54 protein-coding genes and 1 pseudogene (1 of these 55 running past the window's edge) are annotated in these 55,770 nt (G+C 72.8%); 27 read left to right on the forward strand and 28 right to left on the reverse strand.

Annotated features, from left to right (window positions below; translation table 11 throughout):
- Nucleotides 1-423 precede the first annotated feature (423 nt).
- From ACWCXC_RS27260 to ACWCXC_RS27270, 3 genes are all read left to right on the forward strand, one after another.
- Entirely contained in the window at nucleotides 424-564 is a 141-nt protein-coding gene (locus ACWCXC_RS27260; protein ID WP_450890803.1) for a putative leader peptide, read from the forward strand.
- Nucleotides 565-803: 239 nt separating this feature from the next.
- Nucleotides 804-1,922 carry an LLM class flavin-dependent oxidoreductase gene (locus tag ACWCXC_RS27265; RefSeq protein WP_450685417.1) on the forward strand — a complete coding sequence of 373 codons (1,119 nt, stop codon included), beginning with the start codon at nucleotides 804-806 and terminating at the stop codon, nucleotides 1,920-1,922.
- Between the two features lie 10 nt (nucleotides 1,923-1,932).
- Nucleotides 1,933-3,303 (forward strand): NtaA/DmoA family FMN-dependent monooxygenase, encoded by a 1,371-nt coding sequence (locus tag ACWCXC_RS27270; protein ID WP_450890804.1) that lies wholly within the window; start codon nucleotides 1,933-1,935, stop codon nucleotides 3,301-3,303.
- A 23-nt stretch (nucleotides 3,304-3,326) separates the two neighbouring features.
- Here ACWCXC_RS27270 and thpR read toward each other — a convergent pair whose 3' ends face one another.
- Entirely contained in the window at nucleotides 3,327-3,929 is a 603-nt protein-coding gene (gene thpR, locus ACWCXC_RS27275) for an RNA 2',3'-cyclic phosphodiesterase (RefSeq protein ID WP_450890805.1), read from the reverse strand.
- Complete coding sequence (locus ACWCXC_RS27280; protein ID WP_450890806.1) at nucleotides 3,926-4,546, reverse strand: TetR/AcrR family transcriptional regulator; 621 nt, start codon at nucleotides 4,544-4,546, stop codon at nucleotides 3,926-3,928. Before ACWCXC_RS27280 ends, thpR begins: the two co-directional genes overlap by 4 nt.
- A gap of 223 nt (nucleotides 4,547-4,769) precedes the next feature.
- Between ACWCXC_RS27280 and ACWCXC_RS27285 the strand changes: the two genes are divergently transcribed.
- Entirely contained in the window at nucleotides 4,770-6,371 is a 1,602-nt protein-coding gene (locus tag ACWCXC_RS27285) for an MFS transporter (RefSeq protein ID WP_450890807.1), read from the forward strand.
- Between the two features lie 88 nt (nucleotides 6,372-6,459).
- On the opposite strand, the gene ACWCXC_RS27290 is transcribed toward ACWCXC_RS27285, so the two are convergent.
- Nucleotides 6,460-7,137: a hypothetical protein gene (locus ACWCXC_RS27290; protein ID WP_450890808.1), complete on the reverse strand. Its 678-nt coding sequence runs from the start codon at nucleotides 7,135-7,137 to the stop codon at nucleotides 6,460-6,462.
- Nucleotides 7,138-7,319: 182 nt separating this feature from the next.
- A complete protein-coding gene (locus tag ACWCXC_RS27295; protein ID WP_450890809.1) occupies nucleotides 7,320-8,063 on the reverse strand; it encodes an AraC family transcriptional regulator in 744 nt (247 codons plus the stop codon).
- 54 nt (nucleotides 8,064-8,117) lie between these two features.
- Between ACWCXC_RS27295 and ACWCXC_RS27300 the strand changes: the two genes are divergently transcribed.
- The 3 genes from ACWCXC_RS27300 (at nucleotide 8,118) to ACWCXC_RS27310 (ending at nucleotide 10,734) form a co-directional block, all read left to right on the forward strand.
- Nucleotides 8,118-9,347 carry an MFS transporter gene (locus ACWCXC_RS27300; protein WP_450890810.1) on the forward strand — a complete coding sequence of 410 codons (1,230 nt, stop codon included), beginning with the start codon at nucleotides 8,118-8,120 and terminating at the stop codon, nucleotides 9,345-9,347.
- A 68-nt stretch (nucleotides 9,348-9,415) separates the two neighbouring features.
- Entirely contained in the window at nucleotides 9,416-9,796 is a 381-nt protein-coding gene (locus tag ACWCXC_RS27305; RefSeq protein WP_450685404.1) for a BlaI/MecI/CopY family transcriptional regulator, read from the forward strand.
- Entirely contained in the window at nucleotides 9,793-10,734 is a 942-nt protein-coding gene (locus tag ACWCXC_RS27310; RefSeq protein WP_450685405.1) for a M48 family metalloprotease, read from the forward strand. Before ACWCXC_RS27305 ends, ACWCXC_RS27310 begins: the two co-directional genes overlap by 4 nt.
- Nucleotides 10,735-10,839: 105 nt before the next feature.
- Here ACWCXC_RS27310 and ACWCXC_RS27315 read toward each other — a convergent pair whose 3' ends face one another.
- Nucleotides 10,840-12,063, reverse strand: a complete 1,224-nt coding sequence (locus ACWCXC_RS27315) for an MFS transporter (RefSeq protein ID WP_450685406.1) — start codon at nucleotides 12,061-12,063, stop codon at nucleotides 10,840-10,842.
- Between the two features lie 347 nt (nucleotides 12,064-12,410).
- Between ACWCXC_RS27315 and ACWCXC_RS27320 the strand changes: the two genes are divergently transcribed.
- A complete protein-coding gene (locus ACWCXC_RS27320) occupies nucleotides 12,411-13,223 on the forward strand; it encodes an alpha/beta fold hydrolase (RefSeq protein WP_450890811.1) in 813 nt (270 codons plus the stop codon).
- 182 nt (nucleotides 13,224-13,405) lie between these two features.
- Nucleotides 13,406-13,699, forward strand: a pseudogene (locus tag ACWCXC_RS27325) (2-phosphosulfolactate phosphatase); the annotation flags it as partial.
- Between the two features lie 32 nt (nucleotides 13,700-13,731).
- Here ACWCXC_RS27325 and ACWCXC_RS27330 read toward each other — a convergent pair.
- Nucleotides 13,732-14,994, reverse strand: a complete 1,263-nt coding sequence (locus tag ACWCXC_RS27330; protein ID WP_450890812.1) for an MFS transporter — start codon at nucleotides 14,992-14,994, stop codon at nucleotides 13,732-13,734.
- Between the two features lie 134 nt (nucleotides 14,995-15,128).
- On the opposite strand from ACWCXC_RS27330, the gene ACWCXC_RS27335 reads away from it, so the two are divergent.
- Nucleotides 15,129-16,064: a LysR family transcriptional regulator gene (locus ACWCXC_RS27335; RefSeq protein WP_450890813.1), complete on the forward strand. Its 936-nt coding sequence runs from the start codon at nucleotides 15,129-15,131 to the stop codon at nucleotides 16,062-16,064.
- A gap of 200 nt (nucleotides 16,065-16,264) precedes the next feature.
- On the forward strand, nucleotides 16,265-17,464 hold the full coding sequence (locus ACWCXC_RS27340; protein ID WP_450890814.1) for an oxygenase MpaB family protein: 1,200 nt from the start codon (nucleotides 16,265-16,267) through the stop codon (nucleotides 17,462-17,464).
- Between the two features lie 57 nt (nucleotides 17,465-17,521).
- Here ACWCXC_RS27340 and ACWCXC_RS27345 read toward each other — a convergent pair whose 3' ends face one another.
- From ACWCXC_RS27345 to ACWCXC_RS27360, 4 genes are all read right to left on the reverse strand, one after another.
- Nucleotides 17,522-18,718: a TetR/AcrR family transcriptional regulator gene (locus ACWCXC_RS27345; RefSeq protein WP_450685411.1), complete on the reverse strand. Its 1,197-nt coding sequence runs from the start codon at nucleotides 18,716-18,718 to the stop codon at nucleotides 17,522-17,524.
- Nucleotides 18,719-18,816: 98 nt separating this feature from the next.
- The gene (locus ACWCXC_RS27350) at nucleotides 18,817-19,908 is read right to left on the reverse strand and encodes an NAD(P)-dependent alcohol dehydrogenase (RefSeq protein ID WP_450685412.1); all 1,092 of its coding nucleotides are present in this window, start codon (nucleotides 19,906-19,908) and stop codon (nucleotides 18,817-18,819) included.
- On the reverse strand, nucleotides 19,905-20,384 hold the full coding sequence (locus ACWCXC_RS27355; protein WP_450890815.1) for a DUF4334 domain-containing protein: 480 nt from the start codon (nucleotides 20,382-20,384) through the stop codon (nucleotides 19,905-19,907). Before ACWCXC_RS27355 ends, ACWCXC_RS27350 begins: the two co-directional genes overlap by 4 nt.
- A gap of 64 nt (nucleotides 20,385-20,448) precedes the next feature.
- On the reverse strand, nucleotides 20,449-21,135 hold the full coding sequence (locus tag ACWCXC_RS27360; protein ID WP_450685414.1) for a TetR/AcrR family transcriptional regulator: 687 nt from the start codon (nucleotides 21,133-21,135) through the stop codon (nucleotides 20,449-20,451).
- A 289-nt stretch (nucleotides 21,136-21,424) separates the two neighbouring features.
- Here ACWCXC_RS27360 and ACWCXC_RS27365 point away from each other — a divergent pair, with 289 nt between their 5' ends.
- Nucleotides 21,425-23,254, forward strand: a complete 1,830-nt coding sequence (locus tag ACWCXC_RS27365; RefSeq protein WP_450890816.1) for an AMP-dependent synthetase/ligase — start codon at nucleotides 21,425-21,427, stop codon at nucleotides 23,252-23,254.
- A 79-nt stretch (nucleotides 23,255-23,333) separates the two neighbouring features.
- On the opposite strand, the gene ACWCXC_RS27370 is transcribed toward ACWCXC_RS27365, so the two are convergent.
- Nucleotides 23,334-24,473 carry an acyl-CoA dehydrogenase family protein gene (locus tag ACWCXC_RS27370; protein WP_450890817.1) on the reverse strand — a complete coding sequence of 380 codons (1,140 nt, stop codon included), beginning with the start codon at nucleotides 24,471-24,473 and terminating at the stop codon, nucleotides 23,334-23,336.
- Nucleotides 24,474-24,562: 89 nt separating this feature from the next.
- Here ACWCXC_RS27370 and ACWCXC_RS27375 point away from each other — a divergent pair, with 89 nt between their 5' ends.
- A complete protein-coding gene (locus ACWCXC_RS27375) occupies nucleotides 24,563-25,189 on the forward strand; it encodes a TetR/AcrR family transcriptional regulator (RefSeq protein ID WP_383633801.1) in 627 nt (208 codons plus the stop codon).
- 117 nt (nucleotides 25,190-25,306) lie between these two features.
- On the opposite strand, the gene ACWCXC_RS27380 is transcribed toward ACWCXC_RS27375, so the two are convergent.
- From ACWCXC_RS27380 to ACWCXC_RS27390, 3 genes are all read right to left on the reverse strand, one after another.
- Nucleotides 25,307-26,812 (reverse strand): aldehyde dehydrogenase family protein, encoded by a 1,506-nt coding sequence (locus ACWCXC_RS27380; RefSeq protein WP_450890818.1) that lies wholly within the window; start codon nucleotides 26,810-26,812, stop codon nucleotides 25,307-25,309.
- A 191-nt stretch (nucleotides 26,813-27,003) separates the two neighbouring features.
- Nucleotides 27,004-27,963: an MBL fold metallo-hydrolase gene (locus ACWCXC_RS27385; RefSeq protein WP_450684570.1), complete on the reverse strand. Its 960-nt coding sequence runs from the start codon at nucleotides 27,961-27,963 to the stop codon at nucleotides 27,004-27,006.
- Nucleotides 27,964-28,311: 348 nt separating this feature from the next.
- On the reverse strand, nucleotides 28,312-28,761 hold the full coding sequence (locus tag ACWCXC_RS27390; RefSeq protein WP_450684571.1) for a MarR family winged helix-turn-helix transcriptional regulator: 450 nt from the start codon (nucleotides 28,759-28,761) through the stop codon (nucleotides 28,312-28,314).
- 70 nt (nucleotides 28,762-28,831) lie between these two features.
- Here ACWCXC_RS27390 and ACWCXC_RS27395 point away from each other — a divergent pair, with 70 nt between their 5' ends.
- Nucleotides 28,832-29,239, forward strand: coding sequence for a VOC family protein (locus ACWCXC_RS27395; RefSeq protein WP_450684572.1), 408 nt, complete (start codon nucleotides 28,832-28,834; stop codon nucleotides 29,237-29,239).
- An 87-nt stretch (nucleotides 29,240-29,326) separates the two neighbouring features.
- Here the strand turns inward: ACWCXC_RS27395 and ACWCXC_RS27400 are convergent, their stop codons facing one another.
- Nucleotides 29,327-31,882, reverse strand: a complete 2,556-nt coding sequence (locus tag ACWCXC_RS27400; protein WP_450684573.1) for a phosphatidylinositol-specific phospholipase C domain-containing protein — start codon at nucleotides 31,880-31,882, stop codon at nucleotides 29,327-29,329.
- Between the two features lie 486 nt (nucleotides 31,883-32,368).
- A complete protein-coding gene (locus ACWCXC_RS27405; protein ID WP_450684574.1) occupies nucleotides 32,369-33,274 on the reverse strand; it encodes an MmyB family transcriptional regulator in 906 nt (301 codons plus the stop codon).
- 158 nt (nucleotides 33,275-33,432) lie between these two features.
- Here ACWCXC_RS27405 and ACWCXC_RS27410 point away from each other — a divergent pair, with 158 nt between their 5' ends.
- Both ACWCXC_RS27410 and ACWCXC_RS27415 read left to right on the forward strand, forming a co-directional pair.
- Nucleotides 33,433-34,215, forward strand: coding sequence for an SDR family oxidoreductase (locus ACWCXC_RS27410; RefSeq protein WP_450890819.1), 783 nt, complete (start codon nucleotides 33,433-33,435; stop codon nucleotides 34,213-34,215).
- A gap of 47 nt (nucleotides 34,216-34,262) precedes the next feature.
- Entirely contained in the window at nucleotides 34,263-34,511 is a 249-nt protein-coding gene (locus tag ACWCXC_RS27415) for a tautomerase family protein (RefSeq protein WP_450684576.1), read from the forward strand.
- 100 nt (nucleotides 34,512-34,611) lie between these two features.
- On the opposite strand, the gene ACWCXC_RS27420 is transcribed toward ACWCXC_RS27415, so the two are convergent.
- Nucleotides 34,612-34,977: a hypothetical protein gene (locus ACWCXC_RS27420; protein WP_450890820.1), complete on the reverse strand. Its 366-nt coding sequence runs from the start codon at nucleotides 34,975-34,977 to the stop codon at nucleotides 34,612-34,614.
- 437 nt (nucleotides 34,978-35,414) lie between these two features.
- Here ACWCXC_RS27420 and ACWCXC_RS27425 point away from each other — a divergent pair, with 437 nt between their 5' ends.
- Complete coding sequence (locus tag ACWCXC_RS27425; protein ID WP_450684578.1) at nucleotides 35,415-35,855, forward strand: VOC family protein; 441 nt, start codon at nucleotides 35,415-35,417, stop codon at nucleotides 35,853-35,855.
- Between the two features lie 87 nt (nucleotides 35,856-35,942).
- Here the strand turns inward: ACWCXC_RS27425 and ACWCXC_RS27430 are convergent, their stop codons facing one another.
- On the reverse strand, nucleotides 35,943-36,527 hold the full coding sequence (locus ACWCXC_RS27430; protein ID WP_450684579.1) for a DinB family protein: 585 nt from the start codon (nucleotides 36,525-36,527) through the stop codon (nucleotides 35,943-35,945).
- Between the two features lie 216 nt (nucleotides 36,528-36,743).
- Between ACWCXC_RS27430 and ACWCXC_RS27435 the strand changes: the two genes are divergently transcribed.
- Complete coding sequence (locus ACWCXC_RS27435) at nucleotides 36,744-37,418, forward strand: hypothetical protein (RefSeq protein WP_450684580.1); 675 nt, start codon at nucleotides 36,744-36,746, stop codon at nucleotides 37,416-37,418.
- A 165-nt stretch (nucleotides 37,419-37,583) separates the two neighbouring features.
- Here ACWCXC_RS27435 and ACWCXC_RS27440 read toward each other — a convergent pair whose 3' ends face one another.
- Nucleotides 37,584-38,489, reverse strand: coding sequence for a LysR family transcriptional regulator (locus tag ACWCXC_RS27440; protein ID WP_450890821.1), 906 nt, complete (start codon nucleotides 38,487-38,489; stop codon nucleotides 37,584-37,586).
- A gap of 239 nt (nucleotides 38,490-38,728) precedes the next feature.
- On the opposite strand from ACWCXC_RS27440, the gene ACWCXC_RS27445 reads away from it, so the two are divergent.
- Nucleotides 38,729-40,201, forward strand: coding sequence for an MFS transporter (locus ACWCXC_RS27445; protein ID WP_450890822.1), 1,473 nt, complete (start codon nucleotides 38,729-38,731; stop codon nucleotides 40,199-40,201).
- A 477-nt stretch (nucleotides 40,202-40,678) separates the two neighbouring features.
- Here ACWCXC_RS27445 and ACWCXC_RS27450 read toward each other — a convergent pair whose 3' ends face one another.
- Entirely contained in the window at nucleotides 40,679-41,581 is a 903-nt protein-coding gene (locus tag ACWCXC_RS27450) for an alpha/beta fold hydrolase (RefSeq protein WP_450890823.1), read from the reverse strand.
- A gap of 324 nt (nucleotides 41,582-41,905) precedes the next feature.
- On the opposite strand from ACWCXC_RS27450, the gene ACWCXC_RS27455 reads away from it, so the two are divergent.
- On the forward strand, nucleotides 41,906-42,373 hold the full coding sequence (locus tag ACWCXC_RS27455) for a hypothetical protein (RefSeq protein ID WP_450684584.1): 468 nt from the start codon (nucleotides 41,906-41,908) through the stop codon (nucleotides 42,371-42,373).
- 73 nt (nucleotides 42,374-42,446) lie between these two features.
- Here ACWCXC_RS27455 and ACWCXC_RS27460 read toward each other — a convergent pair whose 3' ends face one another.
- The 3 genes from ACWCXC_RS27460 to ACWCXC_RS27470 form a co-directional block, all read right to left on the reverse strand.
- Entirely contained in the window at nucleotides 42,447-43,319 is an 873-nt protein-coding gene (locus tag ACWCXC_RS27460) for a hypothetical protein (RefSeq protein WP_450890824.1), read from the reverse strand.
- A 414-nt stretch (nucleotides 43,320-43,733) separates the two neighbouring features.
- Entirely contained in the window at nucleotides 43,734-44,186 is a 453-nt protein-coding gene (locus ACWCXC_RS27465) for a YunG family protein (RefSeq protein ID WP_450890825.1), read from the reverse strand.
- 118 nt (nucleotides 44,187-44,304) lie between these two features.
- Complete coding sequence (locus ACWCXC_RS27470) at nucleotides 44,305-45,168, reverse strand: DMT family transporter (protein WP_450684587.1); 864 nt, start codon at nucleotides 45,166-45,168, stop codon at nucleotides 44,305-44,307.
- Nucleotides 45,169-45,880: 712 nt separating this feature from the next.
- Between ACWCXC_RS27470 and rsgA the strand changes: the two genes are divergently transcribed.
- The 6 genes from rsgA to ACWCXC_RS27500 all read left to right on the forward strand — a co-directional run bounded on the left by rsgA (nucleotide 45,881) and on the right by ACWCXC_RS27500 (nucleotide 51,519).
- On the forward strand, nucleotides 45,881-46,855 hold the full coding sequence (rsgA, locus tag ACWCXC_RS27475) for a ribosome small subunit-dependent GTPase A (protein WP_450684588.1): 975 nt from the start codon (nucleotides 45,881-45,883) through the stop codon (nucleotides 46,853-46,855).
- A gap of 17 nt (nucleotides 46,856-46,872) precedes the next feature.
- Nucleotides 46,873-47,619 (forward strand): SAM-dependent methyltransferase, encoded by a 747-nt coding sequence (locus tag ACWCXC_RS27480; RefSeq protein WP_450684589.1) that lies wholly within the window; start codon nucleotides 46,873-46,875, stop codon nucleotides 47,617-47,619.
- Nucleotides 47,620-47,849: 230 nt separating this feature from the next.
- Nucleotides 47,850-48,815, forward strand: a complete 966-nt coding sequence (locus ACWCXC_RS27485; protein ID WP_450890826.1) for an ATP-binding cassette domain-containing protein — start codon at nucleotides 47,850-47,852, stop codon at nucleotides 48,813-48,815.
- On the forward strand, nucleotides 48,812-49,630 hold the full coding sequence (locus ACWCXC_RS27490; RefSeq protein WP_450890827.1) for an ABC transporter permease: 819 nt from the start codon (nucleotides 48,812-48,814) through the stop codon (nucleotides 49,628-49,630). Before ACWCXC_RS27485 ends, ACWCXC_RS27490 begins: the two co-directional genes overlap by 4 nt.
- 5 nt (nucleotides 49,631-49,635) lie before the next feature.
- Entirely contained in the window at nucleotides 49,636-50,223 is a 588-nt protein-coding gene (locus tag ACWCXC_RS27495; protein ID WP_450890828.1) for a TetR/AcrR family transcriptional regulator, read from the forward strand.
- Nucleotides 50,224-50,457: 234 nt separating this feature from the next.
- Nucleotides 50,458-51,519 carry a hypothetical protein gene (locus tag ACWCXC_RS27500; RefSeq protein WP_450890829.1) on the forward strand — a complete coding sequence of 354 codons (1,062 nt, stop codon included), beginning with the start codon at nucleotides 50,458-50,460 and terminating at the stop codon, nucleotides 51,517-51,519.
- 162 nt (nucleotides 51,520-51,681) lie between these two features.
- Here the strand turns inward: ACWCXC_RS27500 and ACWCXC_RS27505 are convergent, their stop codons facing one another.
- Complete coding sequence (locus tag ACWCXC_RS27505; protein WP_450684594.1) at nucleotides 51,682-52,125, reverse strand: DUF2267 domain-containing protein; 444 nt, start codon at nucleotides 52,123-52,125, stop codon at nucleotides 51,682-51,684.
- A 458-nt stretch (nucleotides 52,126-52,583) separates the two neighbouring features.
- Entirely contained in the window at nucleotides 52,584-53,015 is a 432-nt protein-coding gene (locus tag ACWCXC_RS27510) for an Hsp20/alpha crystallin family protein (protein WP_450684595.1), read from the reverse strand.
- 127 nt (nucleotides 53,016-53,142) lie between these two features.
- Here ACWCXC_RS27510 and ACWCXC_RS27515 point away from each other — a divergent pair, with 127 nt between their 5' ends.
- Entirely contained in the window at nucleotides 53,143-53,766 is a 624-nt protein-coding gene (locus ACWCXC_RS27515) for a type III effector protein (RefSeq protein ID WP_450890830.1), read from the forward strand.
- A gap of 151 nt (nucleotides 53,767-53,917) precedes the next feature.
- Here the strand turns inward: ACWCXC_RS27515 and ACWCXC_RS27520 are convergent, their stop codons facing one another.
- From ACWCXC_RS27520 to ACWCXC_RS27530, 3 genes are all read right to left on the reverse strand, one after another.
- The gene (locus tag ACWCXC_RS27520) at nucleotides 53,918-54,103 is read right to left on the reverse strand and encodes a hypothetical protein (protein ID WP_450890831.1); all 186 of its coding nucleotides are present in this window, start codon (nucleotides 54,101-54,103) and stop codon (nucleotides 53,918-53,920) included.
- 594 nt (nucleotides 54,104-54,697) lie between these two features.
- On the reverse strand, nucleotides 54,698-55,111 hold the full coding sequence (locus ACWCXC_RS27525; RefSeq protein WP_450684598.1) for a hypothetical protein: 414 nt from the start codon (nucleotides 55,109-55,111) through the stop codon (nucleotides 54,698-54,700).
- A gap of 251 nt (nucleotides 55,112-55,362) precedes the next feature.
- On the reverse strand, nucleotides 55,363-55,770 hold the 3' portion of the coding sequence (locus tag ACWCXC_RS27530) for an N-acetyltransferase family protein (RefSeq protein WP_450890832.1). The gene runs 84 nt beyond the window's last position; the window shows 408 of its 492 coding nt (coding positions 85-492); the start codon falls outside the window, past its right edge — the gene reads right to left on this strand; the stop codon is at nucleotides 55,363-55,365.

The following is a 55,770-nucleotide window of genomic DNA, read 5'->3' on the forward strand; positions in this document are numbered from 1 at the left end:
GGGGGGGCGGCGCCGGCGCCCGCGCCGCCCCCGCCCCCCCGCCCCGGCCGGTGTGCGCCCGCTCGGCGCCCGGCCCGTGGCGACCCTCCTCGTGACCTGCGAGGACGGACAGGCGGCGCGCCCGGTGGAGGGTGCGGGGGAGGGGCGTACGCGCCCGGCGGAGCCCCGCCCGGGGACCCGCGTACGTCCCGGACGGCGGCGGTGCCCGCGCGCCCCCGCGCAGGTGGCGACCGCTCGTTACACCTGTGTGAAGAATTCCGTCCGGGACCCCGGGCCCCGCACGGGCCGCAGCGGGTGCAGGGCCCTCCGGCCGCCGGACCGGGCATTGTCCGGCCCCGCGTCAGGGGCTAACGTGACCGGCCATCACCCGGCACCGGCGGCACCGCCGCGGGGCCGACGACCCGGGACTGCGAGGTGACGGACGTGCGGACGCGACACCGGGGCGAGCGCGCGGTCCGTCCGCCCCGCCACGGCCGGACCTTCGATCTGCGCGTCCTGCGTCGCCACGTCGACCTCCTGCGGGTGAGCAGCGCGCTGTGTCCCACGGAGCGCGTGGCCCGCTGACCCGAGGCGGCACCCCCGCCCGTACCTCCGCGCCCGCGCCGCGTGACCGCCGTGACCGGTGCGCGTGTTCCGACTGCCGTGGGACGGCCGGCGCGCCGCCGCCGAGGCCGCCGCGCCCGTCCCCTCCACCGCCGTGCGCTCCCTGTCCACCCCGGGCACTTCAGCCCGCCGCGTACGCCGACTCAAACGGTGCCCCGGCCCCGTTCACCCGCCGCGACCCCTTCCGGAGGCTGCTTTCCATGACCCGATTCGACGCCGCCCGCCCCGGCGGCCTGCTGCTCGCCGTCGAGGCGGACGGTGACGGTGCCCACCCCGCCGCCTGGCGCCACGCGGGCCGGCCGCCGGGCGAGGTGCTGACACCCCGGGCGCTCCGGCAGGTCGTCGCCGCGGCCCAGGACGCGGGGTTCGCCCTGGTCACCTTCGACGACACACCGCTGCCGCCCGCCACCGGCCCCGGTCCGGCCGGCCGGGTGGAGGCCGGGACGCGGGCGGCGTACGCCTCGCGGCTCACCGACCGCATCGGTCTCGTGCCGACCCTGCACGTCACGACGACCGAACCGTTTCACCTGGCCACCCAGCTGGCGAGTCTGGACCACGCCTCGGACGGCAGGGCCGGCTGGCTGGTCGGCGCCGCGTCCGGCGAGGACGCCCTGGCCACGGTCGGGACGCCGGCGCGGTCCGCCCGGGAACTGCACCGGGAGATCACCGATGTCATCGACGCCGCCCGTGCCCTGTGGGACTCGTGGGAGGACGACGCGGTCATCAAGGACGTCGCCACCGGGCGCTTCCTGGACGCCGACCGCGTCCACCCCGTCGACTTCGAGGGCGCGTCCTTCACGGTCAAGGGCCCGCTCATCACACCGCGCCCGCCGCAGGGACAGGTCGTGGTCCTGGTCCCGGACGCGCTCGGCGCCGACGACCGCGCCGATGTCGTCCTGGTCGGCCGCCCCGACCCCGCCTCGGTCGCGGAGCGTGCGGCGCAGGCCCGGGAGGCGGGCGCACCCCTGGTCCTCGCCGAGGTGGAGGTCGTGCTCGACGCCGAGGGCGTGTCCGCCCGGGACCGGCTCGCGGCCCTGGACGAGGACGCCCCCTGGGGGACGACCGGGCGCCTGCGGCACATCGGCTCCGCCGCCGGTCTGGTGGACCTGCTGCGCGCACTCGCGGGCCCGGTCGACGGCGTACGGCTGCACCCCGCCGTCCTCGCCACGGATCTGCCGCTGCTGGCCGCACACGTGCTGCCCGCGCTCGCCGCCGCGGGCCTGCACCGCCCTCCGGCGCCCGGCGCCACCCTGCGCGACACGCTCGGCCTGCCCCGCCCCGCCAACCGCTTCGCCGCCGCCGCGGCGCGGACCCTCTGAGGTGAACGCGATGACCACGAGCCGCACCCCGCAGGACCCCCGGCCCCTGCTCCATCTCGGCGTGTTCTACACCGGCGTCGGCCCGCAGCTGATCTGGACCGACCCCGGCACGCCCTCGCACACCGCCGTCGACACCTTCGTCGACATCGCGCAGACCCTGGAACGAGGCCTGTTCGACGCGTTCTTCCTCGGCGAGGGACTGCGTGTACGGGAGAACCGCGGGCGCGTCTTCGACCTGGACGTCGCCGGCCGCCCCGACGCCGTCACGCAACTGTCCGCGCTCGCCGCCGTCACCGAGCGGATCGGCCTCGTGGCGACACAGAACACCACGTACAACTACCCCGCAGACCTGGCCCGCCGCCTCGCCTCGCTCGATCTGCTGTCCGAGGGCCGCGCCGGCTGGAACGTCGTCACCACGGACAACGCCTGGACCGGAGCCAACTTCCGGCACGGCGGCTGGCTGGAGCACGAGCGGCGCTACGACCGCGCCCGGCAGTTCGTCGAGGCGGCGAAGGAGCTGTGGGCGTCCTGGGATCCCGACGCGGTGGCCACCGACGGGCGGGCCGCCGCCTGGGCCGCGCCGGGCGCCGTCCGTACGGTCGAACGGGACGGCGACCTCGTACGCCTGCGCGCCACCGCGACCGTCCCCGCCAGCCGCCAGGGGCGCCCCGTGCTGTTCCAGGCGGGCGACTCGGACGGCGGCCGGGAGCTGGCGGCGCGCCACGCGGACGTGGTGTTCTCCTCCCACACCGCGTACGAGAAGGCCGTCGCCTACGCGGAGGACCTGCGCCTGCGCCTGGCCCGGTACGGCCGTTCGCCGGATTCGCTGCGGATCCTGCCGGGCACGAGCGTCGTGCTCGGCGACACCGCCGCCGAGGCCGAGGAGAAGGCGCGCTGGGTGCGGAACGAGCAGGTCAACGGGGTGCGTGCCCTGGCGTATCTGGAGCAGTACTGGGGGACGGACCTGTCGGGCTACGACCCGGACGGCCCGCTGCCCGACATCGAACCCGACACGAACGAACTCGACCCGTCCCGGGGCACGCTGGCGATCGAACTGCGCAGCGGCAAGGCCGCCCTCATCCGGAAGTGGCGCGAGCACGCCGCCGAACGCGGCCTGTCGATCACGGAGCTGGTACGGGAGGTGTCGGCGGGACACGCGTCGTTCGTCGGCACCCCGTCATCGGTCGCGGACACGTGGGCCCACTACGTCCGCACCCGCGCCGTCGACGGGTTCAACATCCTTCCGCATCTGCTGCCCGTCTCGGTGACGGACATCGTGGACCGGCTCGTCCCCGAACTCCAGGAACGGGGCGTCTACCGCACCGAGTACCGGGGCACGACGCTGCGCGACCACCTCGATCTGCCCCCCGTCACGGGCTGAGCCGGGAACGGGGCGGCGACGGCTCAGGAGGGTCCCGGGCCCTCGGCCGCACCGCCGAGGGGCCAGGAGACGATGTCGCGGTAGCGGATCGGTGCGGGGCCGCGCGGATCGCCGCTGCCGACGAGGTGCAGACGCTCGGCGTTCCAGGCGCGGCCGGAGAACCCGGCGAGGTCCGCCGCGAGGGTGCTCACCGTGGAGAGGTCGCCGCGCCGGGCGCGCGCCAGTGTCAGGTGGGGGCGCAACACCCGGTCCCCGGCCGGGACTCCGCACTCCCCGACCGCGGAGCGCACGGCGTCGGCGAGCCGGTGCAGCGCCTCCAGCTCCCCGTCGACGCCGCTCCACAGCACCCGCTCGTCGAAGGTCCCGCTGCCGCGCAGCGCCAGCCGGGGCGGCCGGTGGACCCCGGCGACCCGGGCGAGGGGCGCGCAGAGCCGGGGGACCAGGTCCGCCGCCACCTCACCGAGGAAGGCCAGGGTGAGATGCCAGTCCTCGACCCGGTTCCAGCGCAGGCGCGGATGGGTCGCGTAGGCGGGGCGGAGGCGCCGGACCAGTTCCTCCTTCGCGGGGTCGGGAGGGGCCAGGGCGACGAACACCCGCAGCCGCGCGGGCGGGGTCCCGTCGCTCACCCGGCGGCGTCCCTCGTGCCCTGCGCCGTGGCCGGCGGAGCGTCCGCGCCGTACCGCAGGCCGTCGACGAGCAGGGTGATCATGCGCGCGGTGTACTCCTCGTCGTCGGGCGCGAGCAGATCGCCGACGGCGCGCAGCAGATCGAAGGGCCGGACGTCCGCGCGGATGCCCCCCGAACCGGCGGCGGTCTCGACCAGCTCCGTCACCACCGGGACGAACCGGTCCCGGAAGTAGGCGGGCAGGCTCTCGTAGGCGGGGTCGCCCGAGTGGAGAACGGCCTTCAGGCCGCGTTTGGCGGCCACGAACTGCGCGAACCGGTGCAGCCAGCGGGACAGCGCCTCGACCGGCTCGTACTGCTCGGCGAGGACCGGGGCGGCCTCGGCGCAGGCGTCGACCTCGTGGCGGAAGACGGCCGTGATCAGGTCGGAGCGCTGCGGGAAGTGCCGGTAGAGGGTGCCCGCCCCCACACCGGCCCGTGCGGTGATCCGGCGCACGGGAGCGTCCACGCCGTCCGTCGCGAACACCTCGGCGGCGGCCGTCAGCAGGGCGTCCAGGTTGCGCTGGACATCGGGTCGCACGCGGCGGGCGGCCGGTTCCCCGGCAGGACTGTCAGGCATGGCGGATTCCCTTTTGCGATCCGGAACGATGTTCCGTATTCTCGTTGCTGAACGGCGTTCCGGTTTCATTCTAACCGGGCCCGCACCAGGACGGCCCGACGCCGTCCTCCCCCGACAGCCTGGGCCGATGGGCCCGCGGCGCGGGCCGTACGGCCCGCCCCACAGCCGTCCGCCGGCCCCGCCGCGCGGTCGTGCCGTGCAGCTTCCAGAAGTGGGTACCCCCATGTCCGAATCAGTTCCGTCCGCCCGCCGGCGCGACACCGGCGGCGGCAGCCGCGCGGGTGCCGAGACCCGTCCGGGCCCCGGCGCGTCCACGGCCGCCGGCCCCGATCCGAAGCGCTGGAAAGCGCTGATCTTCATCGCCCTGGCCCAGTTGATGGTGGTCCTCGACGCCACCATCGTGAACATCGCCCTGCCCTCCGCCCAGCAGGACCTCGGGATATCGGACGGCAACCGCCAGTGGGTCATCACCGCCTACGCCCTGGCCTTCGGCGGGCTGCTGCTGTTCGGCGGCCGCGTCGCCGACCTCTGGGGCCGCAAGCGGGCCTTCCTCGTCGGCCTGACCGGCTTCGCCGCCGCCTCCGTGCTCGGCGGCACCGCCACCGGCGAGGCCATGATGCTCGGTGCCCGCGCCCTGCAGGGCGTCTTCGGCGCCCTCCTCGCCCCGGCCGCGCTCTCCTTGCTCGCCGTGACGTTCACCGAGGCCAGGGAACGCGCCAAGGCCTTCGGTATCTACGGCGCGATCGCCGGTGGTGGCGGTGCCGTCGGCTTCATCCTCGGCGGCACCCTCACCGAGTACCTGAACTGGCGCTGGACGTTCTTCGTCAACGTCCCCTTCGCGATCGCCGCCGCCCTGGGCGCGTTCCTCGTGATCCGTGAACCGGCCGGCGGGCGCAACCGTTCGCCGCTCGACATCCCGGGCGTCCTCCTCTCCAGCCTCGGCCTGGTCGGTCTGGTCTACGGATTCACCCGCGCCGAGTCCGCCGGCTGGTCCGACCCGCTCACGCTCGGCCTGTTCGCCGCATCGGCGGTGCTCCTCGCCGCCTTCCTGGTGACGGAGTCGCGGGTCGCGGCCCCGCTGCTGCCCCTGCGCGTCCCGGCCGACCGCAACCGGGGAGGCGTCTACCTCTCGCTCGGCCTCGCCGTCATCGCGATGTTCGGCACCTTCCTGTTCCTGACCTACTACCTGCAGATCGTCAAGGGATACACCCCGGTCAGGACCGGTCTGGCCTTCCTCCCGATGGTCGCCGGCATGATCACCGGCTCCACCCAGATCGGCGCCCGGCTGATGACCCGGGTTCCGCCGAGGCTGCTCATGGGACCGGGCTTCCTCGTCGCGGCGACGGGCATGCTGCTCCTCACCCGGATGGACATCGGCAGCTCGTACGCCGGTCTCGTCCTGCCCGGCCTGCTGCTGCTCGGACTCGGCATGGGCACCGCGTTCATGCCCGCGATGTCACTGGCCACCCATGGGGTCGAGCCGCGTGACGCCGGGGTCGCGTCCGCCATGGTCAACACCTCGCAGCAGGTCGGCGGCGCCATCGGCACGGCGCTCCTGAACACCGTGGCCGCCTCCGCCACCACCGCTTATCTCAGCGCGCACGCGACGGACGCCACCACCCCCGCCGCCCGCGAACTGGTCGGCGCGCGGGCCATGGTGGAGGGCTACGCCACGGCCACCTGGTGGGCGGTGGGCATTCTCGTCCTCGCCGCGACCCTCGCGCTGACGCTCATCCGCGCCGGACATCAGGGCGGCCCGGCCGCGGGCCCGAGCACGGCCGACGGCGCCCGCGAGGAGGACCGCGTTCCCGTCGTCAGCCACTGACCGGAAGGCCGTGACCGGGCCCGCCGGCGCCGGCCCCCGTCGTCGCACCCCCGCCGTCGCGGAACCGGCGGGGGTGCGGCTTCGCCGTTCAGGACTGCTCCTCCCACTCCACCCTGAACGGCCCGGACGCGGCCGCGACGCACGCGGTCGCGTCGGAGGCCCGGCCCGCCGCCAGCCCCGCCGCGCAGAGCCGGCCGCCGCTCTCCCTCAGGTCGAGGTGGAAGCGCGTGCCGGTCTCGTCCTGTCTGAGGCCGTGGATGTGCGCGTCGATGTAGCCGAGGCGGTTGAGGGCCGCGCGAACCGTGGCGGGCGTGGGCTCGTCGATCTCCTGGAGCGCCACGATCAGGCGCTGCGCATGGTTGGCCCCGGTGCACCAGTCACGGGGGTTCAGCTCCGTCTCGGGACCGGGGGTCACCCCGGGCTCGAACGGTGCGGCCGGAGGAGTCCCGCCGGGTGCCACCTCCGGCTCCGGCTCGACCGGCTCCGGAACCGGAGGCGCCACCGGGTCCCCGCCCGGCGCCGGGCACTGCCGCCCGAACGTGTCGAGCATCTTCTCGAACGCCGCCTGCTCGGCGGAAGGCTGCGCCGCACTCGCGTCCGCGACGCTCCTGGCGCGGGGCGCGTCCTTCGCGGCACCGCCGTGCGTCTCCGTCCCGCAGCCGGTGAGCGCGAGGGCGGCGGCCAGGCCGGTGGCGGTGAGAAGGGCACGGCGCGAGGAGGTGAAAGCCCTGGCGGACGCGGTGAAGGAGGTGCGGTTCTGTGTCATGGGGAGAGTCTCCGTCCCGTGTTCCGCCGGCCGCGTGAGTACGCATACTCACTCGTACGGGTGATCGACTTACGGTGAGGTGTTCCAGCGCACCAGGTGGGGCGGTGCCACGGACGTCGCGCCGCCGGGCCGGCCGACGACGGAGGCCCGGACAAGGGGCCGCGCACCGGGCTGTCGGCGCCTCAGGACGTGGGCCGCGCACCGGGCGTGTGCCCGAACGCGCGACGGAAGACGTCGATGAAGGTGCTGGCCGACGACCAACCGCAGCGGTGGGCGACGGTGGTGACGGGCAGACCCTCGGCCAGCAGGACGAGGGCGTGATGCAGCCGCAGTTGGGTACGCCACTGAGGGAACGTCAGCCCGAGATCGGCACGGAGCCGGCGCGAGAGCGTACGGGACCCTGCCCCGATCTGCCGGCCGAGCGCGTCCAGGCCGCGGGCGTCCGACGGGTCGGCGAGCAGAATCGCGTGCAGTGCGCGGAGCAGCGGATCGGTGGGGGTCGGCAGATGCAGCGGCCGCTCGGGGGAAACCGCCAGCCGGTCGAGCAGGACCGCGCGCAGCCGGCCCCGGGCGGGACTGTCGTCCTCGGGGGCGCTGGTGTAGGCGACGAGCAGTTCCCGCAGCAGCGGGCCGACCTCGATGACGGCGGGCGCGCCGAGGCCCAGCGGGTTCTCCCCGGCGGGCAGCCCGACGAAGTGCAGGTCGAGGTCGCCGTGCGCCCGATGCCGGTGGACGGTGCCGGCGGGGATCCAGAGCGCCCGGGTGGCCGGGGCGACCCACGACCCCGCGTCGGTGGTCACGGCGATCGTTCCCCGGCTCGCGTACACGATCTGGTGGTCGTCATGGCGGTGCGCGTCGATGGCGCCACCGGACGCCAGACGCTGCGTCCGGGTCGGGGCGACAGGGGTGTGGCGGACGTTCTGCATCACCTGGCAATTTATCGAAAGCGCGACACCCGCCGCGGATTCCAGCATGAACGGGTGCGCAGAAACACACACATCACCCTGCTGTCCGTGGGCCATGCCTGCGTCGACCTCTACCAGGGCGCCGTCGCGGCGCTCATCCCCTACTTCGTGGCCGAACGCGACTACTCCTACGCCGTCGCCTCCGGCATCGTGCTCGCCGCGTCCCTCCTGTCGTCGGTGGCGCAACCGGTCTTCGGCGCGCTCACCGACCGGTGGGCGATGCCCTGGCTGCTGCCGGTCAGCACCCTGCTGGGCGGCGTCGGCATCGGACTCAGCGGCCTCGGCGGCTCGTACGGACTCACCCTGTTCTTCGTCGCCGTCTCCGGCGTCGGAGTCGCCGCCTACCACCCGGAATCCGCCCGGGTGGCCCGGCTCGTCACCCGGGGCAGCCACAGCGCGATGGGCTGGTTCTCCCTCGGCGGGAACATCGGCTTCGCCCTCGCGCCGCTCTTCGTCGCCGCCGCGATCGGCCACGGCTCGCTGCGCTGGACACCGGTCCTGGTCCTGCCCGCCCTGGCCGGCACGGCCCTGTGCGTCCCCGTCCTCCGCGCCCTGGCCGGACCCGCGACAGGCCCGGCGGCCCGGACCGTGCCGAGGAGCGCCGACGACGTGTCCTCGTTCCTCCGGCTCTCGCTCGCCGTCGTCTTCCGCTCCGTCGTCTTCACCGGCCTGAGCACCTTCATCTCCCTGTACGCCACCCAGCGCACCGGGGGCGGTGCCGCGGCCGGCACGCTCGCCCTGTTCCTGCTGTTCCTCGGCGGCGCGGTCGGCTCGGTCGTCGGCGGGTCCCTGGCCGAACGCTTCGACCGCGTCCAGGTCTCCCGCTGGTCCTACCTGCTCTCGATCGCCGCCGTCGCCGGGGTGGTCTGGGTGCCGGGCCCGGCCCTCCATCTCTTCGTGGCCCTCACCTCCGCCGGTCTGTACGTCCCCTTCTCGCTCCAGGTCACGCTGGGCCAGGACTATCTGCCCTCCCGCGTCGGCACCGCGAGCGGGGTGACCCTCGGACTCACCGTGAGCATCGGCGGCCTCGTCAGCCCGCTGCTGGGACACCTCGCCGACTCCGCGTCCCTGCGGACGGCGCTGACGCCGCTGATCGCCATGCCCGTCCTGAGCTGGCTGCTCTTCCGCACCCTCCCCGAACCGCCCGTGCGCGGCCCCGAACCGTCCGTGGCCGCAGACGCCGCCGGAGCAGGGGCACGGGCCGCCGAGGGCCCGGGGACGGCGGCGGCGTCCCCAGTACAGTAAGACGACGGAAGAAGCGACGACCGGGGTGCCGACCCCACGGTCCGCGACGGCGACAGGGCGGTAGCAGCATGGCGGAGGACGGCGGCGATCCCCGGCGCCCGCACGGCGGACTCGTCGCGGACGTACTGGCCGTGCTGTGGGCGGCCGAGGAACCGCTCACCCCGCAGCAGATCAAGACCGCGCTCGACCGCGACCTCGCCAGGACCACCGTGACGACCATCCTTTCCCGGCTCCACGAGAAGGGCACCGTCGTGCGCACCCGCGCCGGCCGGGGCTTCGCCTACGCCGCTGCCGACGACCCGGCGGGACTCGCGGCCGGACGCATGCACCGGGAGCTGGACCGCGAACCCCAGCGCGACCTGGTCCTCAAACGGTTCGTCTCGGCGCTCTCCGGCGAGGACGAGGCGGCCCTGCGCCGCCTGCTCATGAGCGCGGAGGACGGGGCGTGACCCTGGTCCTCGCCCTGGTCACGGCCGCTCTGGTCCTGCCGTGGGGCGGGGCGGCCGCCACTCGCCGGCTGGCCGCCCTCCTGCCGCCCAGGGAGGCGAGCCTGGCCGTGACCGGTGCCGCCGTCCTCCTGGCCGGCGGCACCGCGGCCGCCCTCGTCGGACTCTTCCACGTACCGTTCCTCGCGGCCCACGACTACCTCCCGCTCGCCCGTGTGGCCGCCGCGTGGCCGGCCGTCGTCCCGGTGGCCGCCGTGGCCGGAGCCGTACTGGCGTGTCAGGCGGTCCTGGTGGCCCGCCGCTGGCGCGCACACCGCTCCCTGCTCGCCCGCACCTGGGACGGCGCCGGGGGAGCGGTGGCCGACGGGGACCTGCTGGTGGTGCGCGACGCGGACCCGCGCGCGTTCGCCCTGCCGGGGCGGCGCGGGCGCGGCGGGCGCGTCGTGGTGACCACCGGCATGCTCAGGGCCCTGGCCCCCGCCCAGCGCGAGGTCCTCCTCGGCCACGAACGCGCCCATCTGCGCGCCCGCCACGACCTCCTCTCCCTCACGGCCCATCTGGCCGCCGCCGTGCACCCGGCGCTCCGGCCGCTCGGCACGGACCTCGACTTCCACCTGGAGCGCTGGGCCGACGAGGACGCGGCGGCCGAGGTCGGCGACCGCCGTCTCGCCGCCACCGCGATCGCCCGCGCGGCCCTGGCGGTCACGCCGCGCACCGCGCCCGGTCGCGTCAGGGCGCCGCTCCTCTCGGTCAGCACCGGCCCGGTCCCGCAGCGCGTCGAGGCCCTGCTGCGCCCGAGGCCGGTCCTGCCGGCGAGCCGGGCCACCCGCGCGGTCGCGGCCGGCCTCGTCACGGCGGTCGCCGGATCGGCCCTGCTCGCCGTGGCCCTGGCCTACGGACTGCACGAGTACGTCGAGTTCGCCGTCGGCGTGGTCCGCTGAGGGACCTACCCCGGTGCCCGCACGCGGGCGCGGCGCGGTCGTGGGCGCACCCGGAGCCGGTACGCCGTCACGCCTGCCGGCCGGGGCCTGCGCCCGGCTCCGGCATCAGGCACGGGGAGCCCCGCGAGGCGACCCGAGGACGGAGTAGGTCCCCGCACCGGCCGCCAGCACGATCACACAGCCGGCGAAGACCAGTCCGGCCTCGCGCAGCCCGAGCCAGGTGGCCAGCGCGCCGACCCCGACCACGGGGAGCGAGATCCCGGTGTACGCGACGACGAAGAACGCGGAGATGGTGCCGCCCCGGTGCGCGGCGGGTGCCGCCTCGCCCACCAGGGTGAGGGCCGCGCGGAAGGACAGTCCCTGTCCGGTGCCGCCGCACACCGCCCCGAGCACCAGCAGCGGCAGGGACTCGGCGATCAGCGACGCCGCCACCAGCGCCAGGCCGACGACGAGGACGGCGCAGCCGAGGGGCAGCGCGCGGCGCACGCCCACGCGCCGGGTCAGCGACTGACCGGCGGTCGAGGCCAGGAACACCGAGAAGACGACCGCACCGATCACCGCGAGGTTGTGCACGCCGAGGGTCTTCGCGGCGAAGCTCGGCGCGACGGCCGTGAACAGCCCGAGCAGCGCGAACCCGGCGAACGCCGCCAGCGACGCCCGGACGAACACGCCCTTCATCCCGGCCGGCACCGCGATGCCCTGAGGCGTCGGCCGGGCCCGGCGTCGCGGATGCGGCACCGTCTCCGGCAGACACCGGGCGACGGCGCCGGCCACCGCGACCAGACCGAGATGGACCCAGAAGGGGGCGGTCAGGGGCCAGGGGGTGTACTCGGCAAGGAACCCGGACAGCAACGGTCCGCAGCCGAGGCCGCCCATGTTCGCGGCCGTCGCGGCGAACGCGGCGCGCGCGGAGTGCCGGGGACCGGCGAGTTCCAGGACCGCGGCCGTCGCCGCACCGCTCAGCAGCCCGGCCGCGGCACCGGACAGCAGCCGCCCCGCGAACAGCCACGGCAAGCCGTTCTCCAGCAGGTAGCAGCCCGCACTGGCCGCCGAGAACGCCATCGCGCCCAGGAGGACGGGTCTGCGGCCGACCGTGTCCGAGTAGTTGCCCGCCACCAGCAGCACCGTGATCACCGCGAGCGCGTACACGGCGAAGACGACGGTCACCATCAGCTCGGAGAAGCCGATCTGCCGCTGGTACAGCCCGTACAGGGGGGTGGGAAGCGTCGTTCCGGCCATCCCGACGGCGAACACGGCCGCGGCGGCGGCATAGCCGGGCCGCCACCGGCTGCCCGAGGACGACGAGGCGGTATCGGCAGGAACGATCACCGCATCACCTTACGAGCGCCACCTGCGGGCCGCGCGCCCCTCGACGGGCCGTGTCCGGGGGAGGGGAGCGGGAAGCCCCCCTCGCATGGGGGAGCCCGTTCCCTCCCGCGAGGGAGGCCCGACCGCCCGGGCGGCCGGGATCGTGGAATCGGGCCCCACTTCGGGCGGTCCCGTGGAGCACCCGCTCCATGACCTCGCGGGTAATCGCGTCCTGCCCGCGAGAACGGCACCGTAGTACTCGCACCGCACACACCGCACACACCGCACCCGGGACGTCCGTAGGGCCGACGGAGGCACGACGTGCGAGCGAGCGGTGAGCGACGGACCACGACATCCAAGGAGTTGGCATGTTCTTCGAGACCCCCGACGGCGTTCGCCTCGCCTACCAGGACTACGGCCAGGGCGCGCCCATCGTGTTCGTCGCCAGCTGGACCCTGAGCGGCGACATGTGGGAGTACCAGATCCCCTTCTTCGCCGAGCGAGGGTTCCGCTGCGTCGCTCTGGACCGGCGCGGGCACGGCCGTTCCGACCGCCCCTCGACCGGATACGACCTGGACACCGGCGCCGACGACCTGGCGGCGCTGCTGGACCACCTCGACCTGCGCGGTGTGACGCTGGTGGCCCACTCCATGGGCGGCGCGGAGATCGCGCGCTATCTGGCCCGCCACGGGGAGGACCGCGTCGCGCGTGCCGTGTTCGTCTCCTCCACGACCCCGTTCCTCCTGCGCACCGAGGACAATCCGGACGGTATGCCGGAGGACCGGCTGGAGGGCGTCCTCCAGGCTTTCCGGACCGACCGTCCGAAGTGGTTCGCCCGGCAGGCGCAGATGTGGTTCGCCACCCACGCCAACGAGGTCTCCCCGGCCATGGTCGACCACACCATCGCCCAGTGCCTGGCCACGTCCTCCTGGGCGGCCGCGCAGCTCTTCGCGGACGGATTCCGCACCGACCACCGGGCGGGCCTGCGCGAGATCGGCATCCCGGCCCTGGTCGTCCACGGCACCATCGACTCCATGGCCGCGATCGCCCTGACCGGCCGGCGCACCGCCGAACTGATACCCGGTGCGGTCCTCAAGGAGTACCCGACGGCCAGCCACGGTCTGTACATCACGCACAAGGACCAGCTCAACGCCGACGTCCTGGAGTTCATCAAGGCATGACCGCTCCCGGAACGGCGCTGAAGGCCGGACAACCCGCAGGACGCGCCGCCTTCCGCAGGAACCGGGCAGCGGCGCGGGAAGCCGCCGCCGACCGCCTGCGGCGGGGCAGCGCCGCGACGACCTGCGCCGAAGCGCCTCGGGACGGCCGAGCGACCGCGTCTGCCCCTTCCAGCTCTTCTTGCGGCGACGCGGTGACGTTCGTCGTCACGGGTGAGGAGGGGCGGGCGGACGAGGATCTGGCCTGCGCCCGGTACATCGCGGCACGCGCCACGGGCACCGGGGCCGGCAGCGCGGAGTACGTCCGCCGGGCCGCCGGTTCGCGGGCCGCCGCCGAGCTGGCGACGGGCGTGCGCCGGGGGGTCCACCCCGATGACATCGCCCTCTGCCTGGAGGTCGACCGCTTCGCCTTCGCCATGGTGGCGGCGCCCGAGGGCGCGCTCACGGTGCTGCGTCCGCACGGCGCGCCGCATCCGTAACTCTCGGAGGAAGCCCGCCGTCTCGGCTCGTGTCACGTCCCGCCGACCGCCGCGCCCTCGTCCTGGGTGTTCTCCGCCTCGTACCGCCGGGTGTGCTCGGCGCGTGGGAGCAGCAGGGGGGTGGCCAGGACGAGGAGCCCCACGACGGCGAGCGCGGTGCGCGGGCCGGTCGCGTCGGCGAGGAGCCCGGCGAGCGCGGTCAGCGCGGCGACGGCCGCCTGCTGGCCCACCGACCAGGCCGTCAGTGTGCGGGCCACGAGGTCCTTCGGGGTGTGCTGCAACCGGTACGTGGCGAGGACCGGCGTGTACAGGCTCATGTGGATGATGATCGCCAGTTCGACAGCGATCACGGTGACGAGACCGGTGACGCCGGGGCGGACGAAGACCAGGCCGATCAGCCAGACGGTGCGCAGGGTGCCCACGGTACGGAAGACCGCGTGGCGTCCGTAGCGGTCGACGACACGGCGGGCCAGCCGGGAACCGATGAGCCCGCCGACGCAGGGCAGCGCGAACGCGAGTCCGTACTGCCAGGGGGAGAAGCCGAGTGTACGGATGAGGAGCACGGCCAGCACCGGTTCGGTGGCCATGATCAGACCGGAGACGAGCAGCTGATTGAGGTACAGTGCCCGCAGCACCGGATGGCTCAGGATGTGGCGCCAGCCGTCCAGGAGGGCGCCCGCCCGCGTCCGGCTCCTCCCCGCCCCGTCCGGCGGGTCCTCCCGGCCACCGATCGCCGCGATGCCCAGGGCGGAGAGCAGATAGCTGAGCGCGTCGGCGAGCACGGTGACCACGGGACCGAACACGCCGATCGCCGCCCCGCCCAGGGGCGGCCCCACCGCGATGGAGCTCCAGTTCGTGGACTCGAAGCGCGCGTTGGCGACGAGAAGGTCGTCCGGCCGTACGAGCGCCTTGAGGAAGGCGCCGCTCGCCGCGTTGAACGCGATCCTGGACGTGGCCACCAGCGCCGAGACCACGAGCAACTGAACGAAGCCGAGCCGGCCGCACGCGTACGCGACCGGAATCGACGCCATCGCCGCGAACCGGGCCAGATCCGCCGCGATCATGACCGGGCGCTTGCGCCGGTACTCCACCCACGGCGCGAGCGGCAACGCCAGCAGCGCTCCCACCGCCGGCCCCACCGCCGAGAGCGCGGACACCTCGGCGGGTCCCGCGTGCAGCACCAGCACGGCGATCAGCGGGAAGGCCCCGAACCCCAGCCCCGAACCGTAGGCGCTCACCGCGTACGCCGCCCACAACCAGCCGAACCGCCGGCCCAGGCGTCTCCTGCCCCACACCCTGACGCGCTCCTCGTGATCGCCGTACAAACAGACGTTGACCGAGGAGAGCTAACCGACCACCCCACGCACAGGTCAAACAACCGTTCCACCCGTGATCCACAACCACACGTTGTTCACTACTCTGAGCCGTCATGGACCTCGAAGCCGTACGCACCTACGTCGCCGTGGCCGAAGCCGGCCAGTTCCAGAAAGCCGCGACGGACCTCGCCATCACCCAGCAGGCCGTCTCCAAGCGCATCGCCGCCCTGGAGCGCGATCTCGGCGTCCGCCTGTTCACCCGCACGGCCCGGGGCGCCGAGCCGACGATCGACGGACAGGCGTTCCTGCCGCACGCGCGCGAGCTGCTGCGCACCGCCGAGCGCGCCGCCGCCTCGGTGCGCACCGACCGCCGTCCGCTGCGCGTGGACGTGATCAACTCGCGCGGCGCCTCCTCCGGCCTGCTGCGGGACTTCCACCGCGCCCATCCCGGGATCGACCTGGACGTGCTGATGCTGGTCGACATCGAGCAGGCCCTCACCGCCGTCCGCTCCGGCGTGATCGACGCCTCCTTCCGCGCGGTCGGCGCACCGGGACGGCCCCTTCCCGACGGCCTGGAGTCCGTCCGGGTGGTCGACGAGCCCCTGGAGTTCTTCACCGGCCCCGCCCACGCGCTGGCGGACGCCCCGTCCGTGACCCTCTCCCGGCTCGTGGGACACCGGATCTGGATCCCGGGCATCACGCCCGGCACCGAATGGGGCGCGTACTACGACGACCTCGCGGCCGAGTACGGCCTGACGATCGAGGCGACCGGCCCGAACTTCGGCTCCGACGCCCTGCTCGACACCCTCGCGGACACCCCCGCCCTGGGCACCTTCATGGGCGGACTGACCCGTCTGATCTGGCCCGCCTCCTACGGACTCAGGCGCATCCCCGTGATCGACCCGACTCCCGTCTACCCGCATTCGCTCGTCTGGCGCCGCGACAACCCCCACCCGGCCCTGGCCGCCCTCCGCTCCCATCTGACCGCCACGGCGACCGGCCTCGACGCCGACGGCACCTGGGTCCCGGGCTGGGTCCGCCCGCGCTGACGCGAACTCCCCCTCGGGGACGGGTTTCTGGACGTGGGCGCGGCGGTCCGGTCGCGCCCATTGCCGAGGCTCGCGCGCCTCGCTATGTTAATCAAAAATCACATCTGTGTGACCACGCTTGCCAGGCGGGAAGCCGCTCAACCGGCGCTGTTCAGAGGCAATCCCCAGCCATCTGACTCGACACGGAAGCAGGTAAGTCAATGGGAAATCTCAGCAGGCGACAGGCGCTCTCGCTCGGAGTCGCGCTCGGGCTCGTCGGTGCCGCGGGCACCGCGCCCGCTTGGGCGTCGACCGGGACGGCCGCGGACGCCGATGCGGGAACGGGCCCGGAGTGGATCTGGGACGACAAGGCCGATCCCCTGATGGTGTCGATGATCGAGGGTGGCCATGTGCCCGCGATCAACACGGCCTGGGCCTCCTGGGTCAACAACAACGACCCGCTGCCCAGCGGACTGCCGCCCGAGTTCGCCGCGTACCTCCAGGACGTCAACCGGCTGCCCGCCTGGGCCGATCCGGCCAAGCTGACCCGGGCCGCGGACTTCAACCGGCGCAGGGACCTCTACCTCTTCATGCTGTACGGGCTGGGCAGCGGCATCATGAGCACCGTGATCCCGCGCGAGGCCAAGAGCGTCTACTGGTCCGCGGGCGGCGCGCACATGCAGGACCGCGCGGCCAAGACGTTCACCTTCGGCTACGACCTGTCCCAGCTGGGGGCGTTCGAACCGAGGGGCCAGTTCGTCGTCACCGCCAACAAGACCCGCGTGGTGCACGCCGCCGTGCGCCACCTGCTGCCGCAGTCGCCGCACTGGCGCGCGGTCGCCGACGAGACCGTCCCCATCAGCGCCGCCGACATCCTCGTCACCTTCCACAGCCTCGGCACCTTCGTGCGCCGGAGGCTGCTCGACTGGAGGGTGCCGTTCCCGGCCGCCGATCAGGAGGCATTCCTGCACTCCTGGCAGGTCGCCATCCACCTGCTGGGTGTGCCCGACGAGCACATCCCGCAGACCTGGGCCGCCGCGGAGAAGCAGTCGGCGCAGGTCCTCACACCGATCCTCACCCCCTCGACCGAGGGCATCGCGCTCGCCGAGGAACTGCTCGGCCTGACGGCGCAGATCGACCTCGGCGTCACCCGCGGCTTCCTCAACGAGTTCGTGCGCTACGTCCTCAGCGACGACATCGGCGACTGGCTCGGCCTGAAGCGCGACTACGTCTCGGCCGCCCTGGTCCGCACGGCGTGGCCGGCGTACATCCTGTTCCGCGAGGGACTGTCGCCGGTCATGCCCGGCACGTTCTACGCCATCGACCAGATGGTGCGCGCCCTGGCCATGCTGTTCCTCAACAAGGGCTCGTCCGGAACGACCACCCCCATCACCATCCCCACCGGCAACCGGGCGGGCTGACCCGGGCCCGGCGCCCCGCCGTCCGGCCGACCGGAGACCGGACGGCACGGCGCCGCGTCACAGCCCCAGCGCCTCCACGACCAGCGCGGTCACGGTGCGACGGTGCTCGGGCCGGTCCTCCCACCGCAGACGCCGGCCGGCCTCGACGACCACCCCGAACCCGGCGTGCACCAGAACGCGGGCCTGACGCGGGTCCAGTTCGGGGCGGGCGAGCCGCAACTGCTGCTCCCACACGGCGATGTGCTCCCGCTGCGCCAGCACCAGGGGCCGGCGCAGACCCTCCGGGAGGCCGGCGAGTTCGGCCTCGGCGACGCTGTTCAGTTCGGTGTGCTCGAAGCTGTAGGCCACGTACGTCCCGGCCAGGGCGGTGACGGCGTGGTGCGGGCCGGTCACCTCGTGCAGGCTCTGCTCGACCCCCTGGGCCAGCAGCCCGGCCGCCTGGAGGCAGGCCGCCGCCAGGATGTCGATCTTGCCCGGGTAGTGGCGGTACAGCGCGGACGGAGTGAGCCCCACCGCCCGCGCGATCTGCTCGTTCGTGACGCTCGCGAAGCCGTCGCGGGCGAACAGCGGCACCGACGCCGCAAGAATCTCCGCCCGCCGCGTCCGGGGCACGGGCAGCGCCGGCAACCGCGCGGGGAGCGGCCCCGGCCGGTCCGCCGGGGGAGCGCACGCGGCCACCCGCAGCGCGGAGGCCAGCAGCAACTCCTCGGCGCGGCGCTGCGCGATCGACGTCCGGTGCATCGTGATCGACGCGATCGCCCCCAGCGCCGCCACCGCCCGCAGCCGCCCGTCTGCGGGCGGATGCGCGCGCCGCACCCCGGCGTCGACCCGTCCGACCAGCCGGCCGAACTTCACGCCGAGCCGTCGGCGGTCCTCGCGGCTGAGATAGCGGGCCTCCCACCGGTAGACGCCGCCCGACGCCCGGTGTGCGACGGTGATCCGTGTGACCGCCGCCAGCACGTCCGCGAGCGGAGCCCGGGCGGGCACCTCGTCGAGCGCGGCGACCAGCCCGTCCACCATGACGTCGGCGCACTCCGCGAACAGCGCGTACTTGTTGGGGAAGTGCCGGTACAGCGCGGCGGCCGTGATCCCCACCGCCGCCGCGACCTCCTCCATCGAAGCGGTGTGGTATCCGCGCTCGCTGAACACCCGCCCGGCCGCCTCGATGATGAGCTGTCTGCGGTTGCGCGGACGCGTCGCCGCGGTCCGTTCGGCGGTCGTGGCCGGACGGGCGGATCGGGAGGCGGAGGCCATGCGAATCAGTCAATCACACACGGTCAGACGGCCGGACCCCTCGGTAGGGGCCGCGCCCCGGCGGGACGGGGCACGGTTCCGGCCGCCGCACGTGCGCGTCAGCCGAACATCAGCACCGCCTTGATCACCCGTCCCTCGCGCACCGCCGCCACCGCCGCCTCGATCTCCTCGAACGGGAACGCCGTCACCAGCCGGTCGACCGGGAAGCGGCCCCGCTCGTACAGCCCCACCAGCTCCGGGACGAACCGCACGGGGTCCGCGTCGCCCTCGATCACGCCGTGGACGCGGACCCCCTGGGCGAGGAGGGGCATCACGTCGAAGGTGACCTCGCCGCCGAGGCCGAGCAGCGCGAGGTCCCCGCGCGGGCGCAGGGCGGTGACGGCCAGACGGGCCATGCCGGGGCGGCCGGTGGTCTCCACGATGTGGTGCGCGCCGCCGCCGGTCGCCTCCCGCAGCGCCGCCGCCAGCCCGTCGCCGGGGGCGAGCGCCGAGGCGGCGCCGAGTTCGACGGCCAGGGCACGGCGCGCCGCGACCGGGTCGACGGCGACGACCGGATCGCATCCCGCGGCGACGGCGGCCATGAGCGCGCTCAGCCCCACCCCGCCGGCCCCCAGCACGACGAGGGACGAACCGGGCTCGGGGCGGAGGCGGTTGAGGACCGTCCCGGCGCCCGACTGGGCGGCGCAGCCCAGCGGAGCGGCCACTTCCGGCGGGAGGGCGGCCGGCACGGGGACGACACCGCGCTCGTGGACCAGGGCGTGCGTGGCGAAGCTGGACTGGCCGAAGAAGCCCGCGTGGAGCGGCGAGCCGTCGAGGGACAGGGGGCTGGTGCCGTCCGCGCGGCCACCGGAGAAGTTCAGGAGCGGGGCCGCACGGCAGTACGCCGGATGGCCCGCCGCGCAGCTCTCACAGGTGCCGCAACTGGCGAAGGAGAGGCAGACGCGGTCGCCCGGCGCGACGCGGGTCACCTCCGGCCCCACGGCCTCGACCACTCCGGCGCCCTCGTGCCCGAACACCATCGGGGTCAGCCGGCGCGGCCACGTGTCCCGCATCGCCAGATCCGTGTGGCAGATGCCCGCCGCCGTCGTCCGCACCAGCACCTCGTGCGGTCGGGGGGACTCGATCCACGCCTCGCGCAGGGCGAACGGCGCGCCCGGCGCCCCGGTGACCGCGGCGCGGACCCGTCTCACCCGTCCTCGCCGGCGCGGTCGAGGAAGAAGTAGTAGTACGGGCCCTCGGGCGGGACCCCCTTGGCGTTCATGATCCCCATCAGGGTCGTGTCGTCGACCCGCTTGAAGTGATCGAACACCGGCCGTCCGTCGTACACCATGGTGGCCGTCGACTCGCCCCGGAACTCGACCGTCCACAGACTGGCCTCGCCCTGCCCCAGCTCGACGTTCGAGTACAGCTCGCCGTTCGCGTCGCGGCACATCAGCGGCTTGGCGTCGTGCACGGAGACGAACGTCTTGCCGTACCAGCCGGCCTCTTCCAGCATGCCGTCCAGCGGGTGCCCGGTGGGGAACTCGCCGCCCGACCACGCCCCGAGGACGTCCTCGGGGCGCACGGTGTCCAGCACCGCCCAGATCGCGTCGAGTTCATCGGTGGGGACCGGCCCTTCGCTCCGGCGGAGCTCCTCGAACCGGGCGCGTGCCTCGTACACGTCCATGATGGATGCGTCCTTTCGTGGTCCGCCCGTGACGGGCGGTGCGGGATACGGGGGAGCGGCGGGATCAGGCACCGGTCCGGGGGCGCGGCAGCGGCCGGCCGGCCGCCACGGGGCCGCCCAGGACCGTGCCGGGGTGGCCCACCGTGGCCAGGCCGAGCAGGACGTGCCGCTCGGCGACCTCCTCGGCGGTGAGCGGCCCGTCGGCGCGGAACCAGTTGGCGACGCCCTGGCACATGACCAGGACCGAACGCACGGCGTCGGCCGGGAAGGGCGTGGTGAACACCCCCTGGGCGCGGCCCGCCTCGACCGTGTCCAGCAGCATGTGCTCCAGATAGTCGCGCAGGGCCACGTACCGCGCCCGGTTCTCCGGCTCCAGGCTGCGGATCTCCGTATCGAGGAAGGCCAGTCGCTGCCGGTGGGCCATGTACAGCACGATCGACTCGACCATGCCGCAGAACCGGGCCAGCGGATCGTCCCCGGCCTCGGCGGACGCGGCCCGGCAGCGGTCCAGGACGTCCCGGATCGACGTCTCCAGCAGCGTCGCCAGCAGCGCCTGCTTGTTCGCGTAGTGGTAATAGAGCGCGGGCACCGTGACCCCCACCCGGCCGGCGATGTCCCGCACCGAAGTCCCGTGGTAGCCGTGCTCGTTGAACGCCTCCATCGCGTGCGTCAGGATCGGGTGCAGCCCGAGCGGCCGGTAGGTGCGCCAGTGGTCCGGCGGCGGCGGGTCCTGACGGGGCTGGGTGCTCACGGCTCTCCTCGGAACGGACGGGACGGGACCGGGACTTCACTCCTGAGCGATCGATCAGTCGAGGCCCTGCCGGTGCGAGCCTCAGGGGAGTTCTCCTCCTGCCGATCCGTGAAAACTAGTGTGGCACGGGGAGTTGACCGGTCGGAAGATGTCCTTCTACGTTCTTTAGCGAACGCTCAGTAAACCGGTCCTGCCGCCAGGGCCCGGGCCCGGATCAGGCCCCGACGCGGGCCACCGCCCCCGCTCCGCCCTCTCGGACGTGTCCCTTCCGGCCCGCAAGGAGGCCCCGATGACCTCGGCACCCCGCACCACCGGCGAGCAGCCCGACGCCCCGGCCCACCGCACCCTTCCGGAGCTGCTGGCCCGCAACGCCCGGGACCACCCCGCGCTGCCGGCGCTGTCCTGGCAGTCCGCCGGACCGGACGGCGGCTGGACGACGCTCGACTGGGCGGAGGTCCACGCCCGCACCCAGCGCCTCGCCTCGGGGTTCGGGGCCCTGGGCGTCGCCCGCGGCGACCACGTCCTGCTCATGATGTCCAACCGCGCCGAGCACTGGCTGGCCGATCTGGCCCTCGTCCGCCTCGGTGCCGTACCGGTCAGTGTCTACGGCACCGCCGCCCCCGACCAGATCAGCCATATCGCGCGCAACTGCGGAGCCCGGCTGGCCGTGGTCGAAGGGGCCGCGCAGGTGGCCGTCTGGGAGCCGACGGTGGCCGACCCCGGCATCCCGCTGGAGCGCCTGGTGGTGGCCGAGGCGGGGGAGGAGGCCGGCCACCTCCCGTACGCCGTGCTGCTCGACGCCCCGGCGGGTGAGGCGGACGGGGACCTGGACACCGCCCGCCCCGAGGACCCCCTCACCGTCGTCTACACCTCCGGGACCAGCGGCGAGCCCAAGGGGGTCGTCCTCACCCACGCCCAGGTCATGGCGAACGCCCTCGCCCTGGACGCCGTCGTCGAACTGCCCCCGCACGTCGAGCACATCTGCTACCTGCCCTTCGCCCACATCGCCGAGCGCATGCTGGGCATCTACCTGCCGTGCCACCGCGCCTCGCACGTCTACCTCTGCCCCGATCCGGCGGGCGTCGCCGCCGTGGTGCGCACGGTGCGCCCCGCGCAGTTCTTCGGCGTGCCGAGGATCTGGGAGAAGCTCGCCGCGGGGGTGCGGGGGATCCTCTCGCTGATGCCCGCCGAGAAGCGCGCCGTCGTCGACGACGCCTTCGAGACGGCCAGGGAACACGTCTCGTACCGGGAGCGGGGCGAGGTGCCGCCCGGCGCGCTGGAGAAGCGGTACGCCCAGGCCCGTGAAGAGGTGCTGCTGCCCATGCTGGCCGCGGGCGGCCTGGACCGGGTGACCTGGTCGGCGAGCGCCTCGGCGCCCATGTCGGCCGATGTGGTGCGGTTCTGGGCCGGGTTCGGCATCGTCATCATGGACGCCTGGGGGCTCACCGAGACCACCGGAGTGGCCACCAGCAACAGCCCCAAGGGCGGCTTCCGCCTCGGATCGGTGGGACGCCCGGTCGAGTCCGTCGAGGTACGCGTCGCGGACGACGGGGAGATCATGGTCCGGGGCGCCTCCGTCTTCTCCGGCTACCTCCAGCCCGACGGCTCGACACGCTCCGCCCTGGACGAGGACGGCTGGCTTGCCACCGGAGACATCGGACGCCTGGACAAGGACGGCTACCTCTGGCTCACCGACCGGAAGAAGGAGATGATCATCACCTCCACCGGCAAGAACGTCTCCCCGGCACTGGTGGAGAACGCCCTCAAGGAACACCCGCTCATCGGCCAGGCCATGGTGCACGGCGACCGCCACTCCTACCTGGTCGCCCTGCTCGTCCTGGACGCCGAGGCCGCCCCCGCCTGGGCCGCCGCCCACGGGGTGCGGACGACGGACGACCTCGCCGCGCTCGCCGAGCACCCCGAGGTCCTGGCCGAGGTGGACCGGGCCGTCGCCGCCGCCAACGCCCGGCTCAACCGCACCGAACAGGTCAAGCGCTACGAGCTGCTGGCCCGCGAATGGGGCCCGGCCACGGGCGAGTTGACCCCCTCGCTCAAGATGCGACGCCGCGTCATCCGCGAGATGTACGCGGACCGGCTGACCCGGCTCTACGCGAACTGACCGGGACCGCGCGGGCCGTCCGGTCCGGTGCGGCGCGGCGGAACCGGACCCCCGGCCCGCCGCGCCGGGCCCCGCCGGCTCAGAGGCCGTAGGTCTTCCCGATGACCTCCCGCTGGATCTCGCTGGTGCCGCCGTACACCGTGGAGACCACCGCCGCCCGCAGATGGCGTTCCATGTCGAACTCCGTGGTGTAGCCGTAGCCGCCCATCATCTGCATCCCCTCCAGCGCGGCCCGCTTGGCGACCTCCGTGGCCTTCAGCTTGGCCATCGACGCCTCGCGCCGGAACTGCTTCTCGGGCCGCGCGTCGCAGTCCGAGGCGGTGTCGCGGACCAGCAGCCGGGTGCACTCGATCTCCGTGGCCAGATCGGCGATCCGGTGCCGCAGCGCCTGGAACGAGCCGACGGGGCGCCCGAACTGCTCGCGCGCGCGTATGTACGCCACCGTGTCGTCGAAGGCGCGGCGGGCAAGCCCCAGCATGTTCGCGGCCAGGAAGAGCCGCTCGTGGTCGAGCCCGGCCATCAGCTGCCGCCAGCCGTCGTCCACCCGGCCGACCACCGCGTCCGCCGGCAACCGGACCCCGGTCAGGAACACGTCGTTGACCTCCCGGCCGCCCATCGTGTCGATGCGCCGCACCTCGACCCCCGGCGTCCCGGCCGGCAGATGGAACATCGTCAGGCCGCCGTGCTTGTCCTCACCGGTCCGGGCCACCAGCAGGATGTGCCGGGCGCAGTGTGCGTTGGAGATCCAGGTCTTCTGACCGTCGAGCACCCACGCCCCGTCCGCCTCCCGCCGTGCCCGGCAGCGCAGCGCCCCCACGTCCGACCCGGCCCCCGGCTCCGACATGGCGATGGACAGCACCTCCCCGCGCGCGGCCCCCGACAGCACCTCCTGCCGCTGCCGCTCGTCACCGAACCGCTCGTACGCCTTCGCGGCGATGACCGTGGTGATGAACCCTCCGGCCGGGACCATCCCGTACGAGGTCTCCTCCAGGAACAGGCAGGCGTCGGCGATCCCGCCGCCCGCACCCCCGTACTCCTCGGGCAGGCACACCCCGAGCCAGCCCAGCGCGGCGAGCTTCCCGTACAGCTCGGGGCTGTGGGCCTCGCGTCCGCCCGAGGTCAGCGCGTCGCGCTGCTCCCGGGTGCCGCACTCCCGCTCGGCGAAATCACGGACGGCCGCGACGAAACCGGCCTGCTCCTCGGTGAGGCGACTACCCATCAGAATCCTCCGGACGTCGACAGTGTTACTAAGTGATGCTAATCGTTTCACCGTATCTACGGGAGGTGTTCGCCGGTATCGTGAGCGCCATGAGAACGGACACGAACGACTCGGCGCTCACCCGGGCCATCGCCGAGGCGGAGACGGAGGACCCGACGGCGCGGCGGATCCTGGATGCCGCGCTGGAACAGTTCACCCTGCTGGGGCTGCGCCGCTCCTCCGTGGACGACGTCGCCAAGCGGGCCGGGGTCTCCCGGGTCACCGTCTTCCGGCGCTTCCAGACCAAGGACAAGCTCGTCATGGCCACCCTGCTGCGCGAGCACCGCAGGTTCTTCCAGGAGCTGGACGCGGCCGTCGCGGCGCTGCCGACCATGGAGGAGCGGGTGACCGAGGGGTTCGTCGTCGCCCTCCGGTACACCCGCGCCCACCCCCTCTTCGGGGGCCTGCTGCGTCTCGAACCCGAGGTCGTCCTCCCGTACATGACGGTGCGGGGCGGCTCCACGCTCTCGGCCACCGTCGCCTATCTGACGGCCCATCTGCGCCGCGCCCAGCAGGCGGAGGGCCGCCCGGACGGCGACCCCGGGCCGGTCGCCGAACTGATGGTGCGCGTCGCCGTATCGTTCCTCCTCAATCCGGCCAGCTGCATCGAGATGGAGGACGAGGACCAGGCCCGCGACTTCGCGCGCCGCTACCTGGCCCCGCTGCTGACGGCGTGAGATCCGGGGGCGCGCGGCCACCGCGGTCGGGTGGCCGAGCCTGCGCCCCGCCCACGCGGCAGGCGGTACGGGTCCGGGCGCGGACCGCGCCGCACCGGCCCGGAGCCGGCCGCGCGCTCAGCGGCGCCGGTGCAGCGACCGGGCCATGCGCACGGCGCGCTCCCGGGTGGCGGCCGGCACCTCGAAGGAGGTCAGCGCGAGGGGCGGCGTGAACCGCTGCACGGTCGTCGACTGCACGGCGGTGAAGGCGCGAAGCCCCTCCTCGCCGTGGATCCGTCCGAACCCGGAGTCCCGCGATCCGCCGAACGGCAGCGCGGGCACCGCGGCGAAACCCAGCACCGAGTTGACCGACACCGCCCCCGCCCGCAGCCGCGCGGCGATCGCCGCCCCGCTGCGCCCGCCACGGCAGAACACCGCCGCGCCCAGGGCGTACCGCGAGGCGTTGGCGCGCTCCACCGCCTCGTCCACGTCGGCCACCGCGTTGATCGCCACGACCGGCCCGAAGGTCTCCTCCGTCATCACCGCCGCGTCCTCCGGCACCCCGGTCAGCACCACCGGGGCGACATACGGGGCGCTCACGGACTCCGGACCGCCCAGCAGCGCCCGCGCCCCCGCCGACACCGCACCGGTCACATGCCGTTCGACCACCCCGACCTGCCCGGCGAGCGTCATCGGACCGTATGCGGAGTCCGCGGCAGCCCCCGGCCGCAGCGCCGACGCCCGCGCCGCCACCCGCTCGCACAGCTCCGCGTGGATCTCGCGCACCGCGTACACCCGCTCCACGCCCGCGCAGGTCTGTCCCGCGTTGCTCAGGGCGCCCCACACGATGGCGTCGGCCGCGGCGGACAGATCGGCGTCGGCCGTGACGATGACCGCGTCCTTCCCGCCGCACTCCGCGAGGAACGGCGTCAGCGTTTCGGCGCACACCGCCATGACCCTGCGGGCCGTGCCCGGCGAACCGGTGAAGGCCAGCTTGTCGACCCCGGAGCGGGTCAGCGCCTCCCCGGTGGAGGCCGGTCCGGTGACGGTGGTCAGGAGCCCGGCGTGCTCGGGCACGGCCGCGTCGAAGAGCTCGGCCAGGAGGACACCGGTCCCCGGCGTCAGCTCGGACGGCTTGAAGACCACGGCGTTGCCGGCCGCGAGGGCGTACCCGATGGAGCCCATCGGGGTGTACAGCGGATAGTTCCACGGTCCGATCACCCCGACGACCCCCAGCGGCCGGTGCACGAGCGAGGCCCGCTGATGGACCGTGAACAGCCCGGTGCCCACGCCCCTCCGGCGCAGCACGCGGTGCGCGTTGCGGGCGGCCCACGCCAGATGCTCCAGCGTGAGGACCACCTCCAGCGCCGCGTCGCCCGGCGGCTTGCCGGTCTCCTCGGCGATCGTCCGCGCCACCGTGTCCAGATCGGTCGCGAGCGCCTTCTTCCAGCGCAGCAGATGCTCCTTGCGCCGGGCCGGCGGCAGCGCCGCCCACGCCGCCTGAAGCGTCCGGCCCCGGGCGACGGCCGAGGAGACCTCGTCGATACCGGTCACCGGGTACTCGGCGAGCGGTGTGCCGGTCGCGGGGGAGCGGGTGGTGAAGACCGTTGCGGAGGACGGGGCGGCTGGGGTGGTCTCGGTCATCGGGGTCTCCTGAGGAGGGCGTGGGACGGTCCACCATGAGTCGAAGATACTGAAAGTATTGAAGTGTTTCATCGAGCGTCAATACGTCGGACACGACGGAGGCGCACGGACACCCCGGAGCCGCACGTTCCGTCACAGCGGTCCCGCGAGGAAGCCGACGTGAACTCAGCAGCCCTTACCCCAAGCCGCGATCAGGGCGCCCAGGGGTCGGAAAGGCGGCCCGGAACCGGCAGGACGAGCGAGACGCCCGTGCGTGCGGCGGTGCGGGTGAGGAAGTCCATCGTGGCCGGGAAGTCGTCGAGGAAGGAGCGGAAGGGCCTCAGGGGCCGGTCGAGCGGACGGAAGAAGTCGTCCCAGTGGACGGGGACGACACGCCGGGCCCCCGTCGCCGCCACCAGCCGCTCCCAGTAGACGTTCCGGAACTCCTCGTCCTGCTTGCCGAGCGCCCCGACACCCAGATACACCGTCTCGGCCGCATGCCCGTCGAGCGCGCCGGGAAGGCTGTGCGCGCTGGCATGCACGAGGAGTTCCCTGCCGTCGTGGCGCACATGGAGCGAATAGCACGCCCCGGTCCGGTAGTCCGTGGCCCGTACCGGGAGACGCAGCGGCCGTTCGACCTCCCCGGGCGCGATGTCCCCCGGGCTGTGCCGCGCCGGCAGTGGCGTGAGCGTGAATCGCCCGATCGTGAACGGCTCGCCCACCACGGCCAGGTGGAACCGCTCGTCCGCGAAGCCCTGGCCGAGGGCGATGTGACGGGTGGACGCCGAGCCGATCAGCCGGGCCCCGGTCATCTCGGCCACGATGGCGGAGTCCAGCGCGTGGTCGTAGTGGGAGTGCACGACGAACACGGCGTCGAGCGCGTCGACCCCTGCCCGGCGCAGCCCGTCCTCGATCCGCCCCCGGTCCGGCCGCAGCCGCCCGAAGCGCATGCGCAGCAGGCCCGGACGGCTGAAGAACCCATCGGTCAGGACCGCCGTCTCCCCGTCGTGGAACAGCAGGGTGGACACTCCGAGGAACACGCAGCGCAGCGCCCCGGCCCGCTCCGGCGCCCCCGGCTCGAACCACGGGGCCCACGGCTCCAGACGCGGCGCCCGCAGCCCGCGCAGCACGTCCACCACTCCGGGTACACCGCGCCCGTCATGGCCCCTCACGCGCGGAACCCCTGTCCGTGCCCCTGCTCTCGCATGGAGCTCAGTGTCGCCGACCCCCGACGGCGCTGTCAGCCCGGCGGACGGACCAAGCCTCGTCCCGCGCCCTGCCCGTCGGCGTGGCCCACGCGCACGCCGCAGTCGTGGCGCCCGGGGGCGGAGCAGTCGGACCTCGCCCGGGAACCCCGGGTCCCGTGGCCCCGGCGGCAGGCGAAATCCGCCGCTACACCGAGGACTTCACGCATCGGCACGGGGCGCCGGCTGGTGCCCGCGGCCCAGTCCGGGTCAGGGGAGGAGGGGAACCGGTGGCCCGGCCGGCCGCCCGAACCGGGCCGGATCGCAGGGCCGTTCCTACTGAGCGGCGTGCACGCGCAGCAGCAGGGCGTGGAGTTGGGTGCGCTCGTCCGCCGAGAGCGGGGCGAGCAGGGCGTCCTGCACCTCCTGCGCCTCGGAGGTGAGAGCGGTCAGGGCGTCGCGGCCGGCCGGGGTGAGGGTGACGAGGACGCGGCGGCGGTCGGTGCCGTCGCGGTCGCGGGTGATGTGCCCCAGGTCGCCCAGTTCGTCGAGGACCTTGGTCATGTCGCTGACGTGAATGGCCAGGCGGGAGGCGAGATCACGCTGGACGTGGGGGCCGAAGTCCGCCAGCGCGGCCAGCGCGGCCATGTGCCACAGGCGCAGGTTCGCGGCGGCGAGGCGGTCGGCCAGGCGCCCGCGTGCGTCCTTGCCGACCTTGGACAGCAGGTAGGTCGTGAGAGCGGTGAGCGTCGGAGGGGCGGCGGAGCGCGGAGGTGGGGTGGCCATGAGGTGATGATAGGTTCCCACCTATCATTAGTGCACACCTATCATCTATCTTTCGTGGGGGACCGGTTCCATGGACGTGATGCACCCTCGGCTGCTCGTATCCCGGTTCGGCGAAGCCTTCCGCTTCTACGACGCGGTGCTGCCCGAACTGATCGGCGCCCGCCTCACGCGCGGCGGCGAGCAGGGCCCGTACGCGAGTTGGGACGTCGACGACCAGGGCGTCGTGATGCTCTTCGACCGCGTGGCCATGGCCGCGGAGGTGGCCGGGACCGCGCTGCCCGACGGGCCGCCACCCGGGCAGGACGCGGTCCTGCTGGTCAGCAGGGTCCCGGACGTCGCCGCCGCCCACGCCCTGTGCCTGGCCCACGGAGCGCGGGACGTCGCGGGACCGGCCGACCGGCCGGCCTGGGGGCCGACGTGCCGCACGGCCCATGTGCGGGACCCCGAGGGAAACCTGCTGGAGTTCCAGTCCTACTGAGACCGGCGCGCACCTCACCTCGCCCCGCCGGAGACCCGGCGGGGCGAGGCGTGCGGGACGGGGGCGGACGGGGCCCGGAGAGCCGTCTCAGATGTGGACGCGGAAGCCGGGGGAGCCGGTCCCCGTGGCGATGACGCCCTGATCGGCCCACTTGAGGGTGCCTGAGGTGTTCGTGGTGTGGAGGTAGGCGTGGATCGCGCCGTTGTCGTCCACGATCAGATAGTCGGCCCGGCCGTCGGCGTTGACGTCGGCGAAGCGGATCTGGGAGGCCGACCAGGCGGAGGAGCCCGTGGCGACGACGCCCTGGTCCGACCAGCCGCCGCGCCCGTCGCCACCCGTGTTCACATACGCGTGGGTGGCGCCGTTCGGGCTGATGACGAGGTAGTCGGCGCGCGCGTCGCCGCCGATGTCGGCGAAGCGGACCTGGTCGCCGGTCCAGGCGGACGAACCGGACGCGATGACGCCCTGGTCCGCCCACTTGATGGCTCCGGTGGTGGCGTCGGTGGTGTTCAGCAGGGCGCGGGTGGCGCCGTTGGCCCCGACGACGAGGTAGTCGGCCCGGCCGTCGGCGTTGATGTCCGCGAAGCGGACCTGGTCGCCGGTCCAGCCGCTGGACCCCGTGGCGATGGTGCCGAGGTCCTGCCAGCCGCCACGACCGTCGCCCCCGGTGTTGACGAAGGCGCGGACGGCCCCGTTGGCCGGATCCACGACCAGGTAGTCGGCGCGCGCGTCACCGCCGACATCGGCGAAGCGGACCTGGTCCGCCCGCCAGGCGCTGGAACCGGAGGCGATGACGCCCTGGTCGGTCCACTCCACGGCACCCGTGGTGGGACCGGCCGTGTTGACCCAGGCCCGGACGGCCCCGTTGTCGTCCAGCACCAGGTAGTCGGCCCGGCCGTCGCCGTTGATGTCCACGTCGTAGTCGCCGAAGGCGGACGCCTTGCGGGGCGGGGCGGGCTTGACCTCGACGGTCTCCTTGATCCAGCCCTTGCCGGCCACGGCCGCGATCCCGTGCAGGAAGGCGCTGGTCATCTTGGTGTAACCGGCGTTGTTGGGATGCAGGGTGTCGTTCAGGTCGGCCGTGGTCAGCGTGTCCATGCTGACGCGGGCGATCTTGTACCCGCGCTGGAGACGGTCCGCGACGATCCCGGGAACGGCCGCGTTGTACGTGTCGACCCGGGCCTGGACCACCGGGTCCGCGGCGGGCACCAGCGTGGCGACGACGACGGCGGTGTCCGGCGAGGCGGTGTGGATCTGATCGATGAGTGCCGCCAGCCGCTGGGGCGCGGTCGCCACCTGGTAGTCGCGGTTCATGTCGTTGGTGCCGATGTGCAGCGTGACGACGTTGGGCTTCGCGGCGGCCAGCCAGGTCTCGATGTTGGCCTGCAACTCGTCGATGCGCCAGCCGGAGTGCCCCTCGTGGTGCGTCACGCCGTCGGCGTCGACCTGCGATCCCACGAACTCCACGGTGCTCGCGTGTCCGGCGAGTTTCTGCGCCAGCGCGGGGCGGTACCCCGTGCGCGTACTGCTGCCCACGCCGAGGGTGATCGAGTCGCCCAGCGGCATCACGGCCAGGCGCGGAACGCTCCAGGCGGGTCCGTCCCAGGGCCGGTTCGCGGCGATGATCGTGTTGATCATCGCGTACCCCGGATAGTCCATCAGCACCTCACCGGTGCGGTTGCGCACCTGGCCGAGCGGCCCGAGGACCTTCTCGTTGACCCGGTCCGCGACGGCCTTCGGGTAGGCGAACGCGCTGGAGCCGCTGGTGTAGTTCAGGTAGATGTGCCGGGGATCGCTGTCGTTGTCGGCGGCGGCGAGGTGGTTGACGACCTTCTCGACCTTGTCGTTGATGGCCCCGTCGAGGATGTTCGGCACGTTGTACTCGTCCTGGACGAACAGGCTGTCGCCCGTGAGGCCGTACGAGCCGCTGTAGTCGCCCACGTTGCGGAAGCGCTCCAGGACGATCTTGCCCCGTACGTCCCCGAGCGTGGGCACGGCGGCCTGCTTGTCCCCGCTGACCGAAGGGCCCCAGAAGTACGCGGCGTTCGGGTCGTCCGTGAGGTACTTGCGGAAGGTGGCGACCCGGTCCGCGTCGGTGGTCGTGCTCGGATCGTCCTTGCAGTCGAGGCTCAGGGGGCCGCTGCTGTTGTCGCACTCGGCCCGCAGATGCATCATGACCGTCTCGCGGGGGTGCGCCTTGAGGAAGTCGCCCAGCACCCGAAGGACGTCGGCGAAGTTCGCGTCCTGGAAGACCTTGCTGTGGTGGATCGTGAAGCTGCCGCCGATCACCCGCACGCGGATGTCGATCGAGCGAATGCCCGCCTGGAGCTGAGCGGCGAGGGTCTGGGCGCTGGGGCCGCCGTTCTGCTGCGTGTACGTGCTGTCGCCGCCGCGGATCGACAGCGTCTCGTGCGTTCCGGGAACGGAGAGCCGGCCGAGCGGCGTCTCGTCGTCGATGCCCCGCATCCAGTCGGGGTTGGACGCCTTTCCGAGCGATCGGTAGGCGGGATTGTCCGTGTCGTCGTCCAGGGCGTAGGCGGTCCCCGGACTCAGGGCGGTGAGAATTCCGGCCAGGGCCATGAGGGTGGAGAGGGCGGCGGCGATTCTTCGCCATCCGTACGTCTCCGTCAGATGATGTCTCACGCGGGGTCTCCAGAAGGGTGGGCGCGCATGTCCGGCCATTCGGGCCGATGCCGCATCGACGGGACGCGACAAAGCGTCAAGGAACATGTCGTCTGTGGGGAGAGCGTCGCGTGCCGTGCTGACGTTTCGATAACGCGCGGCTAACACCGCTCACGCCGCTCGGGCCGTCAACTCAAGCCTGCGTGCGCCTACTTGTCGACCCCGAGCGAGGGCGAAGGCGCGATACGGTCCCCCGCCCGTTCCCCGTTTTTCGCCCCCGCTCCCTGCCCCGTCCAGGCGACCGGCTCGGCGGCAACGCGCCGCAGAAGACCGGGCAGGGCCGACCGGTCCTCGTCCCTTCACGGTGGCCCAGGCCCCGCCACGGCCGTCGGCCCCGACCGGCACCTCTCCCGCACGACGCGGCCCTCACGCCCGTCCACCCCGGGCTGGGAGGGCGTCCCCGCCCCGACGCGCTCGGGACCGTCGCGGATGTCGCCGCAGGCCGCGTCAGCGCGGGGGCTCGGAGCCGGGCACGGCCAGCCCCTCCCGTGCCGCCGCCTCTCCGTCGCCCAGCTCCTGGGTCCCGATCACCGCCAGCAGCTCCAACTGCTCGGCCCCCGGACTCCCCGGCGGTGCGGTGAACCAGAGCAGGCGCTGGCGCCCGTCCTCGCTCAGCAGGTTGTAGCAGTCGAGCTCGATGACCCCGAGCATCGGATGGACGATCCGCTTGCGGTCCTTGCGGCGCACCGCGACATCGTGGGTGTCCCAGAGCGCCGCGAACTCCTCGCTGCGCCGCCGCAGAGCCGCGACCATCCGCGCCACCTCCGCATCCCGCCCGCGCCGGGCGGACGCCGCCCGGAGATCCGCGACGAACACCCGCGCATGATGCGGATGGTCCTGGGGCGGATAGATCGCGCGGGCCTGCGGATCGGTGAACCACCGGTACACGAAGCTCGCCGAGGGACCGCGCCGCGCCGGGGACGGCCCGAGCAGGGTGCGCGCCAGGTCGTTCTCCACGAGGGTCTCGTGCAGATCGGTGATGACCCGTGCGGGCGTGGCGGACAGCCGGTCCAGCAGCCCGAGGAGCGCCGGCTGCACATGGGCCGACGGCCCGTGCGCGGACGGCGGAATCGGCCGCTCCGCCAGGCGGAACAGATGGTCGCGCTCGTCGTCGTCGAGACGGAGCGCGCGGGCCAGCGCCGCCAGGGTCTGCGCCGAGGGCTGCACCCCGGACTTCGCGCCGCCGCGCTCCAGCTCCGTGTAGTAGTCGGCCGACAGCCCCGCCAGCTGCGCCACCTCCTCGCGGCGCAGCCCCGGCACGCGGCGCCGGGGGCCGTGGGGGAGGCCGACCTCGGCGGGGCGGATGCGGTCGCGGCGGGTCCTGAGGAAGGCACCGAGCTCGGGAAGGTTCACCCCTCCATGGTCGCTCGCGCACCGACGCCCATCCAGGGGGTGGCAACCCCTGGGTCCACACAGCCCTGGCTGAGCCCGGGAAACGGGCCGATCGTGGAAGGGCAAGCCAGGGCGACGGCGAGGCCGCGACCCGATCCGCAACCACCCCGGGAGCCACCATGCCCACCTCCGCCCCTCCCACGCCGGCCACCACCCCGGACGGCTCCGCCGCCGCGCCCCGTGTCGCGATCGTCACCGGCGGCTCGCGCGGCATCGGCCGCCGGACCGTGAGCCGTCTGGCCGCCGACGGATACGCCGTCGTCGTCGGCTACGCCGGCCACCGCGACGCGGCCGAGGAGGCCGTGAAGGAAGCGGTCGCCGCCGGCGGCCGGGCCCTGGCTGTACGCGCCGACGTCGCCGACGAACACCAGGTCGCGGCCCTGTTCGACGCGGCCGAGGCCGCATACGGCGGCATCGACGCCGTCGTCCACGCCGCCGGACGGATGCACCTTGCACCGATCGCCGAACTCGACCTGGCCGACCTCGACGCCCTGTACCGCACCAACGTCCGCGGTACCTTCGCCGTCGTCCAGCAGGCCGCCCGCCGGGTGCGTCCCGGCGGCGCGATCGTCACCTTCTCCACGTCCGTGGTCGGTCTGGCCTTCCCCGGCTACGGAGCGTACGCGGCGGGCAAGGGCGCGGTCGAAGCCCTGACGCTGATCCTGGCCCGGGAGCTGCGCGGCCGAGACATCACCGCCAACGCGGTCGCCCCCGGCCCCACCGCCACCGAGCTGTTCCTCGACGGCAAGGACGAGGAGACCGTCGCCCGCCTCGCCGCCCAGCCCCCGCTGGAGCGCCTCGGCACCCCGGCGGACATCGCCGAGGTCGTCACGTTCCTGGCGTCCCCGGCCGGCCACTGGATCAACGGCCAGGTCGTCCGCGCCAACGGCGGAATCATCTGACCCCGGGACCCCCACCCACCCCGACAAGGACAAGGAGCACCACCCCCATGCCGTTCGCGAACTTCAAGGTCCCCGAGAAGACGCTCACCCCGCAGCAGAAGGACGACATCATCACGCGCACCACCGAGCTGTACGTCGAGATCTACGGCGAGCGCGCCCGCGCCTCCACTCTGGTCCTGGTGGAAGAGGTCCCCGACGGCGGCTGGGGTATCTCCGGCCATGTCCTCACCAGTGCGATGCTCAACGCGCCGGACGCGGCGGACGGAACCCGCACGGGCACCGCACCCCCGGCGTGACCACGCGCAGCGGGGCCTCCGGCAGTCCATGGCCGACCTGTGATCCCCAGGCTCCGGAGGCCCCCTGCGCGACGCGGTGCCGCGGCCAGCCGTCAGCGGATCAGCAGTTGATGTACTGCATCGACAGGCTGGAAATGTACGTTCCCTTGGGCGAGCTGAGATTCACCGGAGAGGAGTCCCCCTTCGGTCCCGCCCAGTCGCTGTCCACATGACGCCCGTTGCTGAGATGACCGCGTACGAACGGACACTTTCCGTCGGACTTGGTGTCCGTGACCGTTCCCTGAACGGATGTGTAGTTGTTGCACCACTTTCCGCTGGCGATTCCCTGCCCGGACGAAAGGCTCCAGTTCTCGGTGCAACTGGCGGCCGGCGCGGACGGACTGGCCGATGCGACCGGCACGAGCGAGAGAGCCCCGAAAAGACCGAGCGACACGGTCCCCAGGGCGAGTTTTCTGCGCGCGTTCATTCGCTTTCCCCTTCTTCGATTTCTTCGACGGGTGCGAATCAATGATTTATCAGCGAAATTTTCGGGCCACCACGGCCGCTGCGGGAATTCACGCGGATCGGTGATACGGCGCAGCGGACGAGTGAGGGGGAAGCGCAGAATCCGCAGGAGGTGCCGCCGTGCGCCGGGGCATGCGCCCCGTCACCCCTGGCACCCCCTGATTCCCCCGCCTCCATCCTCGGCCCGCGAGCGCCGCTGCTGCGCTGTCCCCCGCGGGCGAGGAACATGGGGGTGAGCGCGGAGCCGTACCCCTTGACCGGTGTCGAGTCGACCGACGTCGAGCCGGCCGGTGTCGAGCCGACCGGTGTCGGGAGCGGACCGTCGGCTTCGTCCCAGAGGCAACAGCAGAGCCACCGGCCCCCGCACGGCCGGCCGGAGAGAACGGAGGGACCGCCACCATGGCGATTCAGCGGATGGACAACGTCGGCATCGTCGTCGAGGACCTGGACGCCGCCATCGCGTTCTTCGTGGAACTCGGTCTGGAACTGGAGGGCCGCGCGGACGTCCGGGGAGACTTCGCCGACCAGTGCACCGGCCTCGACGACGTCCACTGCGAGATCGCGATGGTCCGGACCCCCGACGGTCACAGCCGCCTCGAACTCGCGCAGTACCACAACCCCGCGCCCCTGAACGTCGACCCGCCCGACCGCCCCCACAACATCCTGGGCACCCACCGCGTCATGTTCGCCGTGGACGACCTCGACGACACCCTCGCCCGCCTGCGCCCGTACGGAGCCGAACTCATCGGTGAGATCGCCCGCTTCGAGGACATCTACCTCCTCTGCTACCTCCGGGGCCCCAACGGCATCATCATCGGTCTGGCGGAAGAACTGAATTGACGGGGAGACCTGCCCGCCGCCCCTCGCTCGCCCGACGCGACAGCGCCCGGCGAGCGTGAGGCCCCGACTCCTCCCACCGGACCGGGATCAGGCCGCCTTCGCCGCGGCCGAGGCGGCGGCCCGCTCGATCGTCGCGCGGTGTGCCGCACGGGCTTCCTCGTCGATCGCGCTCTCGTGTTCGGGGCGGAGCCCGGTGCGGCCGTCGAGGCCCTCGCGGAGGATGTCGGCGTGTCCGGCATGGCGAACGGTCTCGCCGAGGACATGGACCAGGACGGCGAAGAGGTTCGTGCCGGCGTGCGGCTCCGGCCACCACGGCACACGGCCGGGGGCGTCGAGGGGCAGCTCGGCGATCGTGGCGTCCGCGTGCTCCCACGTACGCCGGCAGAACGCGATGACCTCGTCGCGCGTCTCGTCCTCGGCCGCCCACAGGTCGCTGCCGTCGGAGTCCTGCCAGGGGCACAGCGGCTCGGGGGACGGCCGGTCGAACACCTCGCCGAAGTACCGGGCCTCGACGGTCGCCACGTGCTTGACGAGCCCGAGGAGATTGGTCCCGGTCGCGGTCAACGGCCGGCGGACGTCGTACTCGGACAGGCCGTCGAGCTTCCAGAGCAGAGCCTCGCGGTCCCGCCGCAGCCGCCCGTGCAGCGTGCTCTTCGCGAAATCATTGATCATGCGGCACGAGCCTGCCACGCCGCGCTCACGGCCTCAAGATCCCCAGGAGGTCCGCAGCGACCGACAGGCTCCGCCCCGCCCCGAGCCGCGTACGCATCCGGCCCGTCCCCGCGTGACCGCTTCCCGTCTCCTGCTGACCGGCCGGTGGTTCGGCGCCGCCCCGGGCTTCCGGAAACGCGGTCGCGTCCGGCAGCACACCGTTGCTACAAGAAAGGCATGGGAATCTGGACCGACGCCTTCATAGCCCCCCAGCGACCGACCCTCCTGCGGCCCGAGGGGTTCGCCCGCCTCGCGGTGGAGCTGGCGCGTGAGCGTGTCGCGCGCCCTCCGTGGGCGCTCGTCGCCGGGCGGCTCTGCGTCAACGCGTGCCTCAACTGGGGGAGCGTCAGCGGGATGGCCCGCTGGGACCGGCCGCCGGCCGGCACGGTGCTGCGGACCGACGAGGAGTGGTGGGGCCCCGATGACCCGGACGACGGCCCTCCCCCCTGGGGCTCCTCGCACGAGGAGGTACGGTTGCTCGCCTCCGGCGACAAGGCGCTGGACATCCTGCCCGCGCTGCGCGCGGCTCCGTACGGCTCGCAGGACGTCGCCGTCGTCTTCGCGCACATGGACTTCGGCAACCGGACGGTCGCGGACTACTTCCGGTACGAGGACAGCCGCACGATGCTGGCCTGCTTCGCCCTGGCGCGCCCCCAGAGCAGGCCGCTGGCCGCGAACACCTGCGGGGACATGGACGGCGGACCCGTGCATCCCGTGCGTACCTGCGTGGTCCACACCTTCAAGCACGCCCTGGGCGACCTCGGCGTCGACCGCCACCCGCTGCCCGCGCTCGCCTCGCTCACCGCGCGCTACTTCGGCCCCGACCAGGTCAGCGGTCGAACCTGGGGCTGACACAAAACGTCACTCACTCTGAGCCGAACTGCGGTTCAGAGTGCCGCGCGTCGCCGCTGCTCCTGCGCAAGGTCCTGCCCGACCGTGCCCTCGACACCCTCATGAGGCGCGGCACGGGCGTGCCGGTCTGACGTCCCCCCCGTCGGCGTCCCCTGCCGAAGGCCGCTACGCCCGAGGCGACTCCATGGTCCGCGCGATCTCGCGCACCGTCCGGCCGAAGACCTCGATCGCCCGGCTCCCGCCGGCGGAACGCCACATCAACCCGTACCCGAGGGGCGTGTCCTCCTTCACCGGGACGTAGCACACCCCGGGCCGCCCGTGGTACAGGGCCAGGTGGGCCCCCGCCAGCAGGACGCCCTTGCCGCCGGCGACGAGCGTCAGTGCCTCCTGCAGATTGGTGACGGACGGGCCCTGCCCGATCGGTCTGCCGCTGGGTGTGTGCGTCGGCAGATGATGCTCCAGCCAGTACTCCGGGATGTCACCGGCGATGGTCAGCACCGGCAGGCCGGCCAGATCCTCCAGCGTCACCGCCGCCTGCCCGGCGAGCGGATGCCCGGACGCCACCCCGAGCACCCTGCCCTCGGCAAGGACCGTGGGCCCGCGCGTCAGATCCGGCTCGTGTACGGGGAAGTCGGTGAGCTGGACGTCGAACTCGCCGTTGCGCAGCATTCCGTACGGGTCCGCGAGCGGCACCTCACACACCTCGACCGCCAGTTCCGGATGGATCGCGCTCAGCCGCTCGGTCGCCTTCATGACCATCTCTCCGGCGAGTGGCGTGGAGAACCCGACGTGGAGGACCCCCTCGACCCCGCGTGCCGAGGCGACGGCGCGCGCGAGGGCGGTCTCGATGCCACGGTAGTGCGGTTCGAGGTCGTCGCGGAGACGGCGGCCGAGAGGTGTGAGGGCCACGCGGCGGCTCGTACGCGTGAACAGGGGCGCGCCGATCCGCCGCTCCAGCTTCTGCACGAGCTGGCTCACCCGGGCACGGGAGAGGTGCAGCCGGGCAGCCGTATGCCCGAAGTGGAGCTCCTCGGCCAGGACGAGAAAGCACTCGATTTCACTCTGGTCCACAGACGTCTCCGGATTGCGCGCGGGGCAGGGATCGGGGGCCGGACGGCCGGATCGGGGAGGGCGGATCGGATCGGACGGATCGGGGTCGGACGGATCGCGGCGGCCTCATCGGATGAGTCCGCTCGGATCGGTAACCCCGGCTGAACGAACGTTGCGATGAACGCTGTTGTTCCCGCGTCCGCGGTGGCGAAGGCTTGAGGCACCGACCACACCTCACACTCCGGAAGGAGTACCTCGTCATGAGTACGCTGAACGCCTCGGGCGGACTGGGCACACGCAAGTGGGGCATCCTGCTCGTGCTGTGCGGCGCGATCTTCCTCGAAGGCATCGATGTGGCCATGCTCAACGTGGCCTTGCCGTCGATCCGCACCGATCTCGGGCTCTCCACCGGTGAACTGCAATGGGTCATGAGCGCCTACGTGCTCGGCTACGGCGGCTTCATGCTCCTCGGTGGACGGGCTGCCGACCTCTACGGCCGCCGGCAGATGTTCGTCCTCTGGCTGACCGTCTTTCTGCTGTTCTCCGGGCTCGGCGGCTTTGCCACCGAGCCCTGGACCCTGATCCTCGCCCGCTTCGCCACCGGCGTCGCCGCGGCCTTCATGACCCCGGCCGGCCTGTCCATCATCACCACGGGCTTCACCGAGGGGCCGGAGCGCAACAGGGCCCTGCTCGTCTACTCCGGCACCGCTGCGGGAGGCTTCACGATCGGCCTGGTCGCCGGAGGGCTGCTCACCGCCGTCGGCTGGCGGTGGGTGTTCTTCGCCCCGGTCGTGCTCTCCCTTCTCGTCCTGGTCGCGGCCCTGGTCCTCGTCCCCCGCTCGGCCCGCCCCGACAGAACCGGCACCCGCCTCGACGCACCCGGCGCATTCACCGTCACCGCAGCCCTTCTGCTGACCGTCCTCGGCATCGAGCGCGCCGCCCACGCCGGACCGGCCGTCAGCGCCGTGACGCTGCTGGGCGCCCTGGCGTTCCTCACCGCCTTCGTCGTCATCGAGCGGCGGACCGCCGAACCCCTCGTCCGCCTGTCGATCCTCCGCCACGGCCCCCTGGTGCGGGCCAACGTCTCGGCGATGCTGTTCGCCGCCGGCTTCTTCGGATTCCAGTTCCTGGTGGTGCTCTACCTCCAGGAACTCCGCGGCTGGTCCACCCTCCAGACGAGCTTCGCGATGCTGGTCGTCGGAATCGACGCGCTCCTCTCACCGACGCTCACCCCGCGACTGGTCAGCCGGTTCGGCAACGCCAAGGTGATCCTGGGCGGCCTCCTGCTCGCGGCGCTCGCGTACGGGCTGTTCCTTCCCCTGGGGGCGGACTGGAGCTACGCGACGATGTTCCCGAGCCTCATCCTCCTCGGCCTCGCCTTCTCCCTGGCGTACGGCCCCCTCACCATCGTGGCGACGGAAGGGATCGCGGAGGAGGAGCAGGGCCTCGCGGGCGGTCTCCTCTACACGGCCTTCCAGTTCGGCGCGGCGCTCGGCCTCTCCGCCGTGACCGCCGTCAGCACGGCGGTCACCGGCGCCGCCCCGACCCCCGGGGCCCAGCTCGACGGCTACCGCGCCGGCCTGCTCGTCCCGTTCACGGCCGCCGTCCTCGCCGCCGTCATCACCGCCTTCGGCCTGCGCGCCCGGCACCGTACGAACCCGACCACACCGGCCGCCCCTCCCGTCACCGCCACCCCTTCCGCCGAGCACGCCGACACCCCCGCCTCCCGCTGACAAGCCGAAAGGACCCCCGCATGACCACCGTCGTCACCGCGTCGTCCGAGATCGAGCGCACGTTCTCCGACTCCATCCGCGACCTCCAGGACCCACGCAGGGGACCTGCACCGGCGAGGCGGCCCACCCGGACTGGGCCACGACCCCGTCCGCTACTGGCCCGGAGGCCCCGTCCCGACTACCACGTACTGCGCGTCGCCCCCTGGGGCATCGAACTCGTGCGGGTCACCGACCTGCACAGCACCGTGTGGCGCGAGCGGGAACCTGAGCCACCCGACCCGGGCCCGTCCCCTCACCTCGATGGTGAGGGGACGGCAGTGGAACGGGACGGAGGGGGCAGGTGGCCACGACGTACGTACGCCCCCGCCCCCGCCCGCACAGACGCACGAGCGTTCCCCGTCGACCGCCGCAGCATTCACGCCCTCTGGCCGGAGCGTGCGCAGCAGCCGCGCGATCACGTTCGGGGCGGCTGTCGGATCAGGCCCGGAGAGCCTTGCCGAGGACGTCCCCGAACTCCGCCGGGTGCGTGGTGAGGCCGATATGCCCGCCCGGACAGTGCACGAGTTCCACACCCAGGCGCTCGGCCAGGAACGCGGCCGGGCGGGCGGTCAGCTCCCCGCGTGACTCCTGACCACGGGCGAGCACGAGCCGGTCCGCCAGCGCAGCCAGCCGGCCGAGGTCCGGCGCGTACGCCATGAAGCTCGGCACGATACGTCCGACGAAGTACGGCAGATCCGCCATCGTCCGCTCGGCCCGCGCCGCCGCCCCGGGCGGCAACCCGACCTCGGCGTCCGGCGCGGCGGCCTCACCGTCCCCGCCCCCGGTCTTCGGCACGGCAGCTTCCCCGTCCACGGTCTTCGGCGCGGCGGCCTCCCCGTCCCCGGCCAGTCCCGCGGCGAACGCCGCCATCGCGGGCATGAGCCCCCGCGTGCGGAACGTCTCCTTCACCCGGCCGAGGAGCGCGCGATGCTCGACGGCGTCCGGCAGCACCTCGACCAACGGAGGCTCGTGCGCCACCACCCGCACACAACGATCCGGATGCGCGGTGAGCAGATGCACCGCGACGATGGCGCCCGAACTCGCGCCGAACACCCGGACAGGCTTCCCCGGCGACAGCAACTCCGCCAACCGGAACGCGTCGTCGGCGTGCTCGGCCACATGCTGCTCCGCATCCGGATCGTCCAACACGCTGCCGGCCATCCCGCGCGGGTCGTACGTCGCCACCGTGTACTCCGTGGCGAGGGCGTCGGCAACGGCGTCGAACGAGGCCGCACCCCCCGTCCCGCCAGGGATCAGCAGCAGAAGCGGACCGCGGCCGCGCACCTCGTAGCGCAGGGTCGCACCGCTCACGCGCAGGCTGCCGACGCTTGGACTCGTCATGACGAAGCTCCTTCTCGGGTGGGTCGGTGTTCCAACAGGACGTGAAGAGCGTTCAAGAACGGCCCGGGAGTGCCGCAATACGCCAGTGCGTGAACCCGCGGGCCGCTCCTTGGTCTGACCCAGACCGCGTTTCCTAGAGGTCCTAGGTATAACCTAGAGGTCCTAGGAATGCCAAGCGTGGTGGTGCACCACGCGGAACGCGTCTGGATGCCCGGGACGGCCGGCGCCGGTCGAACGCCCCGGCCCCGACGACGGGACGTCGAGCGAGTGCATCGGTAGCATCCCGTCGCGACGTTGTGCGGGCCTGACGAGGTGGGGATTGCTGTGAGCGAGGACGTCCTGTCGATCATTCCGAGTGATCCGCAGTGGCAGCCGGATCGCGACGCGGTGGATCACGTCATCGCGCTCGTCGAGGAGTTGACCGCCGAGGTCGGCGAGGGCGTGGAGGCGGAGATCGACGTCACGTGGCACGACGTGATGACCGCTGTCGACTGCGGGGGCAACCTGGAGCGAATCGGTTGTCCTCTGTGCCGGGAGGCCATCGCCAAGGAGTGGTGGGGCGACCTCCTTGAGGCCCGCTGTGACCAGGGGTTCACTACGCTCGCGATCGAGGTCCCGTGTTGTGGCGGAGCAACCACTCTGGATGCGCTGGACTACGACTGGCCGTGCGGATTCGCCCGCTTCGAGATCGCGATCTGGAACCCCGAACGCCTCTGGTTCGGTGAGGACGAGTTGACAGCGCTCGCGGGCCGACTGGGGCATCCGGTGAAGCAGATCCGGGCCCACATCTGAACCTGGGCGTTGAAGGCGATTGCCGGTGGCCCGAACGCGGTTCAACGAACGACCGAACCACCTGGCGGCCCCTTCAACCGCGCCACCACGGATCGCGCACGAACAGGCTCTCCTCGCCTGTGCACGCCGCGCCGTCGGAGATCTCCTCGGTGTCCAGATTCCAGCCGACGACGCCGTTGCCCTTGCGGCCGAGTTCGATGAGGCGGTTGCTCTCGGTCTGTGTTCCGGCGGTGACCTGGCAGCGGACGATCGAGGTCCACGCCTGTCCGTCGAGGGCGGCGACGAAGGACAGGACGGGCAGGACGAGCGCCGTCAGGAACAGGGCCGCCCACTGCTCCAGCGCCGCGGCCCGGCGCAGCGCCCGCGACGGGCGATAGGCGCCGTCGTGGTGCGTCCCGATGTCCCGGTGACCGGAGTGTGCGTGTGGTCGCCGTCGGCCGGTGCGGTACTCCACGACGACGCCCTTGCGCAGCACGTAGGCGGCCAGTCCGGTGCCCACACCCCACCACGGGCCGAAGAAGCACGCGATGACCACGCCCATGGCGGCAGGGTCGACCACGGTCAGGGCCACTCGCTGGAGGGCCCGGAGGAGACCTCCCCGCACGGGGACCGCGCCCCGTGCCGCGAACAGGGCGAAGACGACGCGGGAGACGACGACGGCGAGTACGGATGCCAGGAGAGGGTCGGTGAGCACCATCCCGATGACGACATCGGGCCAATTCGCCGGTTCCATGCCGACGAACACATCACGGGCCGCCGCCCCGCCCCCTACCGTGTAGGCCACCTTCGTCACCGGTACGGCGAGCGCCACGGCCAGCAGCACCGTGTGCCCGGGGCCGCCCTTGCGGTCGGCGGACCGGGCCTCGGCCTCCTGGTCCCGGCCGGAGTTCGCCTCGGCGTCCTCGTCCCGGCCGGAGTCCGGATCGGCCTCCTTCTTCTCCGCCACGATGCCTACCGGCAGCCGCGAAGGGCCATGATCCGGACCCCGACCGCACCGCCGAGGGGACAGCGGCACGTCGACGCACAGGCCCGGCCGCCCGCATCTGCCGCTCCGTCAACGACCCGGTGCACCTCACCGGCGAGCCGTGCCGACGTCATGAAAGCTCCCGCCTCCTGAACGGCCGTGGTGCCCCCATGACACCGCCGCACCTCCCGCCAGCCTTGCCCGCCCTGCGCGTTCCGGCCATCAGCGCTACTCCGACGGGCCCAAGGGGCGGGCGCACGGGAGTGGCCTCGGGGCCGTGGAACCACAGCGCGGGCAGGGCGGGCGAAGAAGGCGTGAACGGAGAGCACGCGCGGCGGAGCATCCCGGCAACCGGCACAAGCCCTCAAGCACCGAGAGACGCGATGCCTCGGTCGCTCACCGCGTACGCGAACCCGCCGTCACATGAACGGATGCGGTCGGCCGTACGGCAGGCCCGGGGAGCCGACCGATATGCCGGCTGACGCGCTCGCGCAGCAGGAGGTACTCCTCCCAGCGTCTGGGCAAGGGCCCCGGCGGGCGCTCGACCACCCGGCCCCCGGAAACGATCTGACCGTCCTGGAACTGCTCGCGCGTCAGGTCGAGATCCACGCCGCCGGCCAGTCGATTCCACCAGTGGAAGCCCTGCTGTTCTCCGCGATGGTGGCCCTCCCCGACGACGAGGTCGCCACCGAAGATGTCGTTCACGATCAGGGCGGTGATGTCGCACTGGCCCCACGCCGGGTTGCCCGGCTGCCATCCACGGCGAGCCAGGTCGTCCGGGGAACAGGTGTCGGCGGCCCAACTCGCGCGCAGTGCCCTGTCGATGTCGAGCAGGTTCCAGGTGGTCATCGCACCAGCCTCGCATCCGCCACTGACAACGGATGGCAGCACGAGCGGCGAGGCAGGCGGCAGGGCTCTGCGTCGAGCGGTGCCGTTCAGCACCGGGGTGACGGCGGCAGCAGTGCTGTCACGACGGCATGATGCGCGTCTGCGAAGCGACACGTGACAGCCGCAGGGTTCCCAGCACGATCAGGGCCAGGCCCGCCGCCATCGGCAGCAGCCACCAGCCGTCGCCGATTTCCTCCTTGTACAACACGATGCCGAGGAGAAGGCTGACCAGGGCGTCGCCGAGTGTCAGCGCGGGCTGGGAGGCGGTGATGGGCCCGGCCTGCAGGGCGTTCTCCAGCAGGACGATCGCCAGAACGCCGCACAGGGCGAAGCCGTACGTCTGCCAGACGGACAGGAACGCGACGGCCCCGTCGTCTGCGAAGGTGCGGGCGGCCGACTTCATCAGGGCCGCGGTGAGCGCGTTCGCCACGGCGGAAGCGGTGCCCAGGCACGCGGCACGCCCCAAGCCGGTCGGCAGACGGCGGGCCACGGCCACGAGGCCCGCCATCACGCCGAGGCAGACGGCGATCGCCGGCACCCAGAGCGACATCGGTGCCTGGTCGTCCCCGCCGTGCGGATGGGCGGCGACCAGGACCACCGCCAGTCCGACGACGATGTATCCGATCGCCCACCAGCCCGAGGCCGGGAGGCGTCGCCGGATCACGTACGAGCCGATCATCAGAGCGAACGGCAGCTCCAGGACGAAGACCGGCTGGACGAGGGCGAGTGGCCCGGTGGCCAGGGCTACCGCCTGAAACGCCGCCGCCCCCGCGACGGCCCCGATTCCGGCCACCCACACCGGCTGCCGCGCCAGGTCGGCGAACAGGCGGGGCTTGAGCGCGTGGCTCGCGGGGACGTTGAGCGCCGCCTTTCGCTGGAGCACGGTTCCCGTGGCGTTGCTCATGGCGCCGAGGAGCGCGGCCAGGACGCTCAGCACGAGCACGGGGCATTCACCTCCGCGGACGCACGCGGGCCGAGGGCCCGCCCGCCCGGAGTCTGCGGTCACGGTCGGACACCATGCTCACACCGGGCACGACCCCCCGCACGAGGCGCTGGCCCATACGGCCTCACCGCCCCGACATGCGCCCGACCGGGCTGTACCCCCACGTGAACGGACCGGTCGTCGCGTTCTGCGGATCTCCGACGCGCTCGGAGGACCCGGTCGCACGGATTCCGCCAGGGAACTGCGGCAATCACCGGGCCGGCTCGCGGGAACACGCAGCCCACCCGCTACCGGGCCCGGTGTCAGGACCGGGACCCCGCCGCGCCTCACCCGGTCGGCGCAGTTGCTCGCAGAAAGTGCTACGGTTTCGCGTGGAAGTGGCGACCGGGCCACTCGATGGAGATCGGAGGAGATGCGCGATGACGGTCGTGGTGACCACCGCTGTGTGCGGTGCCCGACTCGTTCGCATCTCTCGGGTCTCGGCCTGACCTTTCGTCTGCCACCCTCCCCCTACGGGAGCGTCTTCGGCATGACTGCCGTCCGGCGGGACCCCCTCTCAAGGGTCTCTTCATTGTTTCACCGAAACACTTCACACCCATCTGCTCTCCCCAGCCCTGAGCGCGTTCCGACACTGGCCGACTACGGCTGGGACACGGAACGTGAGCAGTCCTTCGCCCCGTCGAGGGGCGAAGGACTGATCCCGGGCCGCGTCGTGCGGGCGGAGCGCGGTCTGTGCGACATCGTCGCCGAGACCGGCCCCGTCCGCGCGACGGTCCTGCCCTCCTCCGGTACCGGCGGCCGGCCGACTCCCTGCACCGGTGACTGGGTGGCCGTATGTCCGGCCGGTCCGACGACGTCCGCCACCGTGGTGGACGTACTGGAGCGCCGGACCGCCGTGGTCCGCTCCACCTCCTCCCGCACCTCGCGTCCCCAGGTGCTGGCCGCGAACGTCGACACCGTCGCGGTGGCCGTCTCCCTGGCCGACCCGCTCAGGCTCGGGCGGATCGAGCGGATGCTCGCTCTGGCCTGGGAGAGCGGCGCCACGCCCGTGCTCGTGCTCACGAAGGCCGACCGGTCCTCGGACCCCACCTTGGCGGCCTCCGAGGTGGCCGAGGCGGCTCCGGGGGTGGAGGTGCTGATCACCAGCGCCACCACCGGTGAGGGCCTCGACATCCTGACGGCGGTCCTGTCGGGCACGGTCGTCCTGCTCGGGCCCTCGGGTGCGGGCAAGTCGACCCTCGGCAACCGCCTGCTCGGCGAGGACCTCCTGGCCACCGGTGCGGTCCGCGGGAGCGACGGAAAGGGCCGGCACACCACCGCCTGGCGCGAACTGGTGCCGCTGCCCCACGGCGGAGTCCTGCTGGACACTCCCGGCCTGCGCGGAATCGGCCTGCACGACGCCGACGACGGCCTGGAACACACCTTCGCCGAGATCACCGAACTGGCGGGCGACTGCCGCTTCGCCGACTGCTCCCACGCCACGGAGCCCGGCTGCGCGGTGCTGGCCGCCGTCGAGGACGGCCGGCTGACCCGGCGGCGCCTCGACAGCTACCACCGGTTGCAGCGCGAGAACGCCCATGCCGCCGCACGCACCGACGCACGGCTGCGCGCCGAGCTGGAACGGCCGATGAAGCAGATCTCGCGCCAGGTGCGCGCGCTCAAGCAGTCTCCCCACTTCAAGGCATGACGGAAAGGAACACGGTCATGGACCTTCCCCGCATCTTCACCATCCGCGAGAGCAACCACCGCATCCACAACCCGCTCACCGCGGACAAGTTCGCCACCCTGGGTGAATCCCTCCGTCTCCCGGCCGGAACGCGGGTGCTCGACCTGGCCAGCGGCTCGGGCGAAATGCTCTGCACCTGGGCCCGGGACCTGGGCTTCACCGGAACCGGAGTGGACATCAGCACCCTCTTCACCGAGCAGGCGCGCGCCCGCGCCGCCGATCTCGGCGTCGCCGACCGCGTCGGCTTCGTCCACGGTGATGCCGCGGGTCACGTGGCCGACCAGCCGGTCGATCTGGCCGCCTGCGTCGGCGCCACCTGGATCGGCGACGGCGTGGCCGGCACGGTCCGACTGCTCCAGCGCAGTCTCCGCCCGGGAGGGATGATGCTGATCGGCGAACCGTTCTGGCGGCAGACCCCTCCGGACGAGAAGACCGCCAAGGCATGCCACGCCACCTCCGTCGCCGACTTCCTGCTCCTCCCGGAACTGATCGCGCGGTTCCAGGAACTCGGCTACGACGTCGTGGAGATGATGCTGGCCGACCAGGACAGCTGGGACCGCTACGCCGCGGCCCAATGGCTCAGCATGCGCCGTTGGCTCGACGAGAACCCGGACGACGAACTCGCGCCCGAGGTACGCGAAGAGCTCACCACCGAGCCCGCCCTGTACGCCCGTTACGGTCGTGAGTACCTGAGCTGGGGCGTCTTCGCCCTCATGAAGCGCTGACAGCCCCGCCCCGTCCGGGGCCCGGACGGCGAACCGTCCGGGCCCCGCTCGGGGCACGCCATCGTCGCGGTGGTCGAGCCGTACGGCGGGGGAGGGCGCGCTGCGCGCACCGCGACGTATCCGTCTTCGTCTCCGCCTCCTCGTCCTTCCCCGTGTCCGTTCCGCAGGCCAAAGCCCTCGGCGAGTGCGGCCCATTTGCAAACCTACCTATCGATAGGTAGGTTTTAGGTATGAACTCCAACGCCACCCCCGCCATCCGTGCCGTCGGCCTCGGCCGGGATTTCGCGGAGCGCACCGCGGTGCATCGGCTGGACCTGGAAGTGAACCCCGGAGAGGTCTACGGCCTGCTCGGTCCCAACGGGTCGGGCAAGAGCACCACCGTCCGGATGCTCACCACGATGCTCCGCCCCTCCCGGGGCACCGCCGAGGTCGCCGGGGCCGACATCGCCCGTGACCCCGGGACGGTCCGCCGTCGTACCGGAGTCGTCCTCCAGGGCACGGCTCTCGACCCCCTGATGTCCGCCCGCGAACTGCTCCGCCTGCAAGGACGGCTCCAGTCACTCACAGCCCGGCAGTCACGCGCACGCTGCGCCGAGCTCCTCACCGCCTTCGACGCCCAGGAGTTCGCGGACACTCCGGTCGGCAGGCTCAGCGGGGGACAGCGGCGCCGGATCGATCTCGCCGTGGCTCTGGTCCAGCGCCCGGACGTCCTCTTCCTCGACGAGCCCACCACCGGGCTCGACCCCGTCAGCCGACGGGACCTGTGGGACGAGATCCGCGCGCTGGCCGCCCACCACGGCGTCACCGTTCTGCTGACCACCCAGTACCTGGAAGAAGCCGACCAGCTCTGCGACCGCGTCGGCATTCTCCGTGCCGGACGCCTCATCGCGTCCGCCGCTCCGCACACCCTCAAGCAGGAGGCCGGCGACCGCGTGCTGACTCTGCGCTTCTCCGACGCCTCCACGGCCGACCGGGCCCGGGACGTGCTCGCGGCCAAGGGGGAGCAGCCGCATGCGGCCGAAGCCGGTCCCCACGCGGTGAGCGTCAGGCTCACTCGTCCCGGGGCCGACGGGGAGACGCTGCTCACCCTGGCCTCCGCCGGCCTCCACGCAACATCCCTGACCGTCGACGAACCCAGCCTGGAAGACGTCTTCCTCCGCCTGGCCGGCACCCCGGAAGGGGCCACCGCAGCATGAGTACGACCACCGTTTCCGTGTCCCCCGTGAACCCGCCCGCCGTACCGGGGCCATGGGCTGCCCTGGGACCACTGACCGCCCGCTCCCTCAGGTCCTGCCTCCGTGCACCCTCCCTGATCCTCTCGCCGCTGCTGATGAGCGCGTTCTTCCTGATCATCTACGAGGGGCAGTTGTCCTCGGTCACGGCCGCGACCGCTCCCGGTGGTCGCTACATCGACGTGGTGCTCCCGCTGTGCCTGCTCACCACCGCCTTCACCGGCGGCGCCACCGCCGGGCAGCTGATCGTGAGCGACATCGGCTCGACCTACCACGCTCGGCTCTGGCTCACCCCCGTCAGCCGCTGGACCCTCATCACCGCGCCCGTCCTGGCAGGCGTCGTCGTCCTGACCGCTCAGGCCGCCGCTCTCACCGGACTCGGCCTGCTGCTCGGCCTGGACCCCATCGCCGGGGCCCCGGCCGTTCTCGCCCTCATCGGCGCCACCGTCCTGCTCGGGGCGGGTTTCCTGCTCCTGGCCGCCGCGGTCGGCCTCCACACGGGCAAGAGCTCGGCGGTCGGCTCCGTGACGCTGGTCTTCTTCCCGCTCTCCTTCTTCACCGCGACCTTCGTCCCGCGCGACCGGCTCGGCGGCTGGATGGCCCATGCGGCCGACCTCAACCCGCTCACCCCGCCGCTGGACGCCATGCGCAGCCTGCTCACCGCACCCTGGAACGAGCAGAACCTGCTGCCGGGCACCCTCGTCGCCCTCGCCCTTCTGGTGGCGGGCGCCGTCGCGGCCCGCCTCGCCCTGACCCGTCGTACTCGTACAGGAGTCTGATCACCATGCCCCGCCAGACCGACACCCGCGCCCGTGCCCGCGACGAATTCGCCCGGCGACTCGCCGACTACGGCTACCTCGGCGTCTCCCTCGACGACATCGCCAAGGCCGTCGACGTGAAGAAGGCCAGCCTCTACCACCATTTCCCCGGCGGAAAGCCCGCCCTGTTCATGGAAGTCGCCGACCACTACACCAAGGAGGCGGCGGCCCTCCTCCAGGGCGCACTCGCCACCCCCGGCACCCTGCGCGACAAGCTCCTCGCCCTCGCCGCCTCCTACGCGCGGGGCACCTACAACTCCGCCCTCAGCAACCAGATCTACTACGCGACCCGCCACCTGGACGACGACCAGCGGGCGGAGGTCTCCCGGACCTACGTACGCGGCCTCATCCAGCCCGTCACCGACCTCATGGCCCAGGCGGTGACCACGGGCGAACTGCGGGAAGCCGACCCGGGGTTCCTCGCCACGGCCTTCATGGAACTCGCCGCCACTGTCCATCCCCCGGAGAACGACTGCCCTCCGGCCTCCGCCGACCGCCTGGCCCAGGACGTCGTCGACCTCTTCCTGCGAGGAGCCGGCCCCGAGACTCCCTGACACGAACGCCCGGCCGCCGCGTGACCCGTCAGCGGCGCGCGCCCGCCTCGGGTCGATCGCCCGGGACGCCTGTGGCCGGGGCACGGCCCGGGGCTGGGCGAGCGGAGCGGCAAGAGCTGCCGGACTCCGACGGAACGGGAGATGGATGGGAGACGCCCGTACCGCCTCCGTCCGCATGGTTGGCTGACGTCGGGGCACCGTCGGTGCCTGTATGCGACAGCTTTCGGAGGCACAGTGAAGCATCCGCGTAGAGTTCCCGAGGTTCTCACCGCACTCGTCTTACTGGGGACAGCCGTGCTCGGCGCCGCGCCCGGGGCCCTGGCCTCCGAGCGGCCGGCTCCGGCAGTCGGGGCGGCGGAGGCGTCCGCGCCGGCGGTGGCGTATCTCTGGGCGGGGTCGCACACCTTCGACTTCAGCCCGGACGGCGGGGCGACGACGCAGACGGGTTCCTACCTGAACATCGAACCCCCGCTCATCAGCGCGAAGCCGAGTGACCTGGCCAGCGGCGCCGACGTCCGCAGCACGGTGACGACCGAGGACGGTGTCACCACCGTCTCCCAGGTCCACCGGTCCAGCGGGGACGCGACCCGGTTCGCCCTCCCCAGCGGGCAGTCGTTCCGGGCAGCCACCGGGTGGAGCGTGGTGGTGGGCGGCAACGGGGACGGCCCGCTGCGCGTGTGGCGCGCGAGCGCCCTGCTGCCGATCGCGAACGTCATCGCGGGGATGAAGGTGACCGGGATACCCAACGGCGCCTCGGTGACCCGCGTCCAACCGGGCGGCTCCGTGCGGTACATGGCCGTCACCTACAGGTACCAGGGCGTCTCCACGGCCGGGCTCCTCGACCTCGGCACATACGTCTTCACCCCGTACGCGACCGCCGTGGCCACGACCACCCAGATCCGTTACAACGACCGGTGGTTCGCCACCGACGAAGGCCCGGACCACACGCTGCGCGCGGTGCGCGTCGGCTCCGCACCCGGCACCCCGCCCACCGAACTCGGCAGCTCCGGCCCGTACGGGCTGAGCGCCGTCGTCGGGGACCACCTCGTGCTGAACGACATCGACTCCGGCGTACCCGCGCCGCTGGACGCGGTGTCCGCGCTCGACGGCTCCCGGCGCACGGTGCTCGGTCTCGCCCAGGGCGCGGCGGTCTTCGCCCAGGACGGGGCGGCCCTCGTCACGGCCCAGGACGACACCGGGCTGTGGCGCGTGTTCCACCTACTGCCGGGCGGCGCATCGGGACTCCAGGCGTGGCCGTCCTGGATCGTCGGGGGCGCGGACGTGGCGGCGCGATAGCGGCAGCCGCGCGTCGCCCGCGACCACGCGAGGCGGGGCCTGCGTTCGCGTACTGCCGGGCGAACGCGGGCCCCGTCGGAACCACGACGCCGGACTGTACGGGGCCCCTCCCGATGAGTGCCCGGGAGGGCCCCGTACGCGTGGCGGTGCGGGGACGCCTCCCTACGCGGCCGGGGCGAGTTCGGCCCGTCCGAACAACAGTGCGTAGCCAGGGGGAAGTTGGTGAAGGATGCGGGTGACCAGGCCGGGTCCGGCGTACGCGGCGACGGCCGTGAAGACGGAGCCGGCGTCCCAGCGCGTGGGAGCCAGCGAGGCGCCCGAGCGGGTGGCCAGGTCCTTGACGAAGCCCCAGCCGGTCAGCGGCTGAGTGCTGGGGATCTGCGTGGTCAGGGTGCGTGCGGCCTCCGTGGGCAGACAGGCGGCCAGGTCGACGCGTTCGTCGCCCGTCAGCTGGCGTCCCAGTCCCGCGAGGACCAGTTGGACGGCTTCCTCGGCACGCTCGCGGGTGGGGTAGGCGCCTTCGTAGCGGACTCTCTCCAGCATCTGTTCGTACGCTGTCCCGTACTGCTGCTGGTGCCCGAGTGGTGCGCGTACGTCGGTGGTCACTGCGCTGTTCACCTTTCGTGGAGCGAGGGCGGAGCGGTGCCGGAGCGCGGCACCGGGGTCGGGTTCGGGTTCAGGCGGGTCCGGGAGGGCGGGGGAGGGCGGTCGACGGGGAAGCCGTATCCGACCGGGCGCCGGGACGGCCTGCCGGTCCGGTACGTCCTCGGCGCGGGCGGGTGCGGCACGTGGCCGGCACAGGGCCGGTGCGGCACGTCCGTCGGCGCAGGGGCCGGTCCGGCAGGTCGTCGCCGGCCGTGGACCGTACGTAGGGGTGTCGTGCCGTGGTTCTGCGGCCACCCGCCGATCCGGGCCCGGCCGCCGCACGACGAACGGGTCCGGCGGCAGTGCCCGGTCCTCGGCGGACGAGCCCTCGTCGCGATTCTTCCCCACGGATTGCCCGCGGGGCGCGGAGGACGGGGAAGGGAGGGGCGCGTCCCCGCCCTCCGCGGCGTCCGGCGGTGTCAGCCGGAGATCTCCTGGCGGCCGGAGCCGACGCCGACGGAGATCCTGCGGGGCTTGGCACGCTCGGCGATCGGGATGCGCAGGGTGAGAACACCCGCGTCGTAATGGGCCTCGATGCGCTCGGTGTCGAGGGTGTCGGCGAGCATGATCTGACGGGAGAAGGCGCCCAGCGGCCGTTCGGACAGCTCCATCTGCACGTTGTCGGACTTCGCCACCGGCCGGCGCTCGGCCTTGACGGTGAGCATGTTCCGCTCGACGTCGATCTCGATGGCGTCGGCGGCGACGCCGGGCAGGTCGAAGGCCACCACGTACTCGTCGCCTTCGCGATAGGCGTCCATCGGCATCGCCGAGGGCCTCGACCAGGTCCCCGGAGCCGTCAGCTGCTGTGCCAGCCGGTCCAGCTCACGGAAGGGGTCAGTGCGCATCAACATGGGAAAACACCTCCAGCGGGTTCAGGCAGTTGCTGCCAATGCGCCTCACTGAGACCGTTGTAACATGTCATCCAATGGATGACAAACAAGATGTCATCCATAAGACGACACCCTGAAGGAGGTCTCCGTGGTTCCGGCCGATCCGCCGTCCTCGCCCGGCGTCGACGCTCACAGCCCGGCGTCGTTCCTCGCCGCCGCGGCGGCCCTGCGCGCCATCGACGACGCGCTGCGCGAAGCCCAGCACGGAACGCCCGATGCGCCCGGCCCCGGCCAGGAACAGGTGCTGGCCTCCCTGTCGCTCCTGCGACAGGTGCGCGAGCAGCTGGCCGGATGGGAGACCGGTCTGATCGAAACGGCCCGTGACGCGGGAGCCAGCTGGGCCGACCTCGCCTCCCCGCTCGGGGTCGCCAGCCGGCAGGCTGCCGAACGCCGCTACCTCCGGGGCCGCCCCGGCCCCGCCGGCAGCACCGGAGAACAGCGCGTCCAGGCCACCCGTCAGGCCCGCGCGGCCAGCCGCGACACAGCGACCTGGGCCCGCCGCAATGCGGCCGACCTGCGCCGCCTCGCGGGACAGATCATCGCGCTCACCGACCTTCCCTCCGCTGCCCGCCGCCCTGTCAGCCAGCTCCGCGCCGCCCTTGCCCATGACGACCCGGCCGACCTCATCGCCCCTCTCGCCGCCACGCGGCCCCACCTGACCGGCACGCACGCCGACCTGGCCGCCCAGGCCGACGACATCAGCCCGCCCTGATCTCGTGCGCGCAACGGATTCTCGGAGTCACTGGGCGTGTCGGCGCGCAGCCCGGGACACCGGGCGACGGAGGCCCCGTAACGAGGGCATACGGCTGCCGGACTCGCGGTCCTGGAGGGGCGTCGGCTGCGGGGAGGGTCGCGGCGCCGCGTCAGGTGTCCGGGTGGGCGTCCGTGTTCAGTGCCCAGGCGTGCCCCGGGCACCCGGCCGGGAGCGGCGGAAACCGGTGTCCCTTGACGTCGGTGCTCCAGTGGTGGCCCGCTCCGCAGTCGCACTCGTAGATGCCGCTCTCGGGCACGATCTCCCCGGGATGCCACGTTCGCTGTTCGTCACCCATACCTTCCGGTCTACGCCGCCGGGGCCCGTCCGGCGACTCGAAGGCGCTTCCGACGTGCTTGCGAAGGTACTCGTGCCGCCATGGACGGTGCGCGGTCTGATGGCGCGATGCCCCGGACACCCGTGTTCGCACGCACTGTCGGAACGTCCTGCGCCGCGCGGAGGGGAAGCCCGATTCCCCAGGAGTGGCGGGGCCGGGCCCCGGGCTGGGGCCTGCGTCAGCCCTCCGACCTGGCCAGAGGGAGAATGCGGGTATGGCGATGTGCAAAAAGTGTGGCGCGCAGAAGCGCCGGTGGCCTCGTTCCTGTGCGCGGTGCGGTCAAGGCGAGGACCGCGCGGACGTGGCCGCGGATGTTGCGGAAGTGGCGCTGGACACGGGAGTGCTCCGCTGGATCGGTCGGGCGATCACGGGGGTCGTGCGGCTGGCCCTGCGCGCGTTCGACTGACCGGTCTCGGACGCAGGTGGGAAGCACTGTCCGGGTGCTCGCGAGCTCGGTGCAGGAGGGTGCCGCCGTCACCGGCGGCACCCTCAGGGCGGGGGAGGCAGGGGTACCCAGCTGCCTCACCGTTCCCACCCGCGTCTCCGATTTCCCGTCTACGTCTGGATCCACCGCTTCAGCGCCTCGACCGTGTCCGTCGGCGCCGTGTTGAAGCACAGCCGGATCCCGGGCGCTGCCTCGATGAGGAGGTTGACCAGCCGCTCGAACAGCAGCGTGTTCTCCGGCAGCATCCGTACGCCGCCACCGATCATCGCCAAGCCGAACGTGTGCTCCTGGAGCTGCTCCCGCACCGTCGCCTCGGCGCGGTCCGGGGAGGTGTCGATGAGGCAGGGAACAGCGTCGAAGCCCGCGTCGCGCAGTGCCGCGTTCCCCGCCTCGATCCGGGCGGTGAGCGACGCCTCGTCGACCCCCTCGGGCATCCTGCTGTAGTCGAGAGCGCTCGGATGCAGACCGATGGACAGTACTTTAGTGGTGCCCGGCAGGGGAGTTGAGGGTGTCGGGTGACCCATGGACGGCGTCCTCTCCGCGTACGTCGTGCTGATCTTCCTGGTGTATCACGGAAGTTGGACGCGGAGCCTGCTCGGGCCGACATCGGGAAACTGCGGCCGGCCCCGATCGGGAATCGATCGCGGCCGGCCCCTGCTTCCGGCGCCCCGCTGTCAGTGACCCGCCGCCATGCGTACGGCTTCCGGGCGCGGATCAGGTGCGAAGGTCGGGTGGTGGGTGGTGGGCGGCTGGTCGAAGCGGTCGAGGTGGGGCTTCAATCCGGGTTCCCCGCATACGCAGTGTCGAGAGCGAACCTGACCTTAGGCCGGGCCCGAGCCCCCGCCCGGCCGTAGAAGCGGATGGCGTCGGTGTTCCAGTCGGGGGTCTGCCACTGGACCTGACGGACGCCGGCCGCCGCCGCCGCGTCCCTCACGCCGTTGAGCAGGGCGGACCCCCACCCTTCGCCCCGGTGCCGTTCGCTCACGAAGAGGCAGTCCAGGTGGACGTAGTCGGCGGCCTGCCAGGTGGAGAACTCCCGGGACCAGCTTGCGTATCCGGTGAGTTCGCCTCCGTGGTCGACCACGAGACACCAGGCTCGCGGATGGGGTGAGAACAGCACGGGCTTCAGGCGGGCCGCGAGATCGCCGGGCACGGGGCCGGCCTGCTCGAACGCGGCGTGGGC

The sequence above is a fragment of the Streptomyces sp. NPDC001515 genome, assembly GCF_053597115.1.

Bases quoted from the DNA above. Each gene is read 5' to 3' on its own strand.
- ACWCXC_RS27445 (WP_450890822.1), top strand. From the start codon at position 38,729: ATGAGTACGCTGAACGCCTCGGGCGGACTGGGCACACGCAAGTGGGGC.
- ACWCXC_RS27295 (WP_450890809.1), bottom strand. From the start codon at position 8,063: ATGCAGAACGTCCGCCACACCCCTGTCGCCCCGACCCGGACGCAGCGT.
- ACWCXC_RS27435 (WP_450684580.1), top strand. From the start codon at position 36,744: ATGGGAATCTGGACCGACGCCTTCATAGCCCCCCAGCGACCGACCCTC.
- ACWCXC_RS27305 (WP_450685404.1), top strand. From the start codon at position 9,416: ATGGCGGAGGACGGCGGCGATCCCCGGCGCCCGCACGGCGGACTCGTC.
- ACWCXC_RS27395 (WP_450684572.1), top strand. From the start codon at position 28,832: ATGGACGTGATGCACCCTCGGCTGCTCGTATCCCGGTTCGGCGAAGCC.
- ACWCXC_RS27375 (WP_383633801.1), top strand. From the start codon at position 24,563: ATGAGAACGGACACGAACGACTCGGCGCTCACCCGGGCCATCGCCGAG.
- ACWCXC_RS27480 (WP_450684589.1), top strand. From the start codon at position 46,873: ATGGACCTTCCCCGCATCTTCACCATCCGCGAGAGCAACCACCGCATC.
- ACWCXC_RS27365 (WP_450890816.1), top strand. From the start codon at position 21,425: ATGACCTCGGCACCCCGCACCACCGGCGAGCAGCCCGACGCCCCGGCC.
- ACWCXC_RS27525 (WP_450684598.1), bottom strand. From the start codon at position 55,111: ATGGGTCACCCGACACCCTCAACTCCCCTGCCGGGCACCACTAAAGTA.
- ACWCXC_RS27320 (WP_450890811.1), top strand. From the start codon at position 12,411: ATGTTCTTCGAGACCCCCGACGGCGTTCGCCTCGCCTACCAGGACTAC.
- ACWCXC_RS27280 (WP_450890806.1), bottom strand. From the start codon at position 4,546: ATGCCTGACAGTCCTGCCGGGGAACCGGCCGCCCGCCGCGTGCGACCC.
- ACWCXC_RS27465 (WP_450890825.1), bottom strand. From the start codon at position 44,186: ATGACCACCTGGAACCTGCTCGACATCGACAGGGCACTGCGCGCGAGT.
- ACWCXC_RS27485 (WP_450890826.1), top strand. From the start codon at position 47,850: ATGAACTCCAACGCCACCCCCGCCATCCGTGCCGTCGGCCTCGGCCGG.
- ACWCXC_RS27415 (WP_450684576.1), top strand. From the start codon at position 34,263: ATGCCGTTCGCGAACTTCAAGGTCCCCGAGAAGACGCTCACCCCGCAG.
- ACWCXC_RS27335 (WP_450890813.1), top strand. From the start codon at position 15,129: ATGGACCTCGAAGCCGTACGCACCTACGTCGCCGTGGCCGAAGCCGGC.
- ACWCXC_RS27285 (WP_450890807.1), top strand. From the start codon at position 4,770: ATGTCCGAATCAGTTCCGTCCGCCCGCCGGCGCGACACCGGCGGCGGC.
- ACWCXC_RS27425 (WP_450684578.1), top strand. From the start codon at position 35,415: ATGGCGATTCAGCGGATGGACAACGTCGGCATCGTCGTCGAGGACCTG.
- ACWCXC_RS27370 (WP_450890817.1), bottom strand. From the start codon at position 24,473: ATGGGTAGTCGCCTCACCGAGGAGCAGGCCGGTTTCGTCGCGGCCGTC.
- ACWCXC_RS27495 (WP_450890828.1), top strand. From the start codon at position 49,636: ATGCCCCGCCAGACCGACACCCGCGCCCGTGCCCGCGACGAATTCGCC.
- ACWCXC_RS27345 (WP_450685411.1), bottom strand. From the start codon at position 18,718: ATGGCCTCCGCCTCCCGATCCGCCCGTCCGGCCACGACCGCCGAACGG.
- ACWCXC_RS27290 (WP_450890808.1), bottom strand. From the start codon at position 7,137: ATGACACAGAACCGCACCTCCTTCACCGCGTCCGCCAGGGCTTTCACC.
- ACWCXC_RS27430 (WP_450684579.1), bottom strand. From the start codon at position 36,527: ATGATCAATGATTTCGCGAAGAGCACGCTGCACGGGCGGCTGCGGCGG.
- ACWCXC_RS27450 (WP_450890823.1), bottom strand. From the start codon at position 41,581: ATGACGAGTCCAAGCGTCGGCAGCCTGCGCGTGAGCGGTGCGACCCTG.
- ACWCXC_RS27390 (WP_450684571.1), bottom strand. From the start codon at position 28,761: ATGGCCACCCCACCTCCGCGCTCCGCCGCCCCTCCGACGCTCACCGCT.
- ACWCXC_RS27410 (WP_450890819.1), top strand. From the start codon at position 33,433: ATGCCCACCTCCGCCCCTCCCACGCCGGCCACCACCCCGGACGGCTCC.
- ACWCXC_RS27380 (WP_450890818.1), bottom strand. From the start codon at position 26,812: ATGACCGAGACCACCCCAGCCGCCCCGTCCTCCGCAACGGTCTTCACC.
- ACWCXC_RS27520 (WP_450890831.1), bottom strand. From the start codon at position 54,103: ATGGGTGACGAACAGCGAACGTGGCATCCCGGGGAGATCGTGCCCGAG.
- ACWCXC_RS27510 (WP_450684595.1), bottom strand. From the start codon at position 53,015: ATGTTGATGCGCACTGACCCCTTCCGTGAGCTGGACCGGCTGGCACAG.
- ACWCXC_RS27265 (WP_450685417.1), top strand. From the start codon at position 804: ATGACCCGATTCGACGCCGCCCGCCCCGGCGGCCTGCTGCTCGCCGTC.
- ACWCXC_RS27420 (WP_450890820.1), bottom strand. From the start codon at position 34,977: ATGAACGCGCGCAGAAAACTCGCCCTGGGGACCGTGTCGCTCGGTCTT.
- ACWCXC_RS27355 (WP_450890815.1), bottom strand. From the start codon at position 20,384: ATGGACGTGTACGAGGCACGCGCCCGGTTCGAGGAGCTCCGCCGGAGC.
- ACWCXC_RS27490 (WP_450890827.1), top strand. From the start codon at position 48,812: ATGAGTACGACCACCGTTTCCGTGTCCCCCGTGAACCCGCCCGCCGTA.
- ACWCXC_RS27340 (WP_450890814.1), top strand. From the start codon at position 16,265: ATGGGAAATCTCAGCAGGCGACAGGCGCTCTCGCTCGGAGTCGCGCTC.
- ACWCXC_RS27270 (WP_450890804.1), top strand. From the start codon at position 1,933: ATGACCACGAGCCGCACCCCGCAGGACCCCCGGCCCCTGCTCCATCTC.